The sequence below is a fragment of the Microcoleus sp. FACHB-68 genome (assembly GCF_014695715.1).
In the GTDB taxonomy this organism is placed as follows: domain Bacteria; phylum Cyanobacteriota; class Cyanobacteriia; order Cyanobacteriales; family Oscillatoriaceae; genus FACHB-68.
In genome coordinates this window covers 1-57,671 of sequence record NZ_JACJOT010000017.1, presented here as the reverse complement: position 1 = coordinate 57,671, position 57,671 = coordinate 1, and the positions used below count along the sequence as shown (strand labels likewise).

Annotated in this window: 51 protein-coding genes and 3 riboswitches (1 of these 54 running past the window's edge); of the genes, 28 read left to right on the top strand and 23 right to left on the bottom strand. The window is 46.7% G+C overall.

Annotated elements, in window-relative coordinates:
• Both H6F73_RS22645 and H6F73_RS22640 read left to right on the top strand, forming a co-directional pair.
• Window positions 1-19, top strand: partial view of a hypothetical protein gene (locus H6F73_RS22645; RefSeq protein ID WP_190761033.1) — the final stretch only. The gene continues 278 nt to the left of window position 1, outside the view; the window shows 19 of its 297 coding nt (coding positions 279-297); its start codon lies beyond the left edge, outside the window; it ends in the stop codon at window positions 17-19.
• A 166-nt stretch (window positions 20-185) separates the two neighbouring features.
• Window positions 186-770 carry a tetratricopeptide repeat protein gene (locus tag H6F73_RS22640; RefSeq protein ID WP_190761032.1) on the top strand — a complete coding sequence of 195 codons (585 nt, stop codon included), beginning with the start codon at window positions 186-188 and terminating at the stop codon, window positions 768-770.
• Window positions 771-904: 134 nt separating this feature from the next.
• Here H6F73_RS22640 and apcD read toward each other — a convergent pair whose 3' ends face one another.
• Window positions 905-1,390, bottom strand: a complete 486-nt coding sequence (apcD, locus tag H6F73_RS22635) for an allophycocyanin subunit alpha-B (RefSeq protein WP_190665748.1) — start codon at window positions 1,388-1,390, stop codon at window positions 905-907.
• A 65-nt stretch (window positions 1,391-1,455) separates the two neighbouring features.
• Here apcD and H6F73_RS22630 point away from each other — a divergent pair, with 65 nt between their 5' ends.
• From H6F73_RS22630 to H6F73_RS22600, 7 genes are all read left to right on the top strand, one after another.
• Window positions 1,456-1,737: a hypothetical protein gene (locus H6F73_RS22630; protein ID WP_190761031.1), complete on the top strand. Its 282-nt coding sequence runs from the start codon at window positions 1,456-1,458 to the stop codon at window positions 1,735-1,737.
• Between the two features lie 2 nt (window positions 1,738-1,739).
• Complete coding sequence (rlmD, locus tag H6F73_RS22625) at window positions 1,740-3,119, top strand: 23S rRNA (uracil(1939)-C(5))-methyltransferase RlmD (RefSeq protein WP_190761030.1); 1,380 nt, start codon at window positions 1,740-1,742, stop codon at window positions 3,117-3,119.
• Window positions 3,120-3,433: 314 nt separating this feature from the next.
• Window positions 3,434-3,748: a YkvA family protein gene (locus H6F73_RS22620; RefSeq protein ID WP_190761029.1), complete on the top strand. Its 315-nt coding sequence runs from the start codon at window positions 3,434-3,436 to the stop codon at window positions 3,746-3,748.
• Complete coding sequence (locus H6F73_RS22615) at window positions 3,657-3,938, top strand: hypothetical protein (protein ID WP_190761259.1); 282 nt, start codon at window positions 3,657-3,659, stop codon at window positions 3,936-3,938. Before H6F73_RS22620 ends, H6F73_RS22615 begins: the two co-directional genes overlap by 92 nt.
• Before the next feature lie 533 nt (window positions 3,939-4,471).
• Window positions 4,472-5,527: a UDP-3-O-(3-hydroxymyristoyl)glucosamine N-acyltransferase gene (lpxD, locus tag H6F73_RS22610; RefSeq protein WP_190761238.1), complete on the top strand. Its 1,056-nt coding sequence runs from the start codon at window positions 4,472-4,474 to the stop codon at window positions 5,525-5,527.
• Between the two features lie 572 nt (window positions 5,528-6,099).
• Window positions 6,100-6,525 carry an AbrB family transcriptional regulator gene (locus H6F73_RS22605; protein WP_190665752.1) on the top strand — a complete coding sequence of 142 codons (426 nt, stop codon included), beginning with the start codon at window positions 6,100-6,102 and terminating at the stop codon, window positions 6,523-6,525.
• A 152-nt stretch (window positions 6,526-6,677) separates the two neighbouring features.
• Window positions 6,678-7,499, top strand: coding sequence for a type II CAAX endopeptidase family protein (locus H6F73_RS22600; RefSeq protein WP_190761028.1), 822 nt, complete (start codon window positions 6,678-6,680; stop codon window positions 7,497-7,499).
• Window positions 7,500-7,640: 141 nt separating this feature from the next.
• On the opposite strand, the gene cbiE is transcribed toward H6F73_RS22600, so the two are convergent.
• A complete protein-coding gene (gene cbiE, locus H6F73_RS22595) occupies window positions 7,641-8,981 on the bottom strand; it encodes a precorrin-6y C5,15-methyltransferase (decarboxylating) subunit CbiE (RefSeq protein WP_190761027.1) in 1,341 nt (446 codons plus the stop codon).
• Window positions 8,982-9,044: 63 nt separating this feature from the next.
• On the opposite strand from cbiE, the gene H6F73_RS22590 reads away from it, so the two are divergent.
• Complete coding sequence (locus tag H6F73_RS22590) at window positions 9,045-9,194, top strand: hypothetical protein (protein ID WP_190761026.1); 150 nt, start codon at window positions 9,045-9,047, stop codon at window positions 9,192-9,194.
• Here H6F73_RS22590 and H6F73_RS22585 read toward each other — a convergent pair.
• The 6 genes from H6F73_RS22585 to H6F73_RS22560 form a co-directional block, all read right to left on the bottom strand.
• Window positions 9,191-11,293: a thioredoxin domain-containing protein gene (locus tag H6F73_RS22585; RefSeq protein ID WP_190761025.1), complete on the bottom strand. Its 2,103-nt coding sequence runs from the start codon at window positions 11,291-11,293 to the stop codon at window positions 9,191-9,193. The two genes, H6F73_RS22590 and H6F73_RS22585, sit on opposite strands and share 4 nt — an antisense overlap.
• A 176-nt stretch (window positions 11,294-11,469) precedes the next feature.
• Complete coding sequence (locus H6F73_RS22580; RefSeq protein WP_190761024.1) at window positions 11,470-12,273, bottom strand: hypothetical protein; 804 nt, start codon at window positions 12,271-12,273, stop codon at window positions 11,470-11,472.
• 262 nt (window positions 12,274-12,535) lie between these two features.
• Window positions 12,536-13,231: a Uma2 family endonuclease gene (locus H6F73_RS22575; RefSeq protein WP_277882641.1), complete on the bottom strand. Its 696-nt coding sequence runs from the start codon at window positions 13,229-13,231 to the stop codon at window positions 12,536-12,538.
• 4 nt (window positions 13,232-13,235) lie between these two features.
• The gene (locus H6F73_RS22570; protein ID WP_190761023.1) at window positions 13,236-14,261 is read right to left on the bottom strand and encodes an ABC transporter permease; all 1,026 of its coding nucleotides are present in this window, start codon (window positions 14,259-14,261) and stop codon (window positions 13,236-13,238) included.
• Between the two features lie 120 nt (window positions 14,262-14,381).
• On the bottom strand, window positions 14,382-16,031 hold the full coding sequence (locus tag H6F73_RS22565) for an ABC transporter substrate-binding protein (RefSeq protein WP_190761022.1): 1,650 nt from the start codon (window positions 16,029-16,031) through the stop codon (window positions 14,382-14,384).
• A gap of 86 nt (window positions 16,032-16,117) precedes the next feature.
• Complete coding sequence (locus H6F73_RS22560; protein WP_190761021.1) at window positions 16,118-17,761, bottom strand: ABC transporter substrate-binding protein; 1,644 nt, start codon at window positions 17,759-17,761, stop codon at window positions 16,118-16,120.
• Window positions 17,762-18,010: 249 nt separating this feature from the next.
• Between H6F73_RS22560 and H6F73_RS22555 the strand changes: the two genes are divergently transcribed.
• From H6F73_RS22555 to H6F73_RS22530, 6 genes are all read left to right on the top strand, one after another.
• Window positions 18,011-18,361 (top strand): low temperature-induced protein, encoded by a 351-nt coding sequence (locus H6F73_RS22555; protein WP_190761020.1) that lies wholly within the window; start codon window positions 18,011-18,013, stop codon window positions 18,359-18,361.
• Between the two features lie 438 nt (window positions 18,362-18,799).
• A riboswitch (cyclic di-AMP (ydaO/yuaA leader) is annotated at window positions 18,800-18,933 on the top strand.
• Between the two features lie 425 nt (window positions 18,934-19,358).
• Complete coding sequence (locus H6F73_RS22550; RefSeq protein ID WP_190761019.1) at window positions 19,359-20,696, top strand: SLC13 family permease; 1,338 nt, start codon at window positions 19,359-19,361, stop codon at window positions 20,694-20,696.
• A gap of 128 nt (window positions 20,697-20,824) precedes the next feature.
• Window positions 20,825-20,996: riboswitch (cyclic di-AMP (ydaO/yuaA leader) on the top strand.
• A 145-nt stretch (window positions 20,997-21,141) separates the two neighbouring features.
• Entirely contained in the window at window positions 21,142-21,990 is an 849-nt protein-coding gene (gene ntrB, locus H6F73_RS22545; RefSeq protein ID WP_190761018.1) for a nitrate ABC transporter permease, read from the top strand.
• A gap of 129 nt (window positions 21,991-22,119) precedes the next feature.
• Window positions 22,120-23,565, top strand: a complete 1,446-nt coding sequence (locus H6F73_RS22540) for an ABC transporter substrate-binding protein (protein ID WP_190761017.1) — start codon at window positions 22,120-22,122, stop codon at window positions 23,563-23,565.
• Between the two features lie 155 nt (window positions 23,566-23,720).
• A complete protein-coding gene (locus H6F73_RS22535; protein WP_190761016.1) occupies window positions 23,721-24,560 on the top strand; it encodes a nitrate ABC transporter ATP-binding protein in 840 nt (279 codons plus the stop codon).
• Window positions 24,561-24,614: 54 nt separating this feature from the next.
• Window positions 24,615-24,738, top strand: a riboswitch (cyclic di-AMP (ydaO/yuaA leader).
• Between the two features lie 136 nt (window positions 24,739-24,874).
• On the top strand, window positions 24,875-25,630 hold the full coding sequence (locus H6F73_RS22530) for a universal stress protein (protein WP_347239603.1): 756 nt from the start codon (window positions 24,875-24,877) through the stop codon (window positions 25,628-25,630).
• Between the two features lie 85 nt (window positions 25,631-25,715).
• On the opposite strand, the gene H6F73_RS22525 is transcribed toward H6F73_RS22530, so the two are convergent.
• The 6 genes from H6F73_RS22525 to gatA all read right to left on the bottom strand — a co-directional run bounded on the left by H6F73_RS22525 (window position 25,716) and on the right by gatA (window position 34,365).
• Window positions 25,716-26,861 carry a DnaJ domain-containing protein gene (locus tag H6F73_RS22525; protein WP_190761015.1) on the bottom strand — a complete coding sequence of 382 codons (1,146 nt, stop codon included), beginning with the start codon at window positions 26,859-26,861 and terminating at the stop codon, window positions 25,716-25,718.
• Between the two features lie 92 nt (window positions 26,862-26,953).
• Window positions 26,954-28,339 (bottom strand): OB-fold nucleic acid binding domain-containing protein, encoded by a 1,386-nt coding sequence (locus H6F73_RS22520; protein ID WP_190761014.1) that lies wholly within the window; start codon window positions 28,337-28,339, stop codon window positions 26,954-26,956.
• Window positions 28,332-29,111, bottom strand: coding sequence for an LAGLIDADG family homing endonuclease (locus tag H6F73_RS22515; RefSeq protein WP_190761013.1), 780 nt, complete (start codon window positions 29,109-29,111; stop codon window positions 28,332-28,334). Before H6F73_RS22515 ends, H6F73_RS22520 begins: the two co-directional genes overlap by 8 nt.
• Window positions 29,112-29,117: 6 nt before the next feature.
• The gene (locus H6F73_RS22510) at window positions 29,118-31,769 is read right to left on the bottom strand and encodes a DNA polymerase III subunit alpha (protein ID WP_190761012.1); all 2,652 of its coding nucleotides are present in this window, start codon (window positions 31,767-31,769) and stop codon (window positions 29,118-29,120) included.
• Between the two features lie 152 nt (window positions 31,770-31,921).
• On the bottom strand, window positions 31,922-32,839 hold the full coding sequence (locus H6F73_RS22505; protein ID WP_242072613.1) for an alpha/beta fold hydrolase: 918 nt from the start codon (window positions 32,837-32,839) through the stop codon (window positions 31,922-31,924).
• 65 nt (window positions 32,840-32,904) lie between these two features.
• Window positions 32,905-34,365: an Asp-tRNA(Asn)/Glu-tRNA(Gln) amidotransferase subunit GatA gene (gene gatA, locus H6F73_RS22500; protein WP_190761011.1), complete on the bottom strand. Its 1,461-nt coding sequence runs from the start codon at window positions 34,363-34,365 to the stop codon at window positions 32,905-32,907.
• A gap of 301 nt (window positions 34,366-34,666) precedes the next feature.
• Between gatA and H6F73_RS22495 the strand changes: the two genes are divergently transcribed.
• Window positions 34,667-36,538: a protein-arginine deiminase family protein gene (locus tag H6F73_RS22495; protein WP_190761010.1), complete on the top strand. Its 1,872-nt coding sequence runs from the start codon at window positions 34,667-34,669 to the stop codon at window positions 36,536-36,538.
• 236 nt (window positions 36,539-36,774) lie between these two features.
• Here the strand turns inward: H6F73_RS22495 and H6F73_RS22490 are convergent, their stop codons facing one another.
• From H6F73_RS22490 to H6F73_RS22480, 3 genes are all read right to left on the bottom strand, one after another.
• Window positions 36,775-37,872, bottom strand: a complete 1,098-nt coding sequence (locus H6F73_RS22490; RefSeq protein WP_190761009.1) for an alkene reductase — start codon at window positions 37,870-37,872, stop codon at window positions 36,775-36,777.
• A 115-nt stretch (window positions 37,873-37,987) separates the two neighbouring features.
• Window positions 37,988-38,329, bottom strand: a complete 342-nt coding sequence (gene trxA, locus H6F73_RS22485; RefSeq protein WP_190761008.1) for a thioredoxin — start codon at window positions 38,327-38,329, stop codon at window positions 37,988-37,990.
• Window positions 38,330-38,484: 155 nt separating this feature from the next.
• Window positions 38,485-39,069 (bottom strand): TetR/AcrR family transcriptional regulator, encoded by a 585-nt coding sequence (locus H6F73_RS22480; RefSeq protein ID WP_190761007.1) that lies wholly within the window; start codon window positions 39,067-39,069, stop codon window positions 38,485-38,487.
• A 215-nt stretch (window positions 39,070-39,284) separates the two neighbouring features.
• On the opposite strand from H6F73_RS22480, the gene H6F73_RS22475 reads away from it, so the two are divergent.
• On the top strand, window positions 39,285-40,112 hold the full coding sequence (locus tag H6F73_RS22475; protein WP_190761006.1) for a PHP domain-containing protein: 828 nt from the start codon (window positions 39,285-39,287) through the stop codon (window positions 40,110-40,112).
• Between the two features lie 49 nt (window positions 40,113-40,161).
• Here H6F73_RS22475 and eno read toward each other — a convergent pair whose 3' ends face one another.
• A complete protein-coding gene (gene eno / locus H6F73_RS22470; RefSeq protein WP_190761234.1) occupies window positions 40,162-41,451 on the bottom strand; it encodes a phosphopyruvate hydratase in 1,290 nt (429 codons plus the stop codon).
• A gap of 45 nt (window positions 41,452-41,496) precedes the next feature.
• On the opposite strand from eno, the gene H6F73_RS22465 reads away from it, so the two are divergent.
• The 4 genes from H6F73_RS22465 to clpB all read left to right on the top strand — a co-directional run bounded on the left by H6F73_RS22465 (window position 41,497) and on the right by clpB (window position 47,150).
• The gene (locus H6F73_RS22465; protein ID WP_190761005.1) at window positions 41,497-41,706 is read left to right on the top strand and encodes a hypothetical protein; all 210 of its coding nucleotides are present in this window, start codon (window positions 41,497-41,499) and stop codon (window positions 41,704-41,706) included.
• Window positions 41,707-41,739: 33 nt separating this feature from the next.
• Window positions 41,740-42,177 carry a lactoylglutathione lyase gene (gene gloA, locus H6F73_RS22460; RefSeq protein WP_190761004.1) on the top strand — a complete coding sequence of 146 codons (438 nt, stop codon included), beginning with the start codon at window positions 41,740-41,742 and terminating at the stop codon, window positions 42,175-42,177.
• Between the two features lie 341 nt (window positions 42,178-42,518).
• Window positions 42,519-44,147 carry an iron uptake porin gene (locus tag H6F73_RS22455; protein ID WP_347239602.1) on the top strand — a complete coding sequence of 543 codons (1,629 nt, stop codon included), beginning with the start codon at window positions 42,519-42,521 and terminating at the stop codon, window positions 44,145-44,147.
• Between the two features lie 99 nt (window positions 44,148-44,246).
• Window positions 44,247-47,150, top strand: a complete 2,904-nt coding sequence (gene clpB, locus H6F73_RS22450) for an ATP-dependent chaperone ClpB (protein ID WP_190761003.1) — start codon at window positions 44,247-44,249, stop codon at window positions 47,148-47,150.
• 99 nt (window positions 47,151-47,249) lie between these two features.
• Here the strand turns inward: clpB and H6F73_RS22445 are convergent, their stop codons facing one another.
• The gene (locus tag H6F73_RS22445) at window positions 47,250-47,420 is read right to left on the bottom strand and encodes a hypothetical protein (protein ID WP_190761002.1); all 171 of its coding nucleotides are present in this window, start codon (window positions 47,418-47,420) and stop codon (window positions 47,250-47,252) included.
• 7 nt (window positions 47,421-47,427) lie between these two features.
• On the opposite strand from H6F73_RS22445, the gene H6F73_RS22440 reads away from it, so the two are divergent.
• The 3 genes from H6F73_RS22440 to H6F73_RS22430 all read left to right on the top strand — a co-directional run bounded on the left by H6F73_RS22440 (window position 47,428) and on the right by H6F73_RS22430 (window position 49,283).
• A complete protein-coding gene (locus tag H6F73_RS22440) occupies window positions 47,428-47,907 on the top strand; it encodes an ureidoglycolate lyase (protein ID WP_190761001.1) in 480 nt (159 codons plus the stop codon).
• Between the two features lie 117 nt (window positions 47,908-48,024).
• A complete protein-coding gene (locus H6F73_RS22435; RefSeq protein WP_190761000.1) occupies window positions 48,025-48,708 on the top strand; it encodes a TrkA family potassium uptake protein in 684 nt (227 codons plus the stop codon).
• Window positions 48,708-49,283 (top strand): DUF3124 domain-containing protein, encoded by a 576-nt coding sequence (locus tag H6F73_RS22430; protein WP_190760999.1) that lies wholly within the window; start codon window positions 48,708-48,710, stop codon window positions 49,281-49,283. The genes H6F73_RS22435 and H6F73_RS22430 overlap by 1 nt, the downstream gene beginning before the upstream one ends.
• 6 nt (window positions 49,284-49,289) lie before the next feature.
• On the opposite strand, the gene H6F73_RS22425 is transcribed toward H6F73_RS22430, so the two are convergent.
• The 4 genes from H6F73_RS22425 to H6F73_RS22410 form a co-directional block, all read right to left on the bottom strand.
• Complete coding sequence (locus H6F73_RS22425; RefSeq protein WP_190760998.1) at window positions 49,290-50,906, bottom strand: sodium:proton antiporter; 1,617 nt, start codon at window positions 50,904-50,906, stop codon at window positions 49,290-49,292.
• A gap of 160 nt (window positions 50,907-51,066) precedes the next feature.
• Window positions 51,067-51,414 (bottom strand): DUF952 domain-containing protein, encoded by a 348-nt coding sequence (locus H6F73_RS22420; protein WP_190760997.1) that lies wholly within the window; start codon window positions 51,412-51,414, stop codon window positions 51,067-51,069.
• 158 nt (window positions 51,415-51,572) lie between these two features.
• Window positions 51,573-52,028, bottom strand: a complete 456-nt coding sequence (locus H6F73_RS22415) for a cupin domain-containing protein (protein WP_190760996.1) — start codon at window positions 52,026-52,028, stop codon at window positions 51,573-51,575.
• Window positions 52,029-52,102: 74 nt separating this feature from the next.
• The gene (locus H6F73_RS22410) at window positions 52,103-52,879 is read right to left on the bottom strand and encodes a cysteine hydrolase family protein (RefSeq protein WP_199330741.1); all 777 of its coding nucleotides are present in this window, start codon (window positions 52,877-52,879) and stop codon (window positions 52,103-52,105) included.
• A 392-nt stretch (window positions 52,880-53,271) separates the two neighbouring features.
• On the opposite strand from H6F73_RS22410, the gene tyrA reads away from it, so the two are divergent.
• The 3 genes from tyrA to H6F73_RS22395 form a co-directional block, all read left to right on the top strand.
• Complete coding sequence (gene tyrA / locus H6F73_RS22405; RefSeq protein ID WP_190760995.1) at window positions 53,272-54,357, top strand: bifunctional chorismate mutase/prephenate dehydrogenase; 1,086 nt, start codon at window positions 53,272-53,274, stop codon at window positions 54,355-54,357.
• A gap of 655 nt (window positions 54,358-55,012) precedes the next feature.
• Window positions 55,013-55,198 (top strand): hypothetical protein, encoded by a 186-nt coding sequence (locus H6F73_RS22400; RefSeq protein WP_190760994.1) that lies wholly within the window; start codon window positions 55,013-55,015, stop codon window positions 55,196-55,198.
• 78 nt (window positions 55,199-55,276) lie between these two features.
• Window positions 55,277-57,671 (top strand): DUF4347 domain-containing protein (locus tag H6F73_RS22395; protein WP_190760993.1); only part of this gene is annotated, 2,395 nt, incomplete at its 3' end.

Sequence of the window (57,671 nt, the reverse complement as noted above, 5' to 3'; positions counted from 1 at the left end):
AGCGCGGATTAATCCTTAATAAGTTTCTATTGCTATGAGCATCGGTCTTTGAGCTTTAGAGGAAGATTGAATACTTTTAGGACAGCCTTTAAAACCGGCACCCTCAAAATCGTTAAATATCACCCGGAAAACACCGTTCAAACTTAGATTAGGATGGGGCTTGTGCAACAGAGGCAAATTAGAGAATGGCGACGACTCAACCAAAAGCAAATTGGACAGCACGCAAAACCAACAAAAGCCGGCTCAAATTTTTAAGCTTAATAACCACTGGCGTAACATTAGCCGCTATTACCTTTATTGGCAAAGCCGGCGCTACAGTGCCGGTGAACACTGTCACGCAACAAGCACGACAACAGACAAGCTCCGCGCTACTAAGAGATGGAGAAAACTTGGTGAGGCGAGGAGAAGTCAAACGCGCACTCTCCGTGTATGCTGAAGCCGAAATACTTAACTCCCCACTCGCGGTTTCCGCCGGCGACTGGAACACCCTCTGCTGGTTTGGCAGCCTCTGGGGTCAAGCAACTGATGTGATAGATGCCTGTAACAAGGCTGTAGAACTCGCACCCAAACAAGAAGAGTTCCGGGACAGTCGGGGTCTTGCACGGGCGCTTAGCGGCGATATTGAGGGCGCTATCGAAGATTTTCAGGTATTTGTAGACGAGACAGAAGACCAAAGCCGTAAATACCTGCGTCAAAGTTGGATTAATTCCCTGCGCCGGGGTCAAAATCCCTTCACCCCTGAACAACTAAAACAGCTATTTGTTGACTAAATAAAATGGTCAGCGATCAATCGTCAGTCGTCAGCCGCGCACCAGAGCCGGCACCTGACAACTGATCGCTGAACAAAGTGAGAGCCTCTAGCAACGCTGCCAGAGGGCACTCAGCAACAGTGAACAGGTTGCCGTTATGACATAGCCTGAGCGATGTAGTCGAAGTAAGGGGCGGCTTCAGCGGCGTCTTCTTGGCTAAGCAGTGCCAGGGCTGCTTCTTTCAAGCAGCGGATGGATTCAGCCATACCAGGCACAGGAACGCCCAGAGAGTTGTACATTTCCCGCACACCAATGATCCCAATTTTTTCAATCGGTTCTTGATCACCGGCAAGTATCCCGTAGGTAATTAGACGCAGATACCAGCCATAATCACGCAAACAAAGCGCCCGCTGACGCTGTCCGTAAGCATTACCGCCCGGAGAAATAAAGTCAGGGCGTTTCTGCCAAAGCCGTTTACTTGCTTGTTCTACAATTTTCTTTTCATTTTCTGCCAGTGTGCTGGCGATGCGAACCCGCTGTTCGCCGGTTTGAAAGAATTGTGTAATGCTCTTAAGTTCGCCGGTGCTTGGATAACGAAGCTCGTCGTCCGCTTGGAGAATAACTTGGCTAACTACGCTCATGGTTATTACTGCAGTCTCAGAAGATCATTAAGTAGTTTATCGATTCTGAGGGACACAAATAAAGAGTGCTCATAACAAGTTGCAATCTGAAACGTAAGTTTGGGGATTGGGGATTGGGGATTGGGGATTGGGCATGGGGCATTGGGCAAGGCTGCGCCAACCTAAAGGTATGGGGATGGGGCATTGGGCATTGGGCATTGGGCATTGGGCATTGGAAAATTACGGTTGAAGCGGCAACTTGGGGTCAGTTGTCAATTATGAGTAGTCAGTTGTCAGGGTTCATGGATAGGGTAAGGATAAGCGGGAACCGTGAACCGGCAAGATCGCAATTAACAACTCGCAACTGACAATGGACAAATTAGAGCAGACCGTTGACAAACGATGGCAACAGGGTGAATTGGTAGAAGTGGCCATCACAGATTTAAGTGACACCGGCGAAGGAGTCGGTCGATTTGACGGGCGCGTGGTGTTTGTGCCCGATACCGTTCCCGGAGATCGCCTCCTCGCCCGACTGGTGCAAGTCAAGGCCCAATATGCCACCGGCAAAACCCACGAACTTCTCGAATCTTCCCCCCACCGGATTCGCCCTAGCTGCATTGTGGCGGATAAATGCGGCGGCTGTCAGTGGCAGCATATCGATTACTCCTACCAGCTAGAAGCCAAACGCAATCAGGTTATTCAAGCTTTAGAACGAATTGGAGGAATTTCTGTGCCGCCGGTTGAGCCGGTGTTGGCCCCACCGGCAGCCTTGGGCTACCGCAACAAAGCCACCTATCCCTTGGGAATGTCATCAACTGGTAACGTACAGGCCGGCTACTACCAAAAAAATAGCCACCGGCTGGTTAACCTCAACCGCTGTCCCATTCAAGATGACCGCTTAGATCCGCTGCTGGCAGAAGTCAAACAGGACATTCAGCGGCAAGGGTGGCGGGTGTATGACGAAAAATATCACCGGGGAGAAGTGCGTCACCTCTCGCTGCGGATCGGTCGCCGGACAGGTGAGATTTTATTAACCTTGGTGGCAAGAACCGGGGAATTAGCGGAAATTGAGGCCCAAGCCCAAGCATGGCTGAAGCGTTACCCGCAACTGGTGGGCGTCTGCCTGAATATCAACCCAGCCAAAACCAATGCCATTTTTGGCAAAGAAACCCACTGTATCGCCGGCCTTCCTTATATACACGAGGAATTTGCCGGTTTGCAGTTTCAACTCCGCGCCGATACCTTCTTCCAGGTGAATACAGAGGCAGCAGAGGCGCTGTTAGAGGCAATCGTCAATCAGTTGGATTTGCAAGGCGATGAGGTGCTGGTCGATGCCTACTGCGGAATTGGCACCTTTACCTTGCCCCTGGCGAAGCGAGTGCGGGAAGCGATTGGTTTGGAAATGCAGCCGGCGGCAATCGAGCAAGCCCAGCTTAATGCCCAACTGAATAACTTGACAAATACAAGTTTTCGTGTCGGAGAAGTTGAGACATTACTGCCCCAATTAGGGGTGACACCCGATATTGTTCTAATTGATCCACCGCGCAAGGGATGCGATCGCACCGTTCTGGAAACGCTGGTGCAAATTCAACCAAGCCGTATTGTTTATGTCAGTTGCAAACCGGCAACTCTGGCGCGTGATCTCAAATTCCTGTGTAATGCCGGTGGCTATCGCCTAACCCGTGTACAGCCAGCAGACTTTTTCCCCCAAACCTCACACGTTGAATGTGCGGCTTTTTTGGTGCGCTGACGGTTGATATTGTGTTGGTTTCAAATTAGTAACTGGGGTTAGGAGATTCTATCTTGTTGGGTTGGATACAGGGCTAAGCGATCAGTGGGGTGCGTGAGGCTACGCACTCTACTAAGAAGCGGGAAACAACGGTTCTTGATCCTTCTTTCCCTCTCACTGTCTCTCCCTCTCCCCCTCTTTCCTTCATTTTTGCTGCAAATGGGCTAAGGATGCCTGAGAGAGTAGAATTCTCTAGACAATTTTAGGGGGGTTATCTGCACCAGATGTTTGCCGGCAAATTTGCCATTATTAAAGAGTAAGTGGAGGGTAACTCAATGAACTTCTCAATTCAATCGCTCTACACCTGGTATCGCAGCACCATTCGTAATCCTAAGTATCGCTGGTGGCTTATTCTCGGCACAGCCGCTTATTTGTTCAGCCCGATTGATATTGCCCCAGATTTTCTGCCCATTGTCGGACAAATTGACGATCTTGCCCTTGTAACGTTGCTCGTTTCCGAAGTGTCCCAACTGTTGATTGATCGTTACAAAGCTCGTAATGGCGAGAATCCGACTGAAACGGCTTCAGCCGGTGAAGGTTCAACTGCCGGTGCCGGCACCATTGATGTGGATGCTGCAACCATTAAATAGTTGGCAACAAAACTTCAAAGCCGGCAACTTTGTTAACAAGGGTCAAATCACCATAGTCTGTCGAAACCCGTTTTCTTTTTGGAAATGGGTTTCTTTTATTGGAGATTTAACGGCAAAGAATACCATCTTGCTTGGATTTATGCAAGGCGTTATTCCGGCAGCCATTGCTTTACTATCCATCCGTGACTGAAGAGGAGCAATAAAGGCAAGCCGGCAGAAGTTTTTCACCCATTGCCTCAAAAGAAGGCCAAGCAGCGGCAACTAGGATAGTTAGAGAGCGCTTATATCCCGTAAAACCCCCTTAAGGAAGAGATTTTTAGCCCACCGTCCTGTTTCATTGGCTACAAAAAGTTATCAAATAAAAGAAATATTAATTTAATTTGCAATAAATTTCCGTAATTACACGTCTTCAGCTAGTCGCCCCCTCACCAAGTTTGTTAAAGGGTGTGAAGCAGCCTGAGAAAAGTTGGGTGCTAGGCTAAGGCGCATCTCATTTGCGATTCTATGGGAAGAAATTAAAATTCTTTCCCCCTCGCCCACTCTCCCCCTCAATCCGGGCAGAAAAATTTAGTGGAGTGCAAGCTTATTGTGAGCCAAGTTTGGTGGTACTTTTAAAATTGCCATTATTTTAATAGAGTATGTTAGCCGGAGATTTGACGGGATTGCCCGTATTACTTCCAAGCTTAAGCCTCTCGGTGTTTGTCTATGCCTCAATACCCATCTATGAAATTTAGCGAACTGGTACAAAAACTTGGTGAAGCTGCCGGTAAAAATAGCCTAACGTCTACAAGTGAGGATCTGGAAATTATAGGGGTGGCACAGATTGAGGAGGCAACCCCTAGTACCATCAGTTATATAGAAGGCGCAAAATATGCCTCCCAGTTGGAGAAAACAGCGGCGAGTGCTGTAATTTTACCGATGGATGATGCCCTACAAGCCAAAGCAAACCAACGGGGCATTGCTTGGATTGCCGGCCATAATCCGCGATTGTTATTTGCCCAAACGATCGCATTATTTTACCAACCTTTTGGGCCGGCACCAGAAATTCATCCCACTGCCGTGGTTCATCCTTCCGCCGAAATTGGATCGAAAGTCTACATCGGTGCTCATGTGGTTATTCAAGCCGGCGTGAAGATTGGCAGCGGCGTGTGCATTCATCCAAATGTAGTAATTTATCCCGAAGTCCAAATCGGTGATCGCACAGTTTTACACGCGAACTGCACTATTCAAGAACGCACGCTAATCGGCGCTAATTGTGTAATTCACAGTGGTGCAGTGATTGGTGCTGAGGGGTTTGGTTTTGTGCCGGCACCGTCAGGTTGGTTCAAAATGGAGCAATCAGGCCGCACAGTCTTAGAAGATGGTGTAGAGGTTGGGTGTAATTCTAATATTGACCGACCGGCTGTAGGAGAAACACGGATCGGTTGCAACACAAAAATTGACAATTTGGTACAAATTGGTCATGGCTGTAAAGTCGGCACAAATTGTGCATTATCTGGTCAAGTTGGGCTTGCCGGTGGTGTCAAATTAGGCAACAATGTCATCTTGGCCGGCCAAGTGGGGATAGCGAATCAAGTAAAAATAGGAGATGGGGCAATTGCATCAGCCCAATCAGGAATTCATCACGATGTTCCTGCCGGCGAGATAGTCTCCGGAACGCCGGCTGTTCCTCATAAGGTGTTTTTGAAGGCTTCCGCTATTTACGCCCGCCTGCCGGAAATTTATCAATCTATTAAGCAAATCCAGCGCTACTTTAAAAACTCCCGCAACGATCTCTAAGCGCTACTGGCGAATTCCTCCTGTTTCGGCAATCGCTGACGCGTTGAGCACGCTTATTTATGGGTGCTACATTCCAGCGGCAGATTGTTCTCCGGTATTTAAAATCACGCGTCCAGTTGAGCAGGAACGCTTGCATTTGTGCGGAAAATTTCGCCCCCTGGTAAGCGCAATCATCCGCTGTGAATGCTGTAGGAAGGCGCACACTACATAAGAGGCGCTTGCCGGTTCAAGGTTGAAGTGAAACGAATTCTTTCTCATCTCCCCATCTCTCACTCTGCTGCTGGCGATCTGTTTAGGACAACTCTGTATTTCTTCGGACAGATGACTCCACAGATCGGCTTTCACCTGTTTTTTGTTATCGAACCTGGACGTGAACACGGTTAAATTTTAGCTGATACAAGGGTTAAACCTTAACAGGGGAATCTCTGCTACCCCCCTAATGATGTTCACTTTCTACCTGATGGTAAAAATAATTTTTACAATTGAGAGATTTAAGGATATATTTTTTATAGAGTCCAGATAACCTCAGACTCGATTTGCTAGCCAAAAAATTAAAGGGTATTTACGAGGCGATGACAGAAACTGCAACAGCTCCACTTACGGGAAAGGCACTGCTTCAAAAGGTAAAAGAACTCTCACATTTACCGAGGCGAGAAACCGCAAAGCGCTGCGGGTACTATACCGTCACAAAAAATAGCCAAACCCGCGTCAATCTCACAGATTTCTATGACGCTGTGTTGGCCGCAAGGGGAATTCCTTTAAGCCCAGAAGGAGCCAAAGATGGCCGGGGTCGCGAACCGACGTATCGCGTGAGCGTCCACAAAAATGGACAAATTGTGATCGGTTCTACCTACACAGAAGCGATGGGATTAAAGCCTGGGGATGAATTTGAAATCAAGCTGGGCTACAAACATATTCATCTGATTCAGGTGGATTCTAATAAGAATGGTTCCCTGAAAGATGAAGACGATGAGGAGGACGAAGACGACGAGGAGTAAGCCGGGCCGGCAAAAATCCCTACAACTGAATAGGGATCTAAAAAACAAGCGTCAATGAGCTAGTATCTGCATTTCTAGCTCATGCTTATGCTTGACTCCTGGTAATTTCTGATCCAGTAACCAGCCCGTTCCTTTTATGGTTCGCTGTCAAAATGTTTGTGCCAATAAAAGAGGCAACTGCATTAATTAAGGTGATGGCTTTTTTCTTCACCTGGGCGGGCTTCTGGTTGCCGATAGCCATTCCTCTGGCAATTGTTTTGAAGTGGCACCCCCAAAAGCCAATATCGGTCGCTCAAAAGCTGCCTTTAATGGCTTCGCTTTACCTGATAGCTCCACTAATTGTGTGGGGGGCTGCCGGCATCGAAAACGTGCCATTTTCCAATTACGGCCTCGCTTGGGAACCTTCTCTATTCGTTCACCTAGGGCTAGGTTTTGGATTGGGAGTCTTCAGCTTAGCTATTCTGTTTGGTTTGCAATGGGCGCTAGGCTGGATTTCTTGGCAACCGGCAGACATTTCTAAGTTGGCTTCTGCACTACTGCCCACCCTGTTGTTAGGACTGTGGGTGGGTGGAACTGAAGAGTTAATCTTTCGCGGATTCCTGCTAAACCAGCTGCTACAAGACTACTCAATCTGGGTGGCGGCGGCAATTTCCAGCGTGATTTTTGCCATTCTCCACCTGGTTTGGGAAGTGCGAGAGACACTGCCCCAACTGCCCGGACTGTGGCTGCTGGGGATGGTTTTGGTGCTAGCACGCGCTTGTGATGGCGGCAGCTTAGGTTTAGCATGGGGACTTCACGCCGGCTGGATTTGGGCGATTGCCAGCCTAGATACAGCCCAGCTCATTAACTACACCGGCACCGTACCAGCCTGGATAACCGGCTTAGGGAAAAAACCCTTAGCCGGTGGCGTTGGCATTCTCTTGTTATTAGCCACCAGCTCACTACTTTGGTTAGTGCTGAGTCCTGAGTTCTGAGTTCTGAGTAGGAGAGCGTGAGAGTGGGAGAGTGGGAGAATGCCCATAACTTTAGGTTGGCGCAGCCATGCCCCTACCGTTCTTGTTGGCGCAGCCATGCCCCATGCCCAATGCCCGATGCCCAATGCCCCATGCCCAACTTCAACGCCGACTCACTGTTACAATTGTGACGGGATTGAGGGGTGATAAACGGGTCAGTTGGCCGCCAATTGGCACCGAACGGGACAACTGCACTTGTAGCAGCCGGTGACTCCAATCACGTTCGCGCCGCATTCGCTCATTCACCCAAATTAAAGCGTCATTAAGATGCTCAAGCGTTGCTAAAGCCAGCACCATCACCCCACCAGCCTTTAACTGACCGCCGCAAACGCCCAGAATTTGACGCAATTGCCCTCCTGTACCGCCAATAAAAATTCGGTCGGGTGCCGGCAGGCGATAGAGGATTTCTGGGGCAGTGCCGTTAATAGACACAACATTTGTTACACCCAACCGGCGACAATTTTGCTCAATTAAAGTCGTGCCGGCAGCGGTTTTCTCAATCGCATAAATTTGACTGGTCTGGCACAAACGGGCCATTTCAATTGAAACAGAACCCGTGCCGGCACCCACATCCCAAATCGTTTGCGCCGGCTGTAGGGCCAATTCTCCCAGTACCAAAATGCGAACTTCTCGCTTTGTCATCAGTCCGGGGCGATCATTAAAGCTGACAAATGTGTGGTCTGGTAAGCCCATTATCGGCAGACTTTTCACATCCACTTGCCCATGAGCGAAATTAGGCCGGCGCAGTAAGACAACGACATTCAGCGGTTCAAAATGCTGCTGATGCAAACGCGCCAGTTCTGCTGGATCTAGAGTCGGCCAACCCTGAACCCGCTCATTCGCACCGCCTAAATTTTCACACACCCATAACTCATAGCTGCTGGGCAAATCTAGAGATAATAGTAGGCGTGCAATAGCAGATGGGTTGTGAGTTCCATCCGTCAGCACCGCAATTTTTTCAACACCTTGGCGCAGCGCTTCAAGCAATTCATCCACAGAACGCCCGTGAGCACTAATTACACGCGCATCCTGCCACGGCACCTTGAGCCGGTTAAAAGCCAACTGAACAGAACTTAAATGCGGGTGAAATATTAGCTTGTCTGCCGGCAATTCTTCCAACAGCAAGCGTCCCAAACCAAAAAAAAGCGGATCGCCAGAAACCAACACCACGATCTGTGCCGGTGGGGAAACTGGAGAAGAGAAGTCAGGCGCTATATTTTCCTCAACACTGTCTGGTTGTTCGCTAGACAGCCGCTTGCGAATATCCCGAATAACCAGATTTAAATCTCCAATCACCAAACGTTCTGCTTGATGGTTTGGGAAATAACCTAAGTGGCGCTCACTCCCTACCAGCAGCGTCGCTTTTTCTACCAGATGCCGCACCGGCTCTGTCAGTCCAGCTACCCCATCCAAGCCAATTCCAACAACGTGTACAAGCACCATAACATCAGCTAATAAGCATTAAAATTTCCGCGTCAGAGGAGAGAGTGGGGAGCGGGAGAAAGGATGCTCATTATCCTACCAGTTGCCGGAGCATTGGGCATGGGGAATGGGGCATTGGGCATGGGGAATGGGGCATTGGGCATGGGGCTAGGGATGAAGGTGAGCGCTGCATTTCTCCTCCCTAGCCCCATGCCCCTAGTCTCTACTCTCTAGCCCCTAATTTGGCTTTGCTGTAGTTGTTCCCACAGTTGCTCTTGGCTGCGCGCCGGCTCTTTACAGGTTAAGCCTTGGCAAACGAGTCCGGCGATGCCTGCCGGCAAGTCAGTCTGTTGTTGATAAACGGCGCAAGGCAAATACTGAGCGTTTAGGGCAGCAATAGAGTCGCTGCTAGTGCGAATTAAGGTGTGGTTTTGATACCAGTCGAGGGCGGTAAATAGGCTGGGACACGCTTGGGGGGCGCGGTTCATGATGCTGCTAAACGCTTGCAGGGTTTGCTCGGTTTTGTCGAGATATTCCAGGTTTTCGCTTAGCAGGGAGAGGCGAACTAAGTTGGCGATGGCGATGCCGTTGGCTGCCGGTGTTGCGTTATCTGTATAGCTGCGTTCGCGCACCAATAATTCTTGACTGGAATCGTTCGGTGTATTGTAATAACCTCCCAGTTCAATACTCCAGAAAAATTCGTCAAATTCTTCTTGAACTTTGAGGGCGTTTTCTAACCAGAAGTTGGCACTCGGCAATTGCACCATTTCTTCACGATGCCCCATGCCCATTGCCCCATTCCCCATTCCCAGCGCAGCTTGATGCAGATCGAGCAAAGCTTTGATAAACAGGGCGTAATCTTCGGACTGTGCCATGACTGCCGGCTGGCCATCGTAATTGAGCCGGTGGAAGCGCCCATCAACCCATTGATGATCGAGGATGAATTGGGTGGCTTTTGTGGCGAGTTGCAGGTATTCTGGCTGTTGAAGAACGGCACCGGCTCTGGCTAAACCTGAAATCATCAGGCTGTTCCAAGCGACAATCATTTTGGTATCGGTAACTGCCGGAATGCGACCTGGCCAGTTGAGGGTTTTGGCTTCTAGGTTATTCCGGGCAGGGGGAAAGGTTTCCAGAGATGCCGGTGATGCGCCGTAGCGGGCTGCAAAGAGTTTTGCCAGGGCAACTTCGAGGGTGTGACTGAGTTTGCCGGCATCGCGTCTTTGCAAGACGTTGCGCCCTTCAAAGTTGCCGCCGGCAGTTACGGTAAAGTGTTGTTGCAGTTCTGCCAATTCTTCGCGGGTAAGCAACTGTTGGAGTTCGCTGAAACTCCAAACGTAAAAGTCGCCCTCCTCTGGTTCTACGGCATTTGGATCTGCAAAGCTGTCGGCATCTTGGGCGGCGTAGAAGTAACCTGCCGGCGCAGTCATTTCTCGCTTCAGCCATTGCACTGTGCCGGCGATCGCACGTTCAAAGGCCGGTTCTTGGACGCCGGCACTCCACAAATTTGCCAGATATTCCACAATCTGACCGTTATCGTAAAGCATTTTCTCGAAGTGAGGCACTGTCCAAGTCGGGTCAACGGTATAGCGATGAAATCCGCCGGCAACGTGGTCGTAAATGCCTCCTAAAGCCAAATCTAGGCCGCGTTGCGTGCAAACTTGTTTGGCGTCAGATTTGGACTCAAAGTTAAACCGAACCCCTCGCAGCACTAACTCTGCGTAAGGAATCATCGGGAAACTCGGCCCAGGATGTTTGGAAGCAATAACAGCCGTATTGGTTTCTAAACCCTTGTGCAACAAATCCTCACTCAGTTGAGATGCCGGCAACACAGCAGACTGTTGCAGGTTCTCTAACATTTCTTCTTTAACTGAGCGTAATTTGGCTTTATCTACGTCATAAAACCGGCGAATGGCTTGCAATACTTGCAAAAATCCGGGGCGTCCATAGCGGGGTTCTACGGGGAAGTAGGTGCCGCCGTAAAAGGGTACAAGATCGTCAGGCGTGAGAAAGACATTCAGGGGCCAACCCCCTTGACCTGACATCATCTGTAACGCTTGCATATACAGACTATCGATATCTGGGCGTTCTTCACGATCCACTTTAATCGGAAGGAAATTGGCGTTCATGTACTGTGCGATCGCATTGTCTGAAAAAGCTTCTCCTTCCATGACCGTGCACCAATGGCAGCTAGAATATCCAATGGATAGGAAAACGGGTTTATTGTCGCGGCGGGCAGTTTCTAGGGCTTCGTCACTCCAGGGCCACCAATCGATTGGATTTTCAGCGTGTTTGCGGAGGTAAAGGCTTTGGGTTTGGGCGAGGCGATTTGACATAGTAAATAATGGCTAAACTCAACAGATGTGTGGTTGCAATTTTGTCAGTCTAGCGTGAGTGCCGGCACCCTCACCTACTGCCGGCGGTGGAGGAATCATTGATACATTAAAACAGCAAGAAGACTGAAGCGAGGGCGTCCGTTCAGTCTTCTTGCTGTCTATTTTAGCCGGCTGCTTTAGAGGTTTTCTTGAACTGCACCTCGAATTAAAGCCCGATCACCCTCAAATTTTATGTCGTTTATTTTTAATCTTCCCAAAGAAAGTTCCAGCTTAATTTTTTGCTGGAGTTGCTCTTGAGGAATTCCTAACTTTTGAGAAAGTTCTGAGAGCGTCATGCTCAAGTTTCCGACTTTGACTTTTGTACTATCATCAAACTTGAGTGTTCCCTGCTCTAGGCTGGGTTTTCCTTCAACTGCAAGATATACTTGCCGGTTTTCCATAAACGGAAAGGTTTGAATCGCCTTGTTAAAGGCAGTTCGTTCATCGGCAGCAAGTTGATCAGTCGGAATTTGTGAAATATTTAGGACAACGCCGGCTTCAATTGCTCCATTTTTAATTGTGGTCTTAAACCCTTCTGCGGAGTCTAACAAAGGACTGGATCGGGCGTTTTCAACGAGATTGGAAACAACCAGCGTATTAAACTCGGTTGCATCAAGATTAATTGCTACGCTGTCTGGATCGAAAGTTTGGCCTGCATTTGCACTTCCAATAATTGGCTGCGTATTAAAAGGCGAGTCATTTTTGGATTTTTCAACAGTCGGTTGATTTTCTTGGGAGACTAGATAAGCATCTATTTTTCCTTCCAGTTGGATTTTTGCTTCTTTAACTTCTTCTGGATTTTTGAAGTTAATCAGATTTGGAGAAGCTTGGGCTTGTTGCGTGTACCATTCAGGAAGATTTGTAAATTGTTGCCACTGGTAATAAACGATGCCGGCGACACCAATACTTAAAGATAAAATTATCAGGCTAACTTTTTTCACGGCTTGATTCTTTGTGGAGAAAGGATTGCAAGAAAATCCACCCTGAGCGGCTACCTAAGCTTAGATAGACTGATTTTATAATATTCCGGTTCCCAGGGCAGAGTGGGGGTACTGTTTAATTTTAACCACATATTTGCTGCCGGCATTTAACGAGAAATGGCAATTTCAAAAAGATTTGAAGTAAAATTAATTTTCATCAGCATCCCTCAAAAGAAGTAGATTTTAACCAAGAGTACGGGTGCGACAAAGGTTTAGCCGGTTTCTACAGCGGACGCAACATTTCAGAGATTGTGAACATATCAACCGGAAATGCAATGGGTGAAAGAGTGGAATTTTCCGGTAAAACCGCCTCGCTTTGATAACCTTCTTGAGTCGGTTCTCGAAAAACATGAAGCTGCCGGTTATTCACATCTAAAACCCAATAATCCGCAATACCAGACTTGGCATAGCTTTTGGCTTTCGTCTCGCAATCTGATTTGACAGTAGTATCTGCTATTTCAACGATTAAATAAATTTCTGAGGGCGTAGGATGATGATCGCCGTAGCGCAGCGCATCTCCGATAACGACAGCAATATCCGGTTCGGGTTCGGATAAATCATTTAACTGTATAGGCAGTTGTACTCTTACTAAAACCTTCGCTTCTAAGCGCTTCTCCAGCAACTTTTCTGTTAGCGTGACTGCCGTAGCGTGGGCGGTTCCCTGTGGACTCATCTTTGTAAGTATTTGTCCTTCAATTAATTCGACACGTTCATTTGGGTGCAGAATTCCAACTTCTGCCATGCGATAGTATTCTGCAACAGTCCAAAGGCGAGGTTCTGCATTAGTGTACTTGAGCAAAACTTGCCCTTCAAGGAGTTCGACGCGTTCATCTGGTTGTAGAATTCCAACTTCAGCCATGCGGTGATAATCATGGACTGTAAAAAGACGAAGTGCTAAAGGTGTTTCTGTTGTTTGCATTGTTTTAGTACCGAATTCGTGGATCGATGTAGGCGTTGAGAATATCAATTACAATGCTAGCAATTACCACGATGCCGGCAAAAAACACGACAACGCCTTGAACAGTGGGATAATCTCGTAAGGAAATTGCCTCATAAAGACGGTTTGCTAAACCCGGCCAAGAGAAAGTAACTTCGGTCAAAATTGCCCCACCTAATAGGGATGCTAACGTTAATCCCAACACTGTAATGACTGGAATTAAGGCATTTTTTAGGGCGTGAGCGACGAGAATACGAAATTCTGGGATTCCTCTTGCTCTTGCTGCTTCTACATAATCTGATCGCAAGGTTTGCTTGAGGTTGACGCGCACAATTCGTTCAAAAATGCCGCTGATGAGAATGCCTAAAGTGATGCAAGGTAAGGCGAGATAGTGCAAAGCTGTGAAAAACTGAATGAGATTGCCACTCAGAAGACTGTCAATTGTGTAAATGCCGGTGGGACCGGCAGGCACTGACAGCGTTAAAGGAAAGCGCGTTCCCAGGGGAAACCAACCCAATTGCACGGCGAAAATGAGCTGTAACAGCATCCCCACCCAAAAGGCAGGAACTGAGTAGGTAATGATGCCAAACAGCCGGCCACCGGCATCGAGAGGCGTGTTAGGACGCGAAGCGGATATCATCCCAACTCCAATTCCTACTACGAGTGCGATCGCCATACTAAAAATGGCTAATTCTACTGTTGCTGGGAAGTAAGATTGAATAATATCCCACACTTTTTGTCCGCGACTGGTGAGAGAAGTTCCCAAATCGAATCGCAGCAGATTTCCCATGTAATTCAGGTATTGCTGCCATAAAGGGCCGGCTAAACCGAGTTGTTCTCGCATCGCATCTTTGACGGCTTGTGGAGCTTTTGGGCCTAAAATAGCATCCACTGGATCGCCGGGAGTTGCACGCAAAAGTAAAAATACCAGAGAGGTAATTGTCCACAGCATCAAGGGTGCTAAAAGGATGCGGGTAATGATGTAGTATTGCAGTGCTTTAGAACGGGACATTGGGAATTTTTAATTTCCGATTGGGGTTAATAATTCAGACAATAGTAGGGGCAGGTTTCGCAGAAATGCTTTTCTGGCCGGCAGAAAATCTCTGCAAAATCCGCCCCTATGTGGTGAAAACTATTTCTTGATTGTCCAGAAAGGAACTCTTTGGGTGGGTTCTAAGCGAAGTCCTTCAACACCTTTTTGAGCAAACAAGTATTCTTTGCCTTCCCATAAGGGAATAAAGGGCACATCTTTGCCGAGAATATCTTGAAGTTCGCTAAAGATTTTTAGACGAGCTTGAGGGTTTTGTTCCTGGCGTTCCTTGTCAATTAATTCGTTAACTCGTTCGTTGTAGTAGAACGAACCTTGAGCTTTCGTTGAGCCGTCTTCACAACCTGTTGCTGCTGAACCTTTCACACAATCCATGAAGGGTTGAATGTAATTATCAGGATCTAAAAAGTCGGGACTCCAATCCAGCAAAAACATCGGGTAGACGCCTTTATCTAGATTTTGGTAAGCAGTGGTGGATTCAACACTTTTTAGATCGATTTCCATCACGCCTGCTAATTTTTGCTGAACTGCCGCTTTGATCGTACTTGCAGCTAATCCATCCGTGGTTAAGTTAGAGCGATACCAAAGCTCTAATCTTAGCGGATTAGTTTTAGAGTAACCGGCTTTTGTGAGAGCTTCTTGAGCTTTAACTGCATTGCCATCCCCATATTGGTCTTTAAAAACCGGCTTATAGGCATCTGTTAAAGTTAGAGGCACTAAACTGTAAAGCGGTTCAACTTGACCCCGAAAGACTCGCTCTTGCAACTGAGTTCGGTCAATAATTGCAGCGAGTGCTTGCCGCACTGCTACATTGTCTAAGGGCTTTTCTTTGAGGTTAAGGGTTAAGTAGTAAATCCCATTACTGCGTCCCTCTAGCACCTGCCAACCGGCAGAACCGGCTTGCTTTTGTAAATCGGCAATTTGATCGAGATCAAGCGATTGAAAGGCAACATCCACTGCGCCGGTGCGAAATCCATTGTACAAATTTGATGGGCTGGTATAGCGTTGAATATCAATTCCTTGATTCGCCGGCTTCTCGCCCCAGTAACGATCAAAAGCGTCTAATTTTATCGTATCATTGCCATAGTTAAGGGCTAATTGGTAAGGGCCGGTGCCAACAAAAGTATCGCTAAATTTCCCCGCCCCAATTTCATAGGCTTTGGGTGAGACTGCACAAGCACCGAAAAATGTTAATAAATCGGGAAAGGCGGCAAAAGGTTTTTTCAACTTGATGGTTAATTCATATTCGCCGGTTGCCGCTACAGAATCCACCGTATCTGATAGCAACACAGAGGGGCTACCTTGGTTTTCAATAAAGCGCTTTAAGGAAAACTCCATCGCTGCGGCATTGAAGGGTTCGCCATCATGGAAGACGACACCCTGACGCAGGGGAATGGTGTAGGTTAAACCATCTTTACTAATTTTGGGCAACTCTGTGGCGAGTTGGGGTTTTAGATCGGTGGTTCCCGACTCGTAGGTATAAAGGCGATCACCGAGGTTGTGAAGCAAGGTGGCGGCAGCAACTTCGTAGGCATCAGCGGGGTCTAGCGTCCGAATCTTGGCGGTTGTGCCAATGCTAACGCGACCTGTATTGGTGCCGGTGTTTGCAGGGGTTGTTGCCTGTCGCTGACCGCAACTGACGGCGAGAAAACAGCAAATACAGAATAAACTAAGGAATTTTCCCATGAACCGCCACCGGCGTTGGGCAAACTTTGCGAGATATTTGTGCGACATTTCCCTAAAACCTATGCCTCAAAGTCTGAAGTCTAGTAGATAGTACGACATTCAGTAATCTCTGAGCTTATCAGCTTTTAGTTTTCCTAATTAGCTGAGGATTTGCGAATTGTCCACAGGGGTAACTGCTGGGTGGGATCGAGATGGATGCCGGTGATGCCTTTCTGGGCAAAGGCGTAGTCTTTGTTCTGCCACAGGGGGATGTAAGGGACATCTTGGGCGATGATGTCCTGAATTTGGCTAAAAATTGCTTTGCGGCTTTGGGGATTAAGTGCTTTTCGCTCTTGATCAATGAGTTGGTTGATGCGGTTGCTGTAATAAAATGAGCCGAGGGTTTGACTGCTTCCTAACCGGCAGCCGGCTGTGGGTGTGCCTTGGCTGCAGGAAAGAAAGGGCTGAATGTAATTATCGGCGTCGAAAAAGTCTGGGAACCAGTCGAGTAAAAAGGTTTGGTAGATGCCTTTTTCTAAGTTACTGAAAGCGGTTGCAGATTCTACGCTGTTGATTTCTAGTTGCAAACGTCCATCAAGTTGTTGTTGGGCAATTGCTTTGAGGGTGCCGGCAACCCTTGCTCTAATATTCGATTGGGAAGGATACCAAATTTCCAGTTTTAGAGGTTTTTCTGGGGTGTAACCGGCTTTTTGCAGCAGTTGTTTGGCTTTGGCGCTATCTGTGTCTCCGTAGCGTTCTTTAAAGGCCGGCTTGTGAACGTCAAACGTGGTGGGAATCATACTGTAAAGCGGTTCTGACTGTCCGTAGCGGACGCGATCAATCAGTAATTGCCGGTCAACAATTGTGGCGATCGCTTGTCTAATTTCTGGGTTATTTAAAGGAGGTTTACTGGTATTAAGTACCCAGTAGCTAACATAATTTCCTGGGGTGGTGATGGTCTGCCAACCTTGTGCCGGCGACTGCTTTTCTAAGCTTTGAATTTGTTCGCTGTCGAGTTCTTGGTAAGCGATATCAACTGCGCCGGTTGTAAATGCATTGTAAAGATTGGCGGGACTGGTAAAAAATTGCACGTCAACGCCTTGGTTGGCCGGCTTGTTTCCCCAATATTGCTCAAAAATATCTAATTTGAGGGAATCACTGCCATAATTCACTAATTTATAAGGGCCGGTGCCGGCAAAGGTGTCTGGCTTGAATTTGCCGGCACCCATTTCGTAAGTTTTGGGTGAAACAGCACAAAGTCCGCTAAAGGTCAATAGCGAGGGAAAGGCGGCAAACGGTTTTTTCAGTCGAATGGTTAATTCATACTCGCCGGTGGTTCGCACCGAGTCTACAATGTCTGCAAGCAAGGCTGAGGGGTTGCCCTGATTTCCCATGAACCGTTGCAGGGAAAATGCCATTGTTTGGGCGTTGAAGGGTGTGCCGTCGTGGAAAACAACGCCTTTACGCACCGGCACAATATAGGTTAAACCGTCTTTGCTAATTTGGGGTAAGGCTGTGGCGAGTTGCGGTTGAATCTCGGTTGTACCCGGTTTGTAGCTGTAGAGGCGTTCGCCGAGATTGGCGATCCAGGTGCTTGCTGCCTGTTCGTAGGCATCAGCTGGATCAATTGTCCGAACTTTTAAGGTTGTGCCAATGCTGATGCGATCATTGCCGGCATTCGGTGTTCGATCTGCCGGTTGTGGAGTGCAACTAAGGGTGAGAAAACAGCAAATGCAGAATAAACAAAGGAATTGTCCAATTTGCTGCCAGGGCTGGATTGATAGGCGTTGCCGGTTCATGGCGAAAGTGCCTTAATATTTGAGCGTTCACATTTAATCTCTACAATCTTAAGAACCTATGCCACAAGTTGTAACTGCGCGGCATCTTATCATAGTTCATACCGTTGAAATCTATCCTTGGGAAGATTGAGACTCAATACCATGTCAATGTAGATGTAGAGTAGCTGCAAAGGTGGTTCGAGGATGCCGATCAGTCTAAATCTTCTAACAACCTGAAGCTTAAAAACTTACAAACTTGGAGAAGTTTCTATGCAATCTATGCGCTTCAACCTACCTGTACGGCGTCTGTTTACTGCTTTGATGGCCGTCTGCATCTGCGCTTTGATCTTCGTTTCCACCGCCTTCCCAGCTTTCGCCGTCAGCAGCAACCCCACGAAAGGGGAAGATAAACTGTTAGGAATTGAGCGGAAGTCACAAGAAGTGACACTGTCAGACCCTTATTCGAGGGAGAAAACCCAGACTGAAGCCAATAAGGGTATCAATGAAGTTCAGGGAGATGCCGATCTTGACAAGATGATCAACCCTGAGAATACCACCGCTACCTCTGTTGAGGAGCAAGCGAAGAACTTTTTAGAAAAGATCGCTGGTAACGACGACTAATTACAACTGTGCCTATTTTGCAAAAAATATACCAACTGAACTTGATTAGGGTTGGTTCAGGCAGCTAGAGCGCTAAGCAGTCAACAGGAGGTTTAAGCTTAGACTGCTCAGCAGCGGCACAAGTAGAGCCGGACGGAACTGATTAGCGAAGCTGATCGGTATTGAAAACCCCGACCTCAACGAAGCAGGCCGGGGATATTCATTTTTAATGATAAATAAGGCAAATTTTAAATCGCTTAAACCGGCAAATTTTAGATTAGATTTAACCGACCAAGTTTATTCATTAATTTTTAAGTTAACCGAATTGTGTGAATCAGGAGTTGCCGGCAGGGTTCACTGTAGATCACAACCTTGACTTATTTTCACAAAAATGATAATATTCATCAAGTTAATCTATTATTTAGTCAGCCTAATCCATCTTTGTTAACTTCAGGCAAAATTCACTTGAAGCCTAACAATGGAGCGGAGGAACCAAAAACCTTCTCTGGGGCTTATCTTCTTGGGAAAATAGAAGAAGGGCACCTCTCAGCCCTAGCCCGTCAGCTAACTTCGCAGGCAATGGGAGGGGACTGAAGAGACAGCATTTTTTCATCAAAAGTGATCTGACTCGTCAGCTTCCCCGGCGCATCACGTTGTGCTCCAATAGACTCAACTTCCCCTCGATAGCGAGAGGGTGTTTTGTATCAATATCGGCTTTGAGGCAGGGAGGCTTTATGAGGTTATTACAGCACAGTCTTTCAGAACGGTAGCCGGTTTAACAGTGTGGAGTGAAATAGAAATTTGCCCAGTGTTTACGCTTGGCATCTCTTCTAAGACCGGCTAACAAATTTAATCGTTAACCTCTTTGTTTACATCAATCTTAATACCGACTGTGGGCCGGCAGCTAAAGATACTTATGTCACTTAGAGGTTTGCATCGCTCATGGGTTCTTTCCCAGAGTGAAACTTGATATAGACAATCACAGCAGTTAGTCTAACCCAACTCACTCTCTAACTTCATGGAAAACTGGCAAGCTATTGTTGCAACAGTAACCTTTATCAGCGTAATTTTCTTAATTATGACTGAGTGGTTGCACCTAGTGATTGCAGCCTTTTTGGGGGCATTACTACTGGTGTTTACCCACATCATGACTTTAAACGAAGCGATCGGCTACATCAGCCGCAGTCACGCAACATTGGGTTTATTTTTCGGAGTCATGGTACTGGTACGAGCATTTGAGCCGACTAAAATCTTTGAATACTTAGGGACTCAAATAGTGATCTTGGCTCAAGGGAAAGGTAAGCGACTTTTGCTTGCCATTGTCGGCATTACAACCCCCATTTGTGCAGTTTTACCCAATGCCACAACTGTGATGCTGCTTGCGCCTTTACTGCCGCCAATGGCAGCAGAATTAGGCGTTGATTTTGTTCCTTTACTGATTCTGATGGTATTTGTGGCTAACAGCGCGGGACTGCTGACACTTGTTGGCGATCCCGCGACGTTTATTGTAGGTGATGCCGTCAATATTAGCTTTACAGATTACCTATTTCAGTTAAGTTTTGGTGGAATTCTGGCAATCGGGACGATCTTAATCATGCTGCCGTGGTTATTTCCCAAAACTTGGCGCAAAGAATTGGATAATTTGGAGGAATTACCCCATCCTCAAATTAATCACCCCCGAATTTTAGCAGTAGGGGCTTTAATTGTCGCCTTTGTTTTAGTGTTCTTTGTGGTAGGAGAATCGCTCCCTATTCCTATGTCACCCGCAACCGTCGCTTTGTTGGGAGCGGCTTTAGCTTTGCTTCTTGCTCACCACAGCAACATTGATTCCGTCAACAATATATTGCGGGATGTAGACTGGAGTACCTTAATATTTTTTATGTGTACCTTTGTTCTGATAGGTGGACTGGAAAAAACAGGGGTTATCAAAGGTTTGTCTGGGATACTCGCCGTGATGCTGGGAAAAAATATTGCATTAGGTTCACTGTTTCTCCTCTTTTTCGTGGGTCTACTATCCAGCGTTATCCCCAATATTCCGCTTGTGGTGGCAATGGTGCCATTACTTAAACAATACGTCGTCAATATTGGTTTAGCAGCCCCAGAAGTGCTAGATCCTAACTTTCAGGGGCAGTTTCCCACTATGGTTCTCCCACTGTTTTATGCCATGATGTTTGGCGCAACCTTGGGAGGAAATGGAACCCTAGTCGGCGCTTCTTCTAATATCGTCGCGGCAGGGGTTTCAGAGCTGCACGGACGCCGGATTTCGTTTAAAACGTTTCTGCGTTACGGCATCCCAGTAATGGCGATGCAATTGCTAGTTGCTGCTTTGTATATGACGTTTCGATTTTTAATTTAAGTAAAGATTGAATGGATTTACTCCTAAAGGGAGATTAATTTTTCAAAAGTCTGTGTTTTGTAATATGCTATACAAAAAGGTGGATTGACGAATTGGAATTATAAAGCTACACTTATAAAAATCTAATTTGGTAAAGTCAGCCTAATCCAAGGTTTTATCTGAACAGATGAAATCGGAGCGGAGGAACCAACTCTTGGGGCTTATCTCTATCTCTTATCATTCTTAGAAAAGAGGCATCGAGAAGGGCATCTCTCAGCCCTAGCCCGTCAGCTAACTTCGCAGGCATTGAGAGGAGACTTAGGAAAATATTGAAAGCTGAACAGTGAGTGATAAACCCCTGGATTGCGGATTTATCATTCATCATTCATACTTCATAGTTCCGAAGTGTCTCCGGTTGGTATGGGTCTGTCTTGTTGTACCTACCCCTGACTCTGAGGAGTTTTATATGGCAATTCAGTTGAATTTGTCGGTAATTGCGGTGGCTGGACAAGCCACTTGGAAACGGGCTAAACCCGTGATTGTCCGGGATGTGGTCTTACTCCCGGCAGCCGGATTTTTAGGAATTATTGTGCTGTGGTGGATTGTGGCTTTGTTCCACAAGGAATTAATTCCCACACCCCCTCAAGCACTTGCCGCAAATTGGGATTACATTACCCATCCATTTTATCAGCGAGGACCCGGAGATTTAGGCATTGGTTGGTTATTAATCGCCAGCATCCGCCGGGTTTTAATCGGCTTTGGATTAGGCGCACTGGTTGCTATCCCACTCGGTTTTTTGATTGGGATGTCCAAACAAGCAATGATGGCGCTGAATCCGCTTGTTCAAATTTTCAAGCCGGTGTCGCCGCTTGCTTGGTTGCCGATTGCCTTAGCTATCTTTAACCTCGCCGATCCATCCGCGATCTTTGTGATATTTATCACCTCTTTGTGGCCAACAATTATTAACACCGCCCTCGGCGTTTCTAGTGTTTCCAAGGATTATCTGGATGTAGCACGGGTGCTAGAAATGCCGCGCTGGCGACGTATTACTAAAATTATCTGGCCGGCAAGTTTGCCTTATATCTTCACCGGCTTAAGAATTAGCTTAGGGATTGCGTGGCTGGTGATCGTTGCTGTAGAAATGCTCACAGGTGGGATTGGTATTGGCTTTTTTGTGTGGGATGAATGGAGCCGGCTGAATTTAAGTTCTGTCTTTCTCGCCATCTTAGTTATTGGATTAACAGGACTTATCTTGGACTGGGCGGTTGGCAAACTACAGGAATTGATCACCCACCGTTCCGCACGCAGCACATAATTGTAAACCCGCATTGTTAATAATTTTCAGCAAGTAGCTGTGAGCTAGTTGCTGTCAGTAATCAGTGGCAAAAAATAACTGAACGCTGGCAAAACGCTAATCGCTTTGAAAGCGAGGATGAGACTGAATATGACTGACATCTCCCCAAATGATTGGAGCCGGCGCGAGTTTTTGAAAGGAATGGGTGCGGCGGCAGCTGGAATGGCACTTTCTTCTTGTGCCGTTAGTGGTGATCGTTCTGCGAAAGGACTCACCAAAGAAGCCTTAGCAATTGAACAAGTCGTCGATCCCAAATCCCTAGAAAAACCCAATCTCACCATTGGATATGTGCCGGTGAACGACTGCGCCCCCTTTGCGATCGCCTGGAAAAAAGGGTTTTTCCGCAAGTACGGTTTAAACGTCACACTTAACCGCGAAGCCAGTTGGGCAACCTCCCGCGATGGCGTGATTTTTGGCCGAACGGATGCCGCACCCGTTGTGTCTGGTGCTGTTACCAACGCCCGAATTGGAGCGGAAGGCGCACGTCACGCCCCCCTGTGTGCCGGCATGACGATTCACCGGCACGGCAATGCCATGACGATGAACCGGAAAATGTGGGATTTTGGTTTGCGTCCTTGGTACGAATATAACGGTGACTTGGAAGCATTCGGCAAACAATTTAGAGCTTATTTTGAAAGCCAGTCGAGAGAAAATAGAGTCTGGGCTGTTGTGTTGAGTTCTGCCATTTATGAATACTTTATCCGCTATTTATCAGCGGCTGCCGGTGTCGATCCGCTGAAAGAATTTCGAGTGATTATTGTTCCCCCGCCGCAAATGGTAACAAACGTGCGAATTGGGGCAATGCAAGCTTACATGGTAGCCGAACCTTGGAACACACGCGCCATTTACGAAAAAGCAACGAATGGGGATCAGGGAATTGGTTTTACCTTTGCTCAAGGTAAAGAAATTTGGCTGGGACATCCAGATAGGCTGCTAGGAGTCATGCAATCTTTCATCGAAGATTACCCTAAAACTTATCGTTCCCTGCTCAAAGCAATGATTGAAGCCTGCCGGTATTGCGGTGATCCCAACAATGGCGACGAAGTGGCAAAACTGCTGACAGAACGCTCTTTTACTGGTGCAAAACCGAAAACTGGGCCAATTGATAAATTCACGCGACCGGCAATTGTAGGGGACTATAATTATGGCGGGTTTGATGGCAAAGAGCGGATTGTGAAATCGCCTGACACCACAGTATTTTTTAACATTCCCCCGAACATTCCTCAAGAACCCGGCGAACACTCCACGTTTATGTGGCGTTCTAGAAGTATCTGGTTAATGACTCAAGCCGCTCGCTGGGGGCAAATTAAACAGGTTCCCAAAAATGCGGAAGAACTAGCCGGCAAAGGCTGGAGAACAGATATTTATCGAGAGGTGGCGGCTGAGTTGGGAATTGCCTGTCCAAAAGATGATTATAAGGTCGAGCGCCCAGAGGTTTTTATCGATAAGAAAGGCTTCGACCCTAGCGATCCGGTGGGCTATCTTAACAGTTTTGAAATTAGAGCAAATCGTCCCCAATCTTTGTTCATGTCTTAGCTGGGAGTTGGAAATGGGTAAGCTTTAATAATTATCTTTTCTCCACAAGATAGTTAATTTTTTGGATTTTTGACCGCAGGCAGATACACGCAGATAAACTCACAGGCCGATAGAGCAGTGATAAGCGTTAAAAACGAGAAATCAGGAGTAAAATTATGACGAAATCTAGTTCTTTTCCAAAGGGTGCTAATGAGAAAAATGTTCGCAATTCGGGATTTTTAGAAATTGAAAACATCGTCAAAAGTTACACCAATCCGAATGGCGGTGAGATGGTGGTTTTAGATGGTGTCAACCTGACGGTTGGTGAAGATGAATATATTTCTGTTATTGGTCATTCGGGTTGTGGTAAATCAACCCTCCTGAAAATGGTTGCCGGTTTGGAAAAACCGACTGCCGGCTCGGTGCGACTTGATGGGAAAGAAATCCGCAAACCGGGCGCAGAACGCATGATGGTGTTTCAACACTATGGACTGCTGCCGTGGTTGACGGTGCGCGAAAATATCCGGCTTGCGGTTGATGAAGTGTTAAAAAATGCCAATCGTGCGGAAAAAATTAGCATTGTTAATGAACACTTAGCAATGGTGAACTTAACAGCAGCGGCTGAGAAATATCCCGATGAAATTTCTGGGGGGATGAAACAGCGCGTCGGAATTGCGAGAGCTTTGGCAACTCGCCCCAAAATGCTGTTAATGGATGAACCGTTTGGGGCACTCGACGCCCTAACGAGGGGCAAATTGCAAAAACAGGTACTCGATATTTGGGAAACCCAGCGGCAGGCTGTGATGATGATCACACACGATGTTGATGAAGCGATCTATATGTCTGATCGCATTGTGATGATGACAAATGGGCCGGCTGCGACAATTGGCGAAATTTTAGACGTTCCTTTCGCGCATCCACGAGATCGCCATGAATTGCGAGAATCTAAGGAATATTATGAACTGCGAAATCATGCTTTAGATTTCTTAGATCGCTACTTTAATCAAGAAGAGTAGATTACACTAGGGTTAGGTTCATTTATTGAGTGGGTAGCCTAATCCAATCCAGACTGACATTTTATGCTGGTCAGGCTGGGATATGGAGCGGAGGAACCAATTTTTGGGGCTAATCTTTCGAGAGAGACACCTTCCAGTCTTAGCCCGTCAGCTAACTCCGTCGGCAATGGGAGGAGCACCCTAGACTTTGGCTTCTATAGCAGTTGTCGTGGGGATCTCCTTGGGGATGTCACTGCAAATACACATAACAAGTGACTATCCGTTCTTAACCCACCTCTCATCCGTTATCCATTGATTTGAGAGAGGTTTAAGCTGTGAAGATCAAGCCAATGTTAGCGCGTCTAGAAAGCGCAATGGGCCGTCATGATTTAGTGGAACAAATGGTTTTGCTCGCAGAACCGGCTTCTTCACATTCTCATTCAGAAAAATCTTCTGCGAAACCACTGAATTTGGTGGTTGGCTATAGTAGCTCCCCCAGAAGTCAAACAGCGCTAGACCTCACCTTGTGGATCGCCCACCAAACTCGTTTAGTCAGTCGCAAAAAAGTGACGGTTCAAGTTGTCTACGTTGTTGATGAACGTCCTAACACTCAGGGTTTAGATATTTTTAGCTTACCTGGGGCCGGTATTTCATCAAAATCGCAAATTTCATCAGAAATTTCAACAGCACCGGCATTTAATTGTCCCACAACTGTTTTAACGCAGTCAGAATCTCAAGCATTAGCGGCAAATGCGCGAATGACATCCGTCGATAGGCGCAATTACAAAACAACGTTTTCGCCAAGCAATCGGTTTGAGCAAGCCGATAAAATTTTATGGCAAGCCCGCTGCTTAGCTGAAGAATGGCGCGGTTCTTTTACAGCGCATCTGCGGTTTGGGCGCGTGGCGGAGGAACTGAGAAAAGTTGTGGAATCAGAAGCAGCAGATGTACTGTTTTTAGGGTGTGATTCTGCAGATCATCCAATTATCAAAAAACTTGGCGCTAAATTTCCGTGTTCCGTCTTGGGGATTCCAACGGTGTTGTGTTCGGAGGAAAGATGTAGTTTATCATCAGAATTCAGCTCTATTTAAGGGCAAACTTGTTGCGGAAAAATGCTCGCAAGTGTGAGGTTAAGCGGTTAGATTGCAGTGCTGCCGGCAGCGGCTAGAGTAACGGCTAAATGAGTTGCTTCTGAAATGCCTGATAAGCCTCAATAATTGCTTGCATATTTGCTTTGGCACCGGCAGCGCTATTTACATCAGGGTGATACTGCTTCACCAAACGCCGGTAAGCGCCCTTAACTTCCTCAAAAGCCGCATCTTGATTAACGCCTAAAACTTCCCACCATTCCCCACATAAATTCGGTTCTGAGGTGTGTTCAGTTCGCTTAACGTTTGTACGCCAAATTTTCAGCGTGCCGATGTCCCCACCACTGACTAAAATTTGCCCATCTGGACTAAAAGCAACCGGATGGCAACCGGGAAGCGTGCTGGTGAGGCTGCCGGTGGCTACATTCCAAAAATTGATTGTACCATCCCTGCTGCCACTCACAAGCGTTTGACCGTCAGGACTGAACGCCACGGAAAAAACTGCATCCGAGTGTCCGGTTAGCGTTTGTAGGGGAAATTGTGGCGCTTTTTCATCGCTGCCGGTGTGCAGATTCCACAGCTTAATTGTGGTATCTCCACTTCCGCTGGCAAACATCTTTCCATCTGGACTAATCGCAACAGAAAATACCCCGTCTGAATGCTCGGAAATTGTCTGGGTTTGTTGATAACTTCTTAAATTCCACAGCCTGATTGTTTGATCAGCACTCCCACTAATTAGAGTTTGTCCACTTGGATCGATTGCTAGACAGGCAACCGTATTTAAATGCCCATTGAGAATCCGAATTAGTTTGCCGGTTTCCAAATTCCAAAGCCTGATCGTTTTATCTGCACTGCCACTCACCAACGTTTTTTGATCAGGACTAAAAGCAACGGAATAAATAAAATCTGAATGACTGTAAGGCGTATTTAAATAATAAAAACTTCTGAGCAATCCTCTTTTAGGCAAATTCCAGCTTGTAATTTTTTTGTTGAAGTCACCCGCAACCAGCATTTGTGAATCTGGGCTAATGGCAACTGAATAAACCTCTTTAGAATGCCCAAAAAATGTATAAAGCGGTTGTCCTGTTTTCAAATTCCACAACTTGACGGTTTTATCATCGCTGGCGCTGGCAAGAATTTGACCATCAGCACTGAGGGCAACAGAATTGATGGCAGCGCTGTGCCCTTGAAGGATATTCACACATTTCCATAACTGAGCCGGCTGAGGGTTCATAGATGCCAATTCTACTTCAATCTCAGAAGTGATAAATGTGCTGTGCGTTCGCCAGGAAAGTTCTAAACATAACTATCTCATACCGAGCGGTGTCAATTACAATTCACAGAATTCACACTAGCTGTGAACCCCGCATCCTGAAGCCTCTTGATAAACAGTTCGCAATCTTGCACTCGAAATTCTGGGCCAAAACGAACAAATTTACGACGTTCGCCAGATACTATCATCGCTATCACCGGCACATTTTCCTTGTTTGTTTCCCCTGAGTAATCCCCCCAAATCACTTTTAAGTTATCTAATTTTTGAGTTTCTTTGACTTGATCTAGCGTCAATTCTAGCATCACAACTTGAGCCGGCACCATCGCTTCTTCCTCTTCTATAACTGGTTCTAAGTCTTCTTTAACCGGCTCCGCTTTATCAACAATTAGCTGCGGTTTCTCGTCCTTATCCTTGCGCTCGACTTTTCCGGCTAAAATTAATGGGGTTTCTAAACTCAAGAATGAGTGAATTTGTTCGTAAGTATCCGGAAACACAACAGCTTCTGCTTGACCTTCCAAATCTTCTAATTGCAGAAAGGCCATCATGCGATTGTCTTTTTTTGTTGTAATCTTTTTAACTTCTGTTAACATTACGATCACACTGACTTTTTTTCCTCGCTTTTCCTCAAGTTGACCAAGAGTAATCGGAGCAGGATCAAGTTTTTTGGCAGCTTTGAGAGCAGATTTAAGGGGATGATCGGAGATATATAAGCCCAACAATTCTTTTTCAAACTGCAACTTTTCTTTCTGGCTGTAATTAGGAACCGGCGGCGCTTTTGGCGCGGATTCAAATCCATTATCAGTTGCTACAGTTCCCAAAAGATCGAATAAATTTCCCTGTCCACTATCTCGATCTTTGGCGCGATCTTGTGCCCAAGCCATCACCAGCTTCATGTCTTCAACTAATTGCTGCCGATTTTGGTTAATATTATCAAAAGCGCCACATTTAATTAAAGCTTCTAAGGCGCGGCTGTTCACCGTGCGCTGATCGACGCGATCACACAGATCAGCTAAGGATTTAAACGCGCCTCCCCGTTCTCGCGCTTCTAAAATATACTTAATCGCCCCTTCCCCCACGCTTTTTACTGCGGAGAGTCCGAACAAAATCTTGCCTTGTGCCGGCGTAAATTCCATCTCTGAGCGATTAATATCCGGTGGTTCTACGGCAATATCCATACTCGCACAATTTGCCAAGTATTTTTTCACTTTATCTTGATCGCCACTGTTTGCCGTCAGTAGCGCCGCCATGTATTCAACTTTAAAATTAGCCTTTAAATAAGCCGTTTGATAAGTGACATAAGCATAGGCAGTTGAATGGGATTTATTAAAGCAATTAGAAGCAACTAATCCATTTTTCAGGATAAAGTTATGATCGCGCTCAACACCGATATCGTAAACCGGCTGCGTTCCTAATGATTTGCGACTGACAATTTTAACCACGCTTGTAACTCCTTAAAATTTCCAGAATCTTACGTTTCTTGCGCTCTAAACCAAAATTTGGCTGCTGATAGACAAATTCGTAAAATGCTTTAATATGCTTTTGGCTATAAATCTTCCAATAATAAACTTTTTTTAAACAATGTTCTTCGACAAAACCCATATCGAGTTGCTTTGCCAGTTCCCTGGTAAAGTTCAAGGAGCCAACAATGCAAATTAAACCTCCGCTTCGACCCCGGTTAACATAAGCACAACCATCTCCATCAAAATAGCCTAATACATAAGACGCTAAATATTTCGGTTGAGGGAAATAATAAACTCCAGAGAAAGTACGCCCTGGTACAATGCCGTAACTGCATAAAGCAGCCGCTAACTTTTTAGAAGAAAAATTAAGCCGATAATGAGGGGCGTAGTTTTGAGGTTGAACAATTCTAATTTCTCCTGAGTATTCTAGCTCTTTACGCAGCATTTCTGTCAGCTCTTTATCAATTGATTCAAAAGCCACATAGTTGCTGTGAGTCACACAACCGTCAGCCGCTATCAGTCCTAACAGATAAGCTTTAGCTTGAGAGTCAAGCGCATCAAAATAGTCTTCATTCAAGGTGTAGCGGTTTCTTCGCTTTGTATTAATACCGGCTTCATTGAGAATTCTGGCAACTGCTCTTTCACTGACTTTTAGATAACTCGGAATTTCTCGGCACTCCATGCCTTGATTAAAAGCAGACACGATTTGCTGCTTTTGTTCAACCGTTAACTGTCTGTAGTTGGTCAACATAAGCGTTTAAACGTTGACTTGCTTTAAGTCTAACCCTCTTTCAAAAACTTCGTCAATCGGCAGCATTTGACCGTCAGACGTCATAAATTTATGATCTTTTGTGGCGCAAATAATTGAACCATCTTCTAAACAATATTCAAAAACTTCTTGTTGTCCGCGTTTGTGCCACTGTGCCACCGGCTGCGCGTATACAAACCCATTGTTGTCAACTGTATAAACTGTACATTCTATTTTTTCTTCAACGATTTTACCAATCGGCATTAGCCCATATTCTACTGTCAGGATCTGCGTATCGTAACTTAAACAATACTCAGCGAATTTAAGCATTTGATCGAACAATTGTTCGGCAATTCTAGCTTTAATTCCCTTCTTGGTTGCCCCATCAATAAAAGTTTCCCGCTGCTTCTGCATTTCTTCTGCTTTCTTTTTCCCCATCGCACGACGCAGTAAGTCAGCTTGCCCCAAAGAATAGCCGGCTAAATCTTGAGCAACTTTCATAATTTGCTCTTGATAAACAAGCACCGCATAGGTTTCTTGCAAGATGGGTTCTAATAGATGATGCTCATATTGAATCTCTTCGCGCCCATGTTTGCGATCAATAAATTTAGGAATCAAACCGGCATCGAGTGGCCCTGGCCGGTAGAGCGCTAAAATAGAAGAAATATCTTCAATACTAGACGGTTTTAAATCTCTGACAACCTGTCGCATTCCAGATGATTCTAATTGAAAGATTCCTTCCAAGTCCCCTTGTTCTAAACTTTTATAAGTATTCAGGATATCTTGGGGAATTTTCCGAGTTTCTCCTTTAGATAATATTTGCTGAAATTTTCTTTCTTCACGGGGTAGCTGATCGGGATCAAGATCAATATTCTGCGTTTTCTTAATCAACTCGATAGCTTTTTGGATCATCGTTAAATTTTTCAGACCGAGAAAATCCATTTTCAACAGTCCGAGTGAATCCAAATCTTCCATGAAATACTGAGTAATCACCGATCCATCATTATTCTTTTGTAGCGGGACAATTTCATCTAAGGGTTCAGATGAAATCACCACACCGGCAGCGTGAACTCCAAAGGTTTTATTCGTCCCTTCAATGCGGATCGCCATATCAAGCCACTGACGCGCAGTTACTTGAGTTCCAGTTTCTGGATTTTCATAAACAGCATTTTCATACGCTTCTTTAAATTCCGGTGCCGGTGTACGATCTGAAATCATCACCTTCAGCTTTTCTGGCTTACCCCGCGCCACCGGAATTAACTTAGCCATTCTGTCTGTATCTCCGTAGGGAATTCCTAAAACTCTCCCGACATCTTTCAAGACAGCTTTGGATGTCATGCGGTTAAATGTAATAATCTGCGCCACCCGATCTGCGCCATACTTTTCAGTGACATATTGAATGACTTCATCTCGTCTTTCGATGCAGAAATCTGTATCAATATCTGGCATAGATTTACGTTCCGGGTTCAAAAATCGCTCGAATAGCAACCCGTGATGCACTGGATCAATGTTTGTAATTCTTAAGGCATAAGCTACCAGAGAACCCGCCGCACTTCCTCTCCCAGGGCCAACCGGAATTCCCCGATCTCTGGCAAATTTGATATAATCCCAAACCACTAAAAAATAAGTTGAAAATCCCATTTTTTGGAGCATCTTCAGCTCATATTCCAGCCGTTCTTTATAAACCGGCTTAAGTTCAGCATTGGATTTAGCGCCCATGCGTTCTCGCAGTCCTTCCCAAGTTTTTTCCTCCACATAAGTATCAGCAGTGTGTTCTGGAGGAATCGGATAATTAGGAAGGCGAGGCTCACCCATAATGTTATAGGGTTCAACTTTTTCCGCAACTTCTAAGGTGTTGGCAATCGCTTCTTTAATAACCTCATCGGGCAGATGATCGCGAAATAGCATTGCCATTTCTTCAGCCGATTTTAGATATTCTGTGCCACTGTAGCGCAGGCGTTTATCTTCGAGAATTTTCCTGCCGGTTTGAATGCAAAGCAGCGCATCGTGAGCTTCAACGTCGTAGCAGGAAATAAAGTGAGAGTCATTGGTTGCAACAATTTTTATATCCAACTCACGCGAAATTTTGACAATTTCAACATTAACAATTCGGTCTTCTGGGGAACCGTGATCTTGAATTTCTAGATAATAATCTTCCCCAAATACCTCTTTATACCACTTGGCTACACTGCGAGCGATATCAAGCCGGCCTTGGAGAATTGCTTGTGGTACTTCGCCACCTAAACAAGCACTGGTGACGATTAGACCTTCATGGTATTTTTCTAATAAGTCTTTATTAATACAAGGACGCGCAAAAATTCCTTTTCCTTGAAACCCTTGAAGGTGAGAAATGGTTGTAATTTTAACTAAGTTTTTATAACCTTGAGTATTTTTTGCTAACACAACTTGGTGATATTTCCGGCAGCGCTTTGGTGTGTCTAGCGGTTCGTTGATTACATACATTTCATTGCCAATAATTGGCTTAATATTTTTGCCGCGACAGACTTTGATTAACTCAATTGCGCCATACATCACGCCGTGATCGGTCAATGCAATCGCCGGCATTTTTAATTCAAGTGCTCTATCTATTAACTGGGGCAACTGGCTTGCACCATCGAGCAAGCTATAATCACTGTGAATATGCAGACCTACAAAAGACATAAATAATCCTCGTTTTAAATTTTATATTTTAATCAGATTTAGGCAGATTGAATGACAAAACGATACCAGATGAGCTGGCAGCGTGCCGGTCAGACAATACATGGTTTTAATTGTAGATAAAGCGCTTACTTAATGCTGTTAAATTATGTAGCTTAAGGCTTCACCGGCTCTTGCTTCTGTCGAGCCTTCGCTTGTTCAATAAACCGGCGAACCGTTTTAATATAGGGATCTCCACTTATTGTGGCCACATTATTGTGATCGGCACCCGGCACCAAAAATAGCTGTTTCGGTTCATTTGCAGCCGCAAATAGCTGTTGACTCATCGAGTATGGGGTAACATCATCACCTGTCCCATGAATAAACAGCACCGGCATCTGCAATTTTCCCACCTTAGCAATCGAATTAAACTGCTGATGCAATAACAAATCCACCGGAAACACCCGAAACACCCCGTACCGATAATCTACCATCGCCCGCATCGAAGTAAACGAGCCTTCCACAATTAACGCACCGACATCGGGATGCCGCGTCGCTAGCTCAATTCCAATGGCACCTCCGAGAGAATGTCCATAAAGGAAAATTTCCTGGGGATTCACCCTTCGTTCGGTTATTAAGTAATCCCAAGCCGTTTCCACATCTTGATAAATCTGGGCTTCCGTAGGAAAACTGCCTTTACTAAGACCATATCCCCGATAATCAATCAGCAGCACACTGAAACCCATCTGGTGAAAGCGGTTGGCATGATTGACATTCGCGCCAACATTGATGCCGTTGCCATGCAGATATAGCACAACACCGGCAGCATCACCGGCTGCCGGTATCCACCACCCATGTATGCGTTCAACTGTGCCGGCACCAGATTTCACCGGCAGCCAGACATCTTCATAAGCCATTTGCAAAGCTGCCGGCGTCTTTTCAATCACCGCCGAGGGGAAAAAGATAAATCGCGTTTGCCGCAGCCACAGGTATAGGCAAGCCCCTGCATAAGCGATAATCAACACCGCCATAAGCGTTTGGAGAAACTTGATAAACAATCGCACAGGAGTGGGCATCAGAAACGAAATGAACATCGGACGTAAAACATCAAAAACAGACAATTACGGGCGCAATACATTGCGCCCCTAGTCCTTTGTTCCTAGTCCAACACCGGCTTCCGTAGATGCCATTCCGTGCTTTGTTCGTAGGCATAAGCCACTTCAAACAGCGTCGGTTCGTTTAAGGCATTGCCGATTAGTTGCAAACCAATGGGCATACCATTCTCATCAAAACCGCACGGTAGGCTTAATGCCGGCAGTCCCGCCAAATTCACCGGGATTGTCATCAAATCCGACAGGTACATACTCAGGGGATCATCAGTTTTTTCTCCCGATTTAAATGCCGTTGAAGGTGCAGTAGGTGTTACCAACACATCCACTTGAGCAAATGCCCGATCAAAGTCTTGTTTGATCAGCGTGCGGACTTTTTGCGCTTTGAGATAGTAGGCATCGTAATAGCCGGCAGACAGCGCATAGGTGCCAATCATAATCCGGCGCTTAACTTCTGTCCCAAAGCCTTGGGCGCGAGTTTGAGCATACATCGAGAGCAGATTATCCGCATCGGGCACGCGCAAGCCATATTTAACGCCATCGTAGCGGGCGAGATTGGCCGATGCTTCCGAAGGAGCGATGATGTAATAAGTCGGCAACCCATAGCGGAATCGCGGGCAGGAAATCACTTGAATTTCCGCGCCTAAATGTTGCAGTTGCTCAATGGCTTTGGTCACAGCCCTTTCCACCACAGGGTCTAAACCTTCCCCAAAGGTTTCTTTAATCACCCCAATTCGGCGCTGACCTCTGGGCCTTAAGTTGGGTTGCAGGGCTTTCACGTAGTTTGGGATCGAGACGTTCAGACTGGTGGAATCTTTCGGATCGTAGCCGGCCATCCCATTCAGCAAAATCGCCGCATCTTCCACGCATCGGCCAAATGGCCCAATTTGATCCAGCGAAGACGCATAAGCCACGAGGCCATAACGGGAAACTAAACCGTAAGTCGGTTTCATTCCCACCACCCCGCAAAAAGCAGCCGGTTGCCGAATTGAGCCGCCGGTATCTGAGCCGGTGGCTACCACGCACTCGTCTGCGGCTACCGCCGCTGCTGACCCTCCAGATGACCCACCAGGAACGCGTTCTAAATCCCACGGGTTCGATGTTTGCTGATAGGCAGAAGTCTCCGTAGAACTGCCCATCGCAAATTCATCCATGTTGGTTTTGCCCACCATCACCGCGCCGGCATCTGCCAGTTTTTGCGTCACGGTAGACTCGTAGGGCGGCACAAAGTTTTCTAGAATTCGGGAACCGCAGGTGGTGGGGACGCCCTGCGTACACATATTGTCTTTAATGGCAATCGGGATGCCGGCTAACAGCCCAATTTGCTCGCCGGCGGCTATTTTTGCATCCACCTGACGAGCCTGCTCCAAGGCTTTCTCAGCCGTCACGCACAGGAAGCTATGGAGTTTCGGCTCCAACTGCGTAATGCGATCCAAGGCTTCCTTGGTAATTTCCACAGCAGAGCGTTCTTTGCGGACAAGTTGTTTGTGCAACTCGCGGATGGATGCCATGTTGTACCTTCACTGACTCAACTTTCAGACCCTTAGCCAATATAGCTGGCAATCTGTACCTGCTGCACAGCGCTTTTGAGTAAAGGCTGCTGCCGGCAATACAATGCGCCTCTGTATATCACACTATGTTAATTTTTTACATAAAAATTACAGAAAAGAAAAAAAGGCCGGCACCGGCTTATTTTTAGGCAGATTTTTGAGAATTAAGGTTCAATAAGGGCTAATTGCATCTACAGTCAACAAGAGATTTAGTACAATCTCTCTTTTGAGTATCTATGTGTTCTGTGTGTGAGGATAAACTATGCACCGGCTGCGGTCTTGGGTAATCGCCATAACGAGTGCATTAGGCATGGTAGCCAGCATGGAGTTAATGTACACTCCCCTGTCCATTGCCCCCCCCGAATCTTGTTCATCGGGCGTGCTGTCGTCATCTACTAAGTCTGTTCCTCAAAACAGCCAAGGCAGTGCCCGTCCCCAGACCAATCGATGCGCTTACGGGTTAGATTACGCTTTATACTCGAAATCGCCCCAACCGAAGAGTCTGTTGCAGCCCTATCAAACGCTTTCACAAGCGCTGGAAACGACAGAAACTCGCATTGAGCGAAACAGCTTTAGTGTTTACGGCGACACTAACCGTGATGGAAAGGTGGATGAAAGCGACTTCTCAAGCCGGCAAACTTGGTCTTGGGATGCCGGTGCGCTAATCTTATTTAACAACGACGATGATGACCGCAAGAGAAGCCCCGATTGGCAAGATAATATCGTTAACGGCGACAACGATGTAGACGATCTGGCCAAAGTTCACTTAAAGTTAGGGGAAGACTTTGCCGACAGTCAATTGTTACTGGTTGCAGACGAAAAAGCCCGTCCCTACATCAACATTTTTCAAAAAACTGATAAAGGATGGCAGCCGGTAGATTTAAACGGATCAAAGCCTATTACCTACAGCAGCGATATTTTGCTTGGGGTTGAGGCAAAACAATTTGCCAACCGAAACTGGAACGGTTTACTCAACCTAAAAGCAGTGGCTAAAAGCAAAGACAAAGTCATTGCTGAAGATTCCATTCAAATGCGGGTAGCCCCGTGGATTATGTTGCCAAATACTGCAAAAGTTACTGAATTATATGTCAGTGATCGCGGCATCGGCAATCGTGAATTTATTTCTCAGCTTAAAACCGGCGTTGAAGCCACCGGCGCTAAGGTTAATGTTATCTCCGGGGGCACGGCTTGGAAACAAGACACGATGGAAATTGGCTATGTTCAATTCCCGAAACAGTCGTCCCTACAAAATTTTAACGTCGTGCTTAACGGAAATCGAGGCGGCAGCATGGATTATTATCCGCGATCCTTGCTCAGTCGTGATTTCGGCTGGTTTGAAATGGGAAAACCCCGACGCTTGGACGCCCTTAATCAGTGGACAGATTGGTTCGGCAACTTGGAGGTAACACCTCCCATTCCTGGTTATCCCCACGGACGAATTTATTATGGCAATGCCGGCACGGTTGCCTTTCATCCAGAGGTGGTGGATTTCGTAACTGCCCAGGAAGTTCAAGGGCCGCCGGTGGATATCGATACTTCTTGGTTAATGATACGCCATGTTGACGAAATTATTAGCTTTATTCCCACACCCTCTGGAAAACCTTTGATGATGATTGTCAGTCCAGAGGAAGGTGTAAACCTGCTCAAAGAACTGAACAGCAAAGGCTACGGAAATGAACTAATTAATCGCGGTTTAAGTACGCAAACAACGGTGAGTGGGGCGCTGAATAATAAGAATTTAATTGAACACAATCTCAAGCTACAAAGTCAGCACCTCAACCCGATTATCGCCAAGCTGAAACAGGAATTTAACCTTTCGGACGACCAGATTGTTCGTATTCCTGCAATGTATGGTTACGGTGGCTATTCTTGGTGGCCTAATATGGTGAATTCGGTGGCGGTGAATGGTCAGATTATGGCGTCAAATCCACGCGGGGCGATTGTTAATGGCAGAGATTACACTCAGGAGGCATTTCGCCGGCGCGTAGCGCGTTCTGCACTGAAAGTTTATTTTCTGGAAGATTTGTATTATCAAGAACTCAGGGGCAATACGCACTGTGCGACAAATACGCGGCGCAAAGGGTTAGATACGCCGTTCTGGTCTACTTTGCCGGCTTGGTTGTCTCAGCGTTAATTTTGGGGATGCCGGTGGTGTTGACTGCCGGTTTTCTTTGAACTGCTATTGATTCTATTTTTTGGATTTATTAACCGCAGATGATAGCGCAGCGTGCCGTTAGGCATACGCAGATGAATACAGATGAATGCAGATGTTAGTGCGGTGTACCGGCAAGTATAAACAGATGTTGGCGATAGTCTCTAATGTAGACTATCACCAACATTTTAGGCTTTTACAGTTTTTGTCAGTGGTTATTAACCGGCTTGTAATGCGAGTGCCGGATAATCGATATACCCTTTCTCTGCGCCGCCATAGAAAGTTGACGGATCTGGCTCGTTTAAAGATGCGTTTAACCGGAAGCGTTCTGGTAAGTCGGGATTTGCAATGAAGAGTTTGCCGAATGAAATCAAGTCAGCGCCGCCGGCAGCAATCAGTTCATCTGCTGTTTGTTGATCGAAGCCGCCATTTGTCATCAGAATGCCTTTGTAAATCGAGCGGAAATAGCTTGTGGGGACAACCTTTCCTCCATGCCGGATATCGGATTCATTGCCCTCGATTAAGTGGAGATAAGCTAAATTAAAACGATTCAATGCCTCTACTAAATAGCCAAAGGTTTCCTCTGGATTCGAGTCAGACATATCGTTGAACGTACTGCTGGGTGAAAGTCGAATTCCAACACGCTCAGCCCCCCAAACACCAACAACGGCTTCGGTGACTTCTAAATGAAGACGGGCGCGATTTTCCACAGAACCGCCATACTTATCTGTGCGCTTGTTCGTACCATCCCGAAGGAATTGATCGAGCAAATAACCATTTGCACCGTGAATTTCAACGCCATCAAAGCCGGCAGCGAGAGCGTTTTCAGCGCCTTGGCGATACTGCTCAATAATTCCCGGTATCTCGTCTGTCTCCAAAGCGCGAGGTGTGACAAACGGCTGCAATCCTGAAAACGTCATTGCCTCACCGGCTGGTTTGAGCGCAGAAGGGGCAACGGGCAGCGCTTCATCAGGTTGCAGCGATGGGTGCGAAATACGCCCAACGTGCCACATCTGCAAAAAGATCCGTCCGCCATGTTCGTGAACTGCATCCGTTACCAGCCGCCATCCTGCGACTTGTTCTGGTGAGTGAATTCCCGGCGTATAGGCATAGCCTTGTCCCTGTGGCGAAACTTGCGTTGCCTCGGTAATGATCAGGCCGGCTGATGCTCTTTGTACATAATAGGTTACATTCATTGGCCCTGGCACATTGCCATCACCGGCACGGTTGCGCGTCAGGGGTGCCATCACGAGCCGGTTCGGTAGTGTGTATGCGCCAACTTGAATAGGTGAGAATAGATTAACGTTTGTACTCATTGGTTCAGTCTCCATTAATTAGCAGTATTCAGGCTAGTTTCTAAATCGCCTAATTTTCTCAGTCTGGCTGCTTTTTTCAAACTGAAAAAGTTTAGGCGACTTCTTCATCGGTTGTCTAGTTTTTCTCGATCAACGCATTCATTTTTTCAGCCAGGGCTTGTTCTGTTACTATACCGACCATCCGATCAGCAACTAAGCCATTTTTGAAAAATACAAGTGTGGGAATTGACCGAATTTCATAATCACTGGCAATCTTCTCAGATTCGTCAACATTCAATTTTCCAACTTTAGCTTGGCCGGCAAACCGGGTCGCCAATGTTTCGATGGTTGGGCCAATCAGCCGGCACGGCCCGCACCAAGGTGCCCAGAAATCGACTAAAGTTAGTTCTTGACTGTCTATAACTTCGCTTTGGAAGTTCTCGTCTGTTAGTTTAATAGATTTGCTGTTGTCTGCCATAATTTTTATCTCCGTTGATAATGAAGATTGGCCGAGATAGGGGATTTAAAACAGCCTGATCAGGGATTTAGAAGATGAATCAAGTCTAGGTTAAATTAGACCAGTCTACTACACCATGCTTAAGTAACATTTTTGCCCGGTTCAAGATTAATTCGTCAACCTTTGAGGGTCGATTCAAACACAATCTTGATGAAAGCTTCTAAAGGGGCGGTACTTTTGGTGACTTTTGCTCGGAGAATGGCTCCTTCCCAACTGCTTAACAGGAATTCTGCTAATTCGTGAGGGTTAAGATCAGAGGAAATTTCACCGGCTTCTTGAGCTTGGTGCAAACATTTGGCAAAACGCTCTCGCCAATGGGTGAGAATTTCTTCCAACCGGCAGCGAAAAATTTCGCTTTGATCGGCAAGTTCTTGGCTTAAATTACCAATTAAGCAACCGTTACGGCACTGCCCAGACTCGAAGCGCTTACAGCTTTCCTCGAAGTGCCGGCGCAGGCGCGAAAGTGGCGTCAGGGTTTGATCTTCCAAACAGCGATCTAAAGTGGCACGATAAGCTTGCGCGTAATTCTCAAGCACTTGAAAACCGAAGTCTTCTTTGCTTTTGAAGTAGTAGTAGAACGAGCCTTTCGGCACGCCGGCTGTTTGCAAAATCTCCTGAATGCCGGTGTGATTAAAGCCTTTTTCTAGAATGATCCGTGTGCCGATCTCTAGGAGCGTTGTTTTGGTTGTTTCTTTGCCCATGTTTAATATAGTAGACTGGTCGTCTATAAATGTCAAGGATTAGGATGCTATCTGTGCGGCTGCTGATTTATCAGGGTTTACCGGCGTTGAGGGAAGAGGAAATTAAAGACGGTTTCAGCGGTTATAAGAAAATCTTGCCGATGAGGGAGTTGTTGTGTTTGCTAAAACAGGGGTGAGGTTATCCGAAGCGGGCAATATTTTGCAATAATTAAGAAATGATTGAACTGCATTGTCACACAACCTATTCTGACGGCACACTCACACCTGGAGAACTTGTTGCTGCTGCGGTGAAAGCTGGAGTAGTGGCTCTGGCAATTACCGATCACGATACGGTATCCGGTTGGGATGACGCGTTGGCTGCTGCTCAGCCGCATGGTTTAGAAATTGTACCGGGAGTGGAATTAAGCACGGTTCACAATGACCGTTCCCTGCACATTTTGGGCTTTTATCCAAATGCGGAAAAGTTACGCGGCGATCTGCATGAGCGTGTGGAGGGACGGAAACGCCGCGCTGCTGAAATGGTGGAGAAGTTAGCTGAATTAGGCTATCCTATCGAGTTGCCGGAGATGGGAGAGGGAATGGCACCAGGACGCCCTCATATTGCAACAGCACTGGTGAATGCCGGCTACGTGCAATCGAGTCGTGAGGCATTTGATCGTTGGCTGGGTGATGGGAAACCGGCTTGCGTTGAGTATGAAAAGTTTTCCATCGTTGAAGGTATTGCTTTGTTACGCCGCAGCGGCGGGGTGCCGGTGTGGGCGCATCCCTATTTATTCCGAGGCGGTACAGTTGAGCCGGTGTTAGAGGAAATGGTGGCAGCCGGCTTGATGGGAGTTGAAGTTTACCATCCCACCCACTCTCCCTCACAAGTTGATAATTTAAAGAAACTCTGTGCTGAGCATAATTTACTGATGACCGGCGGCAGTGATTATCATGGCCCTTGTGATTTGAAAGGAAAAGAGGCGATCCGTCTGAATATGCTCAATTTGCCGCTTAACTTGCTAGAACCGATTAAACAAGCCGCCCTTGATTTAAAGGGCTAGGAACTGAAGCTGGGGCACAGCATGAGTGTACCCCAAACCCATTTTGGCTTTACTTAGAACCGCTTGGCCCTAAACCGGCAAGGGCGGCATAGACAGCGCGTTCGCCTAATTCATCTTCGATTCGCAACAAGCGGTTGTATTTGGCAACCCGTTCACTGCGACACAAAGAGCCGGTTTTAATTTGGCCGGCACGAGTGGCGACGGCTAAATCGGCAATGGTTGTATCTTCAGTTTCCCCAGAACGGTGACTGATGATCGAACGAAAGCCTTTGCGCGTGGCAAGTTCGATGGTTTCTAGAGTTTCCGTTAATGAGCCAATTTGATTGAGCTTAATCAAAATCGAGTTGCCGGCATCCGTATCAATGCCTTTTTGTAACCGTTCCCGGTTGGTAACAAACAAGTCATCACCGATGAGTTGAATGCGACTGCCTAACTTTTGCGTCAGAAGCGTCCAGTTTTCCCAGTCTTCTTCGTGCAATCCATCCTCAATGGAAACAATCGGGTATTGGTCAACCAATTTACCGAGATAATCGATAAATTCTGCCGGCGAATGAGCCGCGCCATCGTAAGTGTACTGGCCATCTTTGTAAAACTCGCTGGCCGCCACATCCATTGCTAAGGCCACTTGCTCACCTGGTTTGTAGCCGGCCTTTTCAATCGCCGCCATCAGCAACTCTAAAGCCGCCTGATTGGACTCTAAATTAGGCGCAAAGCCGCCTTCATCCCCAACCCCGGTGAGTAACCCTTTATCTTTCAAAACCTTAGCTAAAGCCTCAAACACCTCAGCTCCCCAGCGTAGGGCTTCCCGGAAAGATGGCGCACCCACCGGCACGATCATGAATTCCTGAAAATCCACATTATTGTCTGCGTGTGCTCCGCCGTTGATCACATTCATCAGCGGCACCGGCAGCACATTCGACAGGGGACTGCCCAGATAGCGGTAAAGCGGCAATCCCAAAGCATTCGCGCCGGCTTTGGCTGCCGCCAGAGAAACCGCTAGAATTGCGTTGGCTCCCAAGTTCGATTTATTGGGAGATCCATCGAGCTGAATCATCGTATAGTCAAGCGCCACTTGGTCAAGCACATCGAGTTCCAAGAGGCTGGCTTCAATTTTGTGCTTCACATTATCAACGGCTTTCATGACACCTTTGCCGCCATAACGTCGGGCGTCTCCATCCCGCAGCTCATGGGCTTCAAACGTGCCGGTGGAGGCACCGCTGGGCACTTGGGCCAATCCTGCATAGCCGCCGGCCAGGTAAACTTCGGCTTCAATCGTGGGGCGTCCCCGCGAGTCGAGAATTTCGCGGGCCTCAATTTTGATAATCGCGGTATCTTCCATGTTCAGCACTCTCACTCCATAACCTGGTAATCATTGAAACTCCAATTGGCACCTGAATCAGCGCTGGCGGAGTCTTTTTGGGCGAAATCCGTGTCTTTAGCAAGCTTCAACAATCTTTTTGCCCAATCGTTAGAATACCGACTAAATAGACTTCTGTTGGTTGATATTAAAGAAGTCTATGAATTTTGCCGGTCTTTATTTTTACCAACCGGCCTGAATTGGCGATCTGCCATAGAGCCGGTGGCGTGCCGGTAGAATGGGAAACAGTTAAGAAATTTGGAGTTGGCCATGCGATTGCTACACACAATGCTGAGAGTCGGCAACCTAGAAAAATCCCTCGACTTCTACTGCAACGTCTTGGGCATGAAGTTACTGCGCCAAAAAGACTATCCGGGTGGCAAATTTACCCTCGCCTTTGTTGGCTACGGCGATGAGTCTGACACAGCCGTTTTAGAACTGACCCACAACTGGGGTGTTGAGCAGTATAACTTAGGCGACGCTTACGGACACATTGCACTGGGCGTGGATGATATTTACGCCACCTGCGAACAAATCAAAGCCGGCGGCGGCAAAGTCACCCGCGATCCTGGCCCAATGAAGCATGGTTCTACAGTCATTGCCTTCATTGAAGATCCCGATGGTTACAAAGTAGAACTCATCCAGCTAGGTAGCCAAAGCTCAGCCGCCAACCAAGAAGCCACACCACAGCCGGCAAGCTTGGGTTAGGGAATTGGGCATGGGGCATTGGGCATGGGGTATGGGGCATTGGGGATTTAGCATTGGGGATTGGGCATGGGGCATGGGTCCTTCGCCAACCTAAAGGTAGGGTCAAGGCTTCGCCAACCTAAAGGTACGGGCACGGGGAGAGAGTGTGAAAATGTTAAAAAATTTTAATCTTTTGGTTATCGTGAATGACGACAGACTTGCCCAATGCCCCATGCCCCATGCCCCATGCCCAATGCCCCATGCCCAATCCCCCATGCCCAATGCCCAATGCCCAATGCCCCTTCCCCCTATGCTAAATAAGAGCCACAGGCAAAAGACAGCTTTAGTGTGAGGAGTACAATGTGAAACACGCTGATTGGCAGCTCCCCTCTCTGGGAGTAGTCGTCATGCTGAGTCAAATGCTGCCGGCATTTGCAGAATCTGCTGTGCCGGTGAAAAAAGCCGGTTTACAATCTATCCCAACTGTTGCTGAGTCTATTTCTGTTGAAATTAACGAAAGCGGGCCGGTAACTGAAGAAATTCCCACCTCTGAATTTCCAAATTCCCAAATGCCGGCTCTCATTGAGACTGTAGATCAGGAATCGATGGGCCAAGTCACTTCTGTAGAGCAGCTAGCTGATGTTCAACCGACAGATTGGGCTTATCAGGCGTTGGAATCCTTGATTGAACGCTACGGCATCAGCTTGGGTTATCCTGACGCGACGTTTCGCGGCAATCAATCGATGACGCGATATGAATTTGCGGCGGCTTTAGCGGCTGTGCTGGAGAAGATTCAACCCTTGGTTGCCTCTGAGCAAGAACTGCTGCAAGAAGACATTTTAACGCTGGAGAGACTGCAAAGAGACTTTGCCCAGGCTTTAGCCCAACTGCGAAACCGCTTGGACGATATTACCGCGCGGACAACAGAGCTTGAGGAAAGCCGGGTTTCCGCTACGACTACGATGGCGGGTGAATTTATCTCAACGCCAACCTTTGGTAACAATGCTGCGGCAACAGTAGTCTCTCGGTTGCGGCTGAATCTGCTCACCGACTGGCGAGAAACCGGCGGTTTTTTAACCACTCAGTTAGAAGTGGGTTCCGGGGGAGGAGATGCCATCAGCCGTGATCAAAATGAGGGGCAAAATTTGCTGGGCAGCACCGGCTCGTTTGCGGGTGCCGGCGGACTTGATTATGTCGGGGTAGATGAATCTGTACGCTTACGCAAGCTTTATTATACTTTTGAGCCTTTGTCAAATGTTTCGTTGACGGTTGGGGCAAAAATGTCGCCCAGAGATTTTATTGATCGCAACCGATTTGCTAATAATGAAGCCGTTGATTTTAATTCCAGCTTTTTTCTGAATAATCCTTTAATTGTCCAGAATCAGATTGACCGGCCTGGGGGTGCCGGTGCGGCAATTAATTGGAAGCTTAAAGGAACCCCTTTTCGTGTGAATGCCCTCTACATTGCCGCAGATGCCGGCGATCCAGATGAGGCAGACGGAGGTTTTTTTGAAGATCGCAACCAAGGCAGCATCGAGCTACAATACTCCCCTAACCCAAGTTTAGCCGTGCGGTTGCAATACACCAGTGCTGCAATTAATGACACAGATATTAATGCTTTTGGCGTTAATGGAGAATGGGCTTACAACTCTCAACTTGCTGTGTTTGGTCGCCTCGGTTTTAGCAGCTACACCGGCTTTAATACCGAACTCGGCAGAGACTTGGACGCCCATCCCTGGACTTGGGCGGTGGGGGTGGCGCTGCGGAATACGCCGCTTCCGGGAACGCTTGCCGGTGTAGCGATCGGCCAGCCATTTGTCACCGGCAGTGTCGGTGATGCAACACAAACTAATTTTGAGGCGTTTTACAATCTCTTGCTGAGTGACAATATTAGTGTGACCCCAGCTTTGCTAGCGGTAACGAATGCTGACAATGACAGCGATAACGGATTAACTTGGCAATTCGCACTTCGCACCGTGTTTTCGTTTTAGTTGTCTACAGTCCGTTGTCCCTTTGTAACCGAATGCTGAGCGATCTCAATAGAATCTGACAAACGACAATTGCCCTCTGACCTCTGACCCTGACAAATAATGCAGCCAACTGATTCGACAAAATTTACCGATAAAGCCTGGGAAGCCATTGTTAAATCCCAAGAAGTTGCCCGTCGCTTCCAGAATCAGCAGCTGGAGGTAGAGCACGTCGTCACCGCACTGCTGGAACAACCCGAAGGACTTGCACCTCGGATTTTGAGTCGCGCCGGCGTCAATACCGAGCAACTGCTGCAACAATTAAAAGCATTTGCTCAGCGGCAACCAAAGGTCGCTAAAGTCGAGCAACTGTACTTGGGACGCGGCTTAGACATCTTATTAGACAAAGCTGACGAGGCTCGTCAAGCTTTGCAGGATGAGTATATCTCGATTGAACATATACTGCTGAGCTTAGCCGATGACGAGCGTGTAGGCCGCAGGCTGCTGAAAACGTTCAATTGCGACCGCGCATCGCTGGAAACGGCGATTAAAGCAACCAGAGGCACCGCTAAGGTACAAGATCCAACCCCAGAAAACAATTACGAAGCCCTGGAAAAATACGGGCGGGACTTGACAGAACAGGCAAAAGGTGGTAAGCTTGACCCCGTTATTGGGCGGGATGAGGAAATTCGCCGCGTTATCCAAGTCCTTTCTCGCCGCATGAAGAATAACCCCGTGCTGATTGGAGAGCCTGGGGTGGGAAAAACGGCCATTGCAGAAGCTTTAGCCCAACGAATTATTAACGGCGATGTACCGGAATCTTTGAAAAACCGGCGGCTGATCGCGCTGGATATGGGCAGCTTGATTGCCGGCGCAAAATACCGGGGGGAATTTGAGGAGCGCCTGCGAGCGGTGCTGCGGGAAGTGATGGGATCTGACGGGCTAATTGTGCTGTTTATTGATGAGTTGCACACCGTTGTCGGCGCTGGCGCAAATAGTCAAGGTTCGATGGATGCCGGCAACCTGCTCAAACCGATGCTGGCACGAGGAGAATTGCGCTGTATTGGAGCAACAACCCTGGATGAATATCGCAAATATATTGAAAAAGATGCTGCCCTAGAGCGCCGGTTTCAACAGGTATTAGTCGATCAACCCACGGTAGAAGATACGATTTCCATCCTGCGGGGACTTAAAGAGCGTTATGAAATTCACCATCAAGTAAAAATCCTCGACTCCGCCCTAGTAGCGGCTGCCACCCTATCTGCACGCTATATTGCTGACCGATTTTTGCCCGATAAAGCAATTGATTTGGTGGATGAGGCGGCGGCGAAGTTGAAGATGGAGATCACCTCGAAACCAGAAGAACTCGAAGGTGTAGATCGCCGGCTCATGCAACTACAGATGGAAAAACTTTCCCTAGAAGCAGAGCAGGCAAGCCGAGCAGCCGGTGAGCAGAGAAGTCGAAGTGCCGGTGAGCGGTTAGAGCGCATCGAACGAGAAATTACCAATTTAAAAGCAAAACAGCAGCACCTGAATTCCCAGTGGCAAGGCGAGAAGCAGATTTTGCAAGCGATCAACACCCTGAAGGAAGAAGAAGATCAGCTCCGGGTGAAAATCGAACGGGCAGAGCGTAATTATGATCTCAATACAGCCGCACAGCTAAAATATGGGCGCTTAGAGGTTGTGCAGCGGGATCGTGAAGCCAAGGAAGCGGAACTGTTGAAACTGCAATCTCAAGGCTCGACGCTGCTGCGGGAACAAGTCACAGAAGCCGATATTGCGGAAATTGTTGCAAAATGGACCGGCATTCCCGTCAACCGGCTGCTAGAGTCGGAACGGCGGAAATTGCTGCAATTAGAATCTCAATTGCACCAGCGGGTGATTGGGCAGCAGGAAGCCGTTGAAGCTGTTTCAGCAGCAATTCGTCGCGCTCGTTCCGGCATGAAAGATCCCGGACGTCCGATTGGTTCCTTCTTGTTTATGGGACCAACGGGGGTGGGTAAAACCGAGCTAGCAAGAGCATTAGCCCAGTCTCTTTTTGATAGCGAAGAATCCCTTGTGCGGATTGATATGTCGGAATACATGGAGAAGCACGCGGTTTCACGCTTGGTGGGTGCGCCTCCGGGATATGTGGGTTATGAAGAAGGGGGTCAACTTTCGGAAGCAATTCGCCGGCATCCTTACTCGGTACTGCTGCTGGATGAGGTGGAGAAGGCTCACCCCGATGTGTTTAATATTTTGTTGCAGGTGTTGGATGATGGGCGAATTACGGATTCTCAAGGCCGGCTCGTAGATTTTCGCAATACAGTGATTGTGATGACGAGTAACATCGGCAGCGATCGCATTTTCGAGGCGCTGGGGGAAAAGCAACAGGCAGAAAACGGGCGTCAGGAAAAGTTGTCTATCCAAAATCCCAAAAAGTCCAAATCTAAAAATCAAGATCCAGAGGAGGAGATGCGTAAAGGCGTAATGCAGTCATTGCGCGGTCATTTTCGCCCAGAATTTTTGAATCGGGTTGATGATATTATCCTGTTCCATCCCCTCAACCGCGCAGAATTGCGTCAAATTGTCGGCATTCAAATTAAACGCATTGAGCAACTATTGGCAGATCAAAAAATTAGCTTCCAATTGATGAGCGCGGCACAAGATTATCTGGCAGATGCCGGCTACGATCCGGTGTATGGTGCGCGTCCTCTGAAGCGGGCAATTCAGCGAGAGGTGGAAAATCCAATTGCGACAAAGCTGTTGGAAAATACCTTTGTTGCCGGCGACACAATTGTGATTAATTGTGTGGATCGAACTTTAACTTTTACTCATAAAATGCCGGGGGTTGATGAGCCAGTTGCTGAGCCGATTTCAGAGCCAGTTGTTGAGCTAGTTGCTAAGCCAGTTGTTGAGCCGGTTGCTGCTGAGCCAGTTTCTAAGCCGGTTGCTGAGCCGCTTCCTAAGCCGGTGGGGCCGGCATTTGTTGATGATTCACCCGCTTCTATTCAATTAGTAGAAGTGAAAAGTGAAAAAATTGAGTAAGGCATAAGACATTTAGGCATTAACTTTACACCCTTGTAACGAAGGGGCGAGGGGCAAGGAATATCAATTTAAATTGCCCCATTCCCAATGCCCATACCTTTAGGTTGGCGAAGCCTTGCCCAATGCCCATACCTTTAGGTTGGCGAAGCCTTGCCCCATGCCCATACCTTTAGGTTGGCGAAGCCTTGCCCCATGCCCAATGCCCAATGCCCAATTCCCAATGCCCCATTCCCAATGCCCAATGCCCAATGCCCAATGCCCAATGCCCAATTAAAAAATGTTCCTTCAACAGTTAAAAGCAAATTGGATTACACCGGCAAACTTTCAGCCTTATGGTCAAGTAATCTACGCTAGTAAAGACGGTGAAGCCTATAATTCAGAAGACGCTCAATTGATACTTGATCGTGGAATTCCCCGATTTTATATCATGCGACTGGGTGAAAGAGGCCGGAAATTTCACAAAATTACTCGTCATCTTAACTGCACTCAATGTTTGGGTGCTCTGGAAGGGAAAGAGTGGTTGATGGCAGTTGCAGCGCCGGCAGCTCATGACAAGCCGGTGTTAGAAGAAATTGTGGCTTTTCGGATTCCTGGTAATTGTTTTATTAAATTACATTTGGGCACTTGGCACGCCGGCCCTTATTTCGACCATGAATTTGTCGATTTTTACAATTTGGAACTCAGTGACACGAATATTAACGATCACGATACTTGTAATTTACTGGAAACTTACAGGGTTGAGCTAGAAATGGTTTAACTGGCTGGAAGCCGACAGACTTTTTAAAGGAAAAATTTTAATTTTTCGCTGATCTCGGCAGAGAGCCTTGCTAGCTTGTAAAGTGAAGTTGGAAGTTCAGAGTATGAGAAAGCAACCATGTACGTGCTAATTGGCGGAGCCGGCTTAGTGGGGCTAACTTTGGCGCAAAAACTGGTAGAACTTGGGCATACTGTTGCCGTCATTGACATCGATCCTAACGCTTGCCGGTATGTCCGAGATCAAGTGGGAGCAATGGCTTTTGAAGGCAGTGCTGTGAGCACAGAAGTGCTGCTAGAAGCTGGAATTCGTAAAGCCGACTCCTTAGCCGCAGTTCTGCGAAACGATGCCTTGAATCTGGCAATGGTGACGCTTGCCAAACACTACGGAGTTTCCCACATTTTGACTCGATTGCGTCATCCTGATTTTGCTCCCCCCCTGCGTTTAGCTGGAGCTACCCATATTATCAGTACCGTTGAGCTAGGGGTTTCAACGATGGTGAATGCCATTGAATACCCTCAAGTTGAATCAATGATGCATTTTGAGCAGGGACAAATTGAGGTTCTAAAACTTCCCATCCCCAACAATTGCTATGTTGTTGGTCGTAGCGTTGCTGAAATTGCTCAGGATTCCCGGTTTCCTACCGGCTCTCTGATTATTGGCTATCAACCCCATCCCCAAGAAAATTTGATGATTCCTAACGGCAGTACCGTACTAGAACCCGGTTCAACTGTGCTGATTGTAACTAAACCAGGGTCATTACATCAAGTTATTGATTTTTTTGAAGGTTGTAAGCAAGTTTAATGAAGCGATTTATAACTTTTTTTGCCTTAATTCTTGTACTTCTGATTTCTTCCTGCAACTCGCTAAATATTTCATCAAAGCCACAAATAAATCCTATTAATCCGCCTCTTTCTCAACTTAAAAGAGTCACTTTAGATGAAAATATAAAAATAGAGGCAGGTGAAACTTTATACGTTCCCGTGTATTCTCATATTTATTATGAGGATCAGGAAAAGGTTCTCAATTTGGCGGCAACTCTTAGTATTCGTAATACAGATTTTATCAATCCTATCATAATTACTTCCGTCCAATATTATGATTCAAGCGGGAAATTAGTTAAACAGTATTTAGAACAACCTATTCAACTCAATGCGATGGCGTCTACCGATTTTGTGGTGCGTCGAAATGACACCAGTGGAGGTGTAGGAGCTAACTTTATTGTAGAGTGGGTGGCTGAAAAAGAAGTGTCTAAACCTGTCATTGAAGCAGTGATGATTGGAGCTGAATCAACTCAAGGAATTTCTTTTGTCAGTCTTGGCAGAGTGATTAAAACTCAAAAAAATTCTAAGCTTTACCCATCAAAACAGAATTCCTAAAAACTATCAATCATCTTCTAATATAAGTAACTGCTCATCCAATTTGGTCAACCGGCCCCGTACAATTTCTTCTGAAAGAATTCGCGTGCGGATTGCTTCGTTGAGTGCTGCTTTCTCTGCTAACAATAAACGCCGACGAATAGCATCAAGTTTTCCAATTTCACCACTTTTGTTATCAAACTCATCTGGGCGGCGATTGTAAATTTCCCGTAGCGATTTTTCCGCGCCGGCTACCCGCACTTGGTAAGCTGAGCGCATCTCTTCATAAACAGATTTTGGCAACACTCCTGACTTCAATAAGGTGTCTAATTCCTCTTGTGCTGCCTTAGACGTAATTAACTGAGCTTGCAATTCTTCAATCTGCTGCTTTGCCTCTGAAAACTTAGATAAATTTAAGCGTTTTACTACCCAAGGCAAGCTTGAACCCTGTCCGACTAAGGACAGTAACACACAGCCGTAAATTATAGCGATAAAACCTTCACGCCCTGGTAGTGTGGTGGGTAAGCTTAATGCCAAAGCCATTGAAAGCGAACCTTTGATATTACCTAGAAAGAGTAAATGTTGCCAGCGCAACGGAATTGGGCGATCTATCCAACGAATCCCTGCCAGCAGCGGATAAACTGAGAGAATACGACCAGCTTGAAAAGCCAAAACAGCAAGTAAAACAGCTGGTAACGCGTTCCAGAGCGTGATTAAATCTATTTCTACACCAATCAGCAGAAAAATAAAGGTGTTGACACTAAAACTAGCATATTCCCAAAAGCTTAATAAGGTAATGCGAGTTGAAGCGGAAGTAGTACGAGAAAGCCCCAGATTCCCAAAAATTAATCCAGCCACAACGACTGCGACAGCACCGGAAACACCGAGAGATTGGCCGACCTGAAAAGTTCCTAAGGCAACGGCAACTGTTAGTAAAAGACTGCTTAGAGGGTCATCTAAGCGAGCAAATATAGGGATACTCAAATAACCTAAGATTAACCCTATAATGATGCCTCCAATAGCGATAAATAAAAACCCTTGGACTCCTTCTAAAAATGTTAGTGAGCCGGTTGAATAGACTTGTAAAACTAGGTTAAACAAAACTAGGGCTGTGGCATCATTGAATAAGGTTTCTCCTTCAACAATTGTCGAAAGTCTTGAGGGGACAGGCATTTCTTTAAAAATGGCAATCATTGAAACTGTATCAGTGTTTGCCAAAATGACTCCTAGAAGTATCGCGGGTATCCAAGCGAGTCCGAGGCCAAATTTCAATAGAATGGCAATAATAGCTGATGAGAGCGCAGATCCTGGCACAGCTAGGAGAGCAATTGGTTTAAAGGTGCTGCGGAGACGGCTAATATCTGTATTTATGCCGGCTTCAAAGATGAGAATAGGTAGGAAAAGATTCAACACTAGGGACGGATCTAGTCCAGTACGGCGGGGTAGTAGATCAGTAACAGCTAAGCCGGCTAATACTAAACCTGTAACGTAGGGAAGACGAAACCGGCGCGTTAGTAAGGCAACGCCGGTAGCACCCAATAGCAAAATGATTAGAGTAATAACTAATTCAGCAACATTTTCCTGACTGTTGCTAACTGCGGCATCTAGGTTGGCTAAGAGTAACTGCCCTAAATGGCATGGCATGAATGGTATCACTTGAAATCAACTCCAAATGCTTGTTCAGGTTATAGACTAGGCTTGAAAAACGGCTTTTGCTCTTGACTTTAGCTACTTTTATCAGGTTAAATTCATCTTTAAAAAAATTAACATTACTATAGCAAGAAATAAACAGTCTGGTTTATGACTATATCTTATTAGCTAAAGCCTCGGGCAAGTCAAATTTACCGTTTTCTTTCGGTTCAAAATCTATAATTTTAATAACGGCATCAAGATTTAACGGCCCATAGATATGAGGAAAATGCTTGTTTTCTACGGCTTCATATCGAATTTCTGATTTAACTTTTTCTTCTTGAATACAAAAAATAACTAAGCCTTTTTGATTCTTAAAAAAGAGGTTAGCAGTTTGGATAATTTGCTGGGGGGTTGAGCAGTGAATAAAGCCTTCTGTCTCTAAGGTTGGGCTGTAATAGATTCCTGCCGGCTTTGCGTGTTCCCACTGTTCGCGCGTTGTAATGTGTAAAATAACACTCACTTAAAAATCCTCAAGATAGATATCGCTCAATCTTTTCCTTAAAAGCTTACTCTTCTGAATAAGAAGCGATAGATTTGGCAATTGTAACCGCAATACCGGCAGTTTTAACAATTTATCCTGGATTTTGAGTTTAGTCCATCAGATAGTTAACGCAGCCATTAGCAAAAAGCCGGCACTGCTGTTCGACGCAAAACCCCTAAATCTTCTTCATCCAGTTCCACCGGCACTCCACTATGAATCAGTTCGGCAAAGTTTTCATTCGGCACCATAATACACAAGGCATAGAGTCGGCTAGAACCTGTATTTTCAATCAAATGGATACCCGTGGGTGGCACTAAAATACTATCGCCGGCACGAATTGGGACGGTTTTTCCATCACAGCTTGCTTGTCCTTCTCCTTTGAGAATGAAAAACATTTCTGTAGCGTATTGATGCCGGTTAGGAGGCGTTTTTCCTCCCACATCAAATATTTCCACACATAAAGTTACAGAAAAATTTGCAGTTGTTGGCTCGAATACAATTGCTAAACGATTAGTATCATTAGGACTAATGCGAAATGCTTGATAGTCCTTGGGAGACTTGACCACTGGAATCACGCAACGAGAGGCATCCATCAGGGGTTTCTCCTGTGAAGAATAAAGAATGAATCACTGATTTACTTTCTTTCTCGATTCTCAATCCTTAATTTTCAATTTTCAAGGGCATCGAAAATCCCTTGAGAATCTGTCACAAATCCAAAGCACTGCTTAACATTATAAAGGGTTGCTTGCAGGCAAAAGTCTGGGGACGTGGTGCCGGCGCAATCTTTAACTAAAATACAGTCATAACCGAGGAAATTTGCATCTTGCAGGGTTGCCATGACGCACTGATCGATATTCACGCCGGCAAAGAACAAAGTGGTTTTTCCCAAGTTCCGCAAAATGCTATCTAAAGGCGTGTCCCAAAACCCGCTCATTCGATATTTATCCACCCGGATATCTTGAGATAACGGTTCAAGTTCATCAACAACGGCTGCTGCCCAACTGCCAGCTTCTAAGACTTTCGCACCGTTATTCGGCAACGGATCACCGAGTCCAACGCCGTTACCGGCAGGGTTGTAAACATGACGTGAGGCAGCGCTAATATTTAACAAATCCGGTCGATTACCCCAATTAATCCAAATTACAGGGATGCCGGTTTTTCGCAGCGCCGGCAGCAGTGCTTGTAAAGGCTGAATGGGCGATCGTGCCGGCGTCACATCCACGCCAATATGCGCCAACCAACCATCTGGATGGCAAAAGTCATTCTGCATATCAATCACGAGAATGGCTGCTTTTGCTAAGTCTAGGCGTAATTTTTTAGTTTCTGTTACTAAATTAACCGGCTGCGGTGCCAAGGGAGGGCGTGTGATATCTGCGATCACTTCATCAACCGCCCAAGCGTTAGGCGGAACACCTAAAATGCGTAAATCAGGATTTATATTCATAAGCAAGCCGGCTCATGCCAAATGTCTTTTAAGGGTTTTTGTAACTTTCCACATTTGTTGACATTTAGAAATAGAGGTTGCCTCCCTTATGATTTTTGCCCATCCCAGGCCGTAAAATACTCGTGATATCGCTGAAACCTTTTAAGACATTAGCTTAACTCACAATTTGGCACTGAAGGCTATAGGAGAGCGACCGATGAAACAAAACTTATAGATACAGTCCCAGTCGGGAAGACGCACAAACACAGATGTGCTTGACAGTTCTCTCTGTTGCATTGAAACAAATTGGCATTTGCTTGCCGGTTAGAGCCGGTGCAGAACTGTAAAATCGGCAAAGAGAATGGTATAAATAGTGTTGAACAGCCCCCAACCTATTTTTCTTGGAATATATAATGACGAATAACAAACTCGAACAAATCGATCAAAATCTCATTAAGCTATTAAAGGAAAGAATTTCGCTTTTAGCTGAATCTGAACGTCCTTCTCTAGACGAACAACTGTCTCAATCGAAACCCCTACTTGTCCAAGAGGGCGTTCCTGAATTTGTTTGGGAAAACGTCATTACCAGTTGCGCGGCTGCCCTTGCCACTGCCCCCTTATCTACAGCAAATGTCACCCCGCGACGCGTAGTTGTGGTTGGTGGGCGCGGCATGATGGGGCAATTTTTCACGCAGCAGCTAACCGCAGCAGGACATCAAGTTAAAAGTTTAGGGCGCAATGACTGGGATCAAGCTGAAAACCTGCTAGGTGATGCAGAATTTGTTTTGGTTTGCGTTCCGATTGAACGGACAATAGAAATAATTGAGCAAACTGCTAAATATCTTTCACCGACTGCTGTGCTAGCTGATATTACCAGCATTAAAACTCCCTTCGTGCAAGCGATGCTGAAGTACCATAGCGGGCCGGTAGTGGGCTTGCATCCGATGTTTGGCCCTGGGGTTAAATCATTTTTATCTCAAACAGTTGTTGCTTGTCCGGGGCGCGGAGAAGAGGCGTTCCAATGGCTTTTAGAGTTAATTAAAAGCCTGGGTAGTAACTTAATTGTTTGTCCGGCTGAAGAACATGATCAAATGATGATTGCGGTTCAGGCAATTCGGCATTTTTCTACGTTTAGCTTGGGTGTTTTCTTAGCAGAAGAAGGCGTGGATATTACTCGCAGTTTAGAGTTTTCCAGCCCGATTTATCGCTTAGGAATTAATTTAGTGAGCCGGCTTTTTGCTCAGGATGCGTCGCTGTATGTAGACATTATGCTGGCAACAGAAGAACGCTGTGAAGCGATTGCGAGACTGGCAACCACCATCAGCCGGCTGGCAAATTTAGTCACAGAAAAAGATCGAGATGCCTTGCTGAATCAATTTGAGCAGGTTCACAGTGTTTATCGAGAAGAGGCTGATCGCGCCATGCGAGAAAGCAACCACGTCCTCAATGCTTTGAGTGCGATCATCGCTGCCGGCGAAGTTGAACAAGGCAAGTATTAATATTCAACAGAGATAAATTTCTCAATTCCAGACAACTTTACTGTTGAGGTTGCTAAGTGCGAAAAAGTGCCGGTTAATGATTCCAAGCAATAGCTGCTGAACTTTACGACTAACAGTTTTTTGATTGAGCAGCCTTTTGACAGACGCAAGCACTCCCCGCAGCTTTTCTGTGGTAAGCACAGGAGAGGCAGGAATCACTTGTGTCACAATTATGAGAATGATAACGATTTTTAAAATGTAGGATGACCTCCTCTGATTACTAAAGGTACTCTATCAATAATTATATATACTTAAGATAATTAAATGCCGCGTGCGAGTTCTGGCTAATCTTTACATTCAAAATTTTGTCTTTAGAAAAACTTTAACTGTTGAGGATGACAAAAATCTATCTTCAGAGTTAGATTAAATCTATCCAGGGTTAGAATACAGGTGGTTGACTTTTTAAAAGAAAGCAGCTAAAAGGATAAACCTCTATTCACAGCTCAAGGTGTTCTACCGACAAGTCCCGGCAATAGCGTTACAGAGGGCAAACAACGATGGCGAAAATCTCACGCGCTTTGCAGTTGCCTCTGTTATTGGGTTTATCAGCATCTCCACAGACTGTGCCATTTGTCGCCCAACCGTTTAATCGTTCTAAGACAGGAGAACTTTGAGAGTGAATCGCCCCGACTCATCATCAACACCGGCTCAACTCAATAAAGGAGCTGCTGCCGGCAAACTTTGCGCCGGTTGCAACAGCAGCAAACAAGTTGTAAGTATTTACCCCCTGTCAAATTCTGCGGCAAACAAGTTTTTAAGTATGTACCCAGTGCAAAATTATGTGCTCGCCCTTGAATATTAGGGTAATCACATAATCAGAAATTTTATAAATAAGGTGCATTTGAACTAGCAGTTTCACAGCGAGAAAATTCTCGGCTTCGTGCCGGCTGATGAATTTGCTCAATTGACGCTCGGCATTACGAGCCTGAATTTGCCATGTCTATTTTCTGATAGCAACAGCCACAGTCTGGCAAGTTCCTTGATTTTGCCGGCTGACAAAGCCCTCGAAAAACTTCCATCCGCGAAACGCATCCCGAAAAAACACTTAAAAGGATACCTTACCGTGAACAAGCAAATTATTTTCATTGACTCCTCTGTTGAAAACTATCAAAGCCTGATTCAAGGAGCCGATGCAAACGCGGAAATTGTTGTTTTGGATGCGAACCGTAGCGGTATTGCTCAGATTAGTGAAACGCTGCTACAGCAACAAGACGTTGAAGCGGTGCATATTGTTTCCCACGGGAGTGCCGGCAGTTTGCGATTGGGTTGTGACATCCTCAATAGAGAAAGTTTAGAAAGTTTCAGCAGCCAAATCGAGCAGTGGCGCAAGGCGCTGACAGAGGACGCAGATATTTTACTGTACGGATGCGACGTAGCAGCCGGGGAAGTTGGAGAAACCTTCATACAGCGCCTCAGCCAAATAACCGGGACGGATGTAGCTGCATCCACCGATAAGACAGGAAATGCTGCACGTGGCGGAGATTGGGAACTAGAAAAAACTACAGGGGCAATTGAAACCTCCCTTGCTTTTTCAAGCGAGACTATCACCACTTATGAGGGCATTTTCAGCCAGGAAGCTGAATACGCCTGGGGCAGGCAACTAGGGGGGAGTGGTAACGACGTAGGCTACAGTATCAGCGTTGACAGCAGTGGTAACGTTTATACCACTGGTTCTTTTAATGGGACCGCCGACTTTGATCCTGGTCCTAGCACCCTCAACCTGACTTCTGCCGGAGGTGATAACATCTTCGTCAGCAAGCTGAATGCTAGCGGCACCTTGGTCTGGGCCAAGCAACTAGGAGGTGGTAATGGGTCTGGCCGTGGCATCGCCACTGACAGCAGCGGCAACGTTTACACCACCGGCTCTTTCAATGGCACTGTTGACTTCAACCCCGATACTGGCACCCTCAACCTGGCATCAATAGGTGATGACAGTTTTATCAGCAAGCTTAATGCTGACGGCAGCCTCGCCTGGGCCAGACAATTGGGGGGGAGTGGGAATGCCTATGGTCGTAGCATCGCCGTTGACAGTAGTGGCAACGTTTACACCACTGGCTATTTCAATGGCACTACTGACTTTGACCCCGGTACTGGCACTTCTAACCTCACGTCTGGAAGTAATGACATCTTCGTTAGCAAGCTCAACGCAGATGGCAGCTTTGCTTGGGCCAAGCAATTGGGGGGGAGCATTGGCGACTTCGGCTACAGCATCGCTGTTGATAGCAGTGGCAACGTTTACATCGCTAGCGCTTTCACGGGAACTGTTGACTTTGACCCTGGTGCTGGTACTTTCAATCTCACTTCCAATTCAGGTAGTCCTGACGCCTTCATCCTCAAGCTAAACGCTGATGGTAGCTTTGCCTGGGTCAAGCAAATGGGGGGCAGTAGTTGGGACATACCCTACAGCATCACTGTTGACAGCAGTGGCAATGTTTACACCACCGGCTCTTTCAGCGGCACCGCCGACTTTGACCCTGGTGCTGGCACCCTCAACCTGACTTCTGCCGGAGGCGATAACATCTTCGTCAACAAACTGGACACCAATGGCAGCTTGCTCTGGGCCAAGCAACTGGGGGGGAGTGGGAATGCCTATGGTCGTGACATCGCTGTTGACAGTAGTGGCAACGTTTACACCACTGGTGATTTTACTGGCTCTGCCGACTTTGACCCTGGTACTGGCACTGTCAACCTCACTTCTGGAGGAGGAAAAGACATCTTCCTCAGCAGGCTGGACTCTAGCGGTAACTTCCTTTCAGCCAAGCAACTGGGGGGAAGTGGTGATGACGGAGGTCTCAGCGTTGCTGTTGACAGCACTAGCAACGTTTATACCACTGGCAATTTCAAAAACACCGTTGACTTCGACCCCGGTACTGGCACTGTTAACCTGACTTCTGCGGGAGTCGATGATATCTTCATCAGCAAGCTAAACGCCGCCGTTGCTCCTACTGTCAGCTTGACTTCAGCAAGTGCTGCAACTGTGAATGCTCCTTTTACAGTCACCGCCACCTTCAGTGAAGCTGTCACCGGCTTTACAGCGGCGGATCTGACTCTGAGCAATGGCGCAGTTAGCAACTTTGCCGGGTCTGGTACAACCTATACCTTCACCGTCACTCCCACTGCCCAAGGCCCCGTCAGCGTCAGCGTTCCGGGTGCCGTTGCCACCGATGCTGCCGGCAACAATAACACCGCCGCGACTGCTTTAACTCGGACTTTTGATAGTTTAGCGCCCAGTGTCAGCTTGACTTCTGCTGCCGGCACGACGGTGAATGCTCCTT

Excerpts from the sequence above, each read along its gene's own strand:
- H6F73_RS22640 (WP_190761032.1), top strand. The coding sequence starts at position 186 with ATGGCGACGACTCAACCAAAAGCAAATTGGACAGCACGCAAAACCAAC.
- apcD (WP_190665748.1), bottom strand. The coding sequence starts at position 1,390 with ATGAGCGTAGTTAGCCAAGTTATTCTCCAAGCGGACGACGAGCTTCGT.
- rlmD (WP_190761030.1), top strand. The coding sequence starts at position 1,740 with ATGGACAAATTAGAGCAGACCGTTGACAAACGATGGCAACAGGGTGAA.
- H6F73_RS22620 (WP_190761029.1), top strand. The coding sequence starts at position 3,434 with ATGAACTTCTCAATTCAATCGCTCTACACCTGGTATCGCAGCACCATT.
- H6F73_RS22615 (WP_190761259.1), top strand. The coding sequence starts at position 3,657 with ATGGCGAGAATCCGACTGAAACGGCTTCAGCCGGTGAAGGTTCAACTG.
- lpxD (WP_190761238.1), top strand. The coding sequence starts at position 4,472 with ATGAAATTTAGCGAACTGGTACAAAAACTTGGTGAAGCTGCCGGTAAA.
- H6F73_RS22605 (WP_190665752.1), top strand. The coding sequence starts at position 6,100 with ATGACAGAAACTGCAACAGCTCCACTTACGGGAAAGGCACTGCTTCAA.
- H6F73_RS22600 (WP_190761028.1), top strand. The coding sequence starts at position 6,678 with ATGTTTGTGCCAATAAAAGAGGCAACTGCATTAATTAAGGTGATGGCT.
- cbiE (WP_190761027.1), bottom strand. The coding sequence starts at position 8,981 with ATGGTGCTTGTACACGTTGTTGGAATTGGCTTGGATGGGGTAGCTGGA.
- H6F73_RS22590 (WP_190761026.1), top strand. The coding sequence starts at position 9,045 with ATGCTCATTATCCTACCAGTTGCCGGAGCATTGGGCATGGGGAATGGG.
- H6F73_RS22585 (WP_190761025.1), bottom strand. The coding sequence starts at position 11,293 with ATGTCAAATCGCCTCGCCCAAACCCAAAGCCTTTACCTCCGCAAACAC.
- H6F73_RS22575 (WP_277882641.1), bottom strand. The coding sequence starts at position 13,231 with ATGCAAACAACAGAAACACCTTTAGCACTTCGTCTTTTTACAGTCCAT.
- H6F73_RS22570 (WP_190761023.1), bottom strand. The coding sequence starts at position 14,261 with ATGTCCCGTTCTAAAGCACTGCAATACTACATCATTACCCGCATCCTT.
- H6F73_RS22565 (WP_190761022.1), bottom strand. The coding sequence starts at position 16,031 with ATGTCGCACAAATATCTCGCAAAGTTTGCCCAACGCCGGTGGCGGTTC.
- H6F73_RS22560 (WP_190761021.1), bottom strand. The coding sequence starts at position 17,761 with ATGAACCGGCAACGCCTATCAATCCAGCCCTGGCAGCAAATTGGACAA.
- H6F73_RS22555 (WP_190761020.1), top strand. The coding sequence starts at position 18,011 with ATGCAATCTATGCGCTTCAACCTACCTGTACGGCGTCTGTTTACTGCT.
- H6F73_RS22550 (WP_190761019.1), top strand. The coding sequence starts at position 19,359 with ATGGAAAACTGGCAAGCTATTGTTGCAACAGTAACCTTTATCAGCGTA.
- ntrB (WP_190761018.1), top strand. The coding sequence starts at position 21,142 with ATGGCAATTCAGTTGAATTTGTCGGTAATTGCGGTGGCTGGACAAGCC.
- H6F73_RS22540 (WP_190761017.1), top strand. The coding sequence starts at position 22,120 with ATGACTGACATCTCCCCAAATGATTGGAGCCGGCGCGAGTTTTTGAAA.
- H6F73_RS22535 (WP_190761016.1), top strand. The coding sequence starts at position 23,721 with ATGACGAAATCTAGTTCTTTTCCAAAGGGTGCTAATGAGAAAAATGTT.
- H6F73_RS22525 (WP_190761015.1), bottom strand. The coding sequence starts at position 26,861 with ATGAACCCTCAGCCGGCTCAGTTATGGAAATGTGTGAATATCCTTCAA.
- H6F73_RS22515 (WP_190761013.1), bottom strand. The coding sequence starts at position 29,111 with ATGTTGACCAACTACAGACAGTTAACGGTTGAACAAAAGCAGCAAATC.
- H6F73_RS22510 (WP_190761012.1), bottom strand. The coding sequence starts at position 31,769 with ATGTCTTTTGTAGGTCTGCATATTCACAGTGATTATAGCTTGCTCGAT.
- H6F73_RS22505 (WP_242072613.1), bottom strand. The coding sequence starts at position 32,839 with ATGTTCATTTCGTTTCTGATGCCCACTCCTGTGCGATTGTTTATCAAG.
- gatA (WP_190761011.1), bottom strand. The coding sequence starts at position 34,365 with ATGGCATCCATCCGCGAGTTGCACAAACAACTTGTCCGCAAAGAACGC.
- H6F73_RS22495 (WP_190761010.1), top strand. The coding sequence starts at position 34,667 with ATGCACCGGCTGCGGTCTTGGGTAATCGCCATAACGAGTGCATTAGGC.
- H6F73_RS22490 (WP_190761009.1), bottom strand. The coding sequence starts at position 37,872 with ATGAGTACAAACGTTAATCTATTCTCACCTATTCAAGTTGGCGCATAC.
- trxA (WP_190761008.1), bottom strand. The coding sequence starts at position 38,329 with ATGGCAGACAACAGCAAATCTATTAAACTAACAGACGAGAACTTCCAA.
- H6F73_RS22480 (WP_190761007.1), bottom strand. The coding sequence starts at position 39,069 with ATGGGCAAAGAAACAACCAAAACAACGCTCCTAGAGATCGGCACACGG.
- H6F73_RS22475 (WP_190761006.1), top strand. The coding sequence starts at position 39,285 with ATGATTGAACTGCATTGTCACACAACCTATTCTGACGGCACACTCACA.
- eno (WP_190761234.1), bottom strand. The coding sequence starts at position 41,451 with ATGGAAGATACCGCGATTATCAAAATTGAGGCCCGCGAAATTCTCGAC.
- gloA (WP_190761004.1), top strand. The coding sequence starts at position 41,740 with ATGCGATTGCTACACACAATGCTGAGAGTCGGCAACCTAGAAAAATCC.
- clpB (WP_190761003.1), top strand. The coding sequence starts at position 44,247 with ATGCAGCCAACTGATTCGACAAAATTTACCGATAAAGCCTGGGAAGCC.
- H6F73_RS22440 (WP_190761001.1), top strand. The coding sequence starts at position 47,428 with ATGTTCCTTCAACAGTTAAAAGCAAATTGGATTACACCGGCAAACTTT.
- H6F73_RS22435 (WP_190761000.1), top strand. The coding sequence starts at position 48,025 with ATGTACGTGCTAATTGGCGGAGCCGGCTTAGTGGGGCTAACTTTGGCG.
- H6F73_RS22430 (WP_190760999.1), top strand. The coding sequence starts at position 48,708 with ATGAAGCGATTTATAACTTTTTTTGCCTTAATTCTTGTACTTCTGATT.
- H6F73_RS22425 (WP_190760998.1), bottom strand. The coding sequence starts at position 50,906 with ATGCCATGCCATTTAGGGCAGTTACTCTTAGCCAACCTAGATGCCGCA.
- H6F73_RS22415 (WP_190760996.1), bottom strand. The coding sequence starts at position 52,028 with ATGGATGCCTCTCGTTGCGTGATTCCAGTGGTCAAGTCTCCCAAGGAC.
- H6F73_RS22410 (WP_199330741.1), bottom strand. The coding sequence starts at position 52,879 with ATGAATATAAATCCTGATTTACGCATTTTAGGTGTTCCGCCTAACGCT.
- tyrA (WP_190760995.1), top strand. The coding sequence starts at position 53,272 with ATGACGAATAACAAACTCGAACAAATCGATCAAAATCTCATTAAGCTA.